The sequence below is a fragment of the Anabaena catenula FACHB-362 genome (assembly GCF_014698735.1).
Taxonomy (GTDB): Bacteria; Cyanobacteriota; Cyanobacteriia; order Cyanobacteriales; family Nostocaceae; genus Anabaena; species Anabaena variabilis_A.
In genome coordinates this window covers 1-57,671 of sequence record NZ_JACJTQ010000033.1, presented here as the reverse complement: position 1 = coordinate 57,671, position 57,671 = coordinate 1, and the positions used below count along the sequence as shown (strand labels likewise).

At 40.7% G+C, this 57,671-nt stretch carries 48 protein-coding genes and 1 pseudogene (1 of these 49 running past the window's edge); 18 read left to right on the top strand and 31 right to left on the bottom strand.

Going from position 1 to position 57,671, the window contains the following annotated elements:
* Window positions 1-487: the final stretch of a photosynthetic/respiratory NAD(P)H-quinone oxidoreductase subunit D1 gene (gene ndhD1 / locus H6G68_RS19220; RefSeq protein ID WP_071188579.1), read on the top strand. Its footprint begins 1,088 nt before the window's first position; 487 of the gene's 1,575 nt are visible here — the last part of the coding sequence; its start codon lies beyond the left edge, outside the window; the stop codon is at window positions 485-487.
* A gap of 173 nt (window positions 488-660) precedes the next feature.
* Here the strand turns inward: ndhD1 and H6G68_RS27285 are convergent, their stop codons facing one another.
* The 3 genes from H6G68_RS27285 to H6G68_RS19205 form a co-directional block, all read right to left on the bottom strand.
* The gene (locus H6G68_RS27285; protein WP_242045323.1) at window positions 661-1,065 is read right to left on the bottom strand and encodes a hypothetical protein; all 405 of its coding nucleotides are present in this window, start codon (window positions 1,063-1,065) and stop codon (window positions 661-663) included.
* A gap of 147 nt (window positions 1,066-1,212) precedes the next feature.
* Entirely contained in the window at window positions 1,213-1,482 is a 270-nt protein-coding gene (locus H6G68_RS19210) for a LapA family protein (protein ID WP_190908072.1), read from the bottom strand.
* A gap of 52 nt (window positions 1,483-1,534) precedes the next feature.
* Window positions 1,535-2,962, bottom strand: a complete 1,428-nt coding sequence (locus tag H6G68_RS19205) for a phosphoglucomutase/phosphomannomutase family protein (protein ID WP_127054334.1) — start codon at window positions 2,960-2,962, stop codon at window positions 1,535-1,537.
* Window positions 2,963-3,067: 105 nt separating this feature from the next.
* Between H6G68_RS19205 and H6G68_RS19200 the strand changes: the two genes are divergently transcribed.
* A complete protein-coding gene (locus H6G68_RS19200; protein WP_190908071.1) occupies window positions 3,068-3,922 on the top strand; it encodes a PD-(D/E)XK nuclease family protein in 855 nt (284 codons plus the stop codon).
* Window positions 3,923-4,064: 142 nt separating this feature from the next.
* Here the strand turns inward: H6G68_RS19200 and H6G68_RS19195 are convergent, their stop codons facing one another.
* Entirely contained in the window at window positions 4,065-5,426 is a 1,362-nt protein-coding gene (locus H6G68_RS19195; RefSeq protein ID WP_190908070.1) for a hypothetical protein, read from the bottom strand.
* 328 nt (window positions 5,427-5,754) lie between these two features.
* Entirely contained in the window at window positions 5,755-7,425 is a 1,671-nt protein-coding gene (locus H6G68_RS19190; protein ID WP_190908069.1) for a transglutaminase domain-containing protein, read from the bottom strand.
* Window positions 7,426-7,622: 197 nt separating this feature from the next.
* Here H6G68_RS19190 and H6G68_RS19185 point away from each other — a divergent pair, with 197 nt between their 5' ends.
* Both H6G68_RS19185 and recF read left to right on the top strand, forming a co-directional pair.
* Window positions 7,623-10,481, top strand: a complete 2,859-nt coding sequence (locus H6G68_RS19185; protein WP_190908085.1) for a cation-translocating P-type ATPase — start codon at window positions 7,623-7,625, stop codon at window positions 10,479-10,481.
* 194 nt (window positions 10,482-10,675) lie between these two features.
* Window positions 10,676-11,806 (top strand): DNA replication/repair protein RecF, encoded by a 1,131-nt coding sequence (recF, locus tag H6G68_RS19180; protein WP_190908068.1) that lies wholly within the window; start codon window positions 10,676-10,678, stop codon window positions 11,804-11,806.
* 922 nt (window positions 11,807-12,728) lie between these two features.
* Here recF and H6G68_RS19175 read toward each other — a convergent pair.
* Window positions 12,729-13,187 (bottom strand): MgtC/SapB family protein, encoded by a 459-nt coding sequence (locus H6G68_RS19175; protein WP_190908067.1) that lies wholly within the window; start codon window positions 13,185-13,187, stop codon window positions 12,729-12,731.
* 771 nt (window positions 13,188-13,958) lie between these two features.
* Here H6G68_RS19175 and H6G68_RS19170 point away from each other — a divergent pair.
* Both H6G68_RS19170 and H6G68_RS19165 read left to right on the top strand, forming a co-directional pair.
* Window positions 13,959-16,304 carry a putative PEP-binding protein gene (locus H6G68_RS19170; RefSeq protein ID WP_190908066.1) on the top strand — a complete coding sequence of 782 codons (2,346 nt, stop codon included), beginning with the start codon at window positions 13,959-13,961 and terminating at the stop codon, window positions 16,302-16,304.
* A gap of 89 nt (window positions 16,305-16,393) precedes the next feature.
* Window positions 16,394-17,632 carry an AlbA family DNA-binding domain-containing protein gene (locus tag H6G68_RS19165; protein WP_190908065.1) on the top strand — a complete coding sequence of 413 codons (1,239 nt, stop codon included), beginning with the start codon at window positions 16,394-16,396 and terminating at the stop codon, window positions 17,630-17,632.
* A 75-nt stretch (window positions 17,633-17,707) separates the two neighbouring features.
* Here the strand turns inward: H6G68_RS19165 and H6G68_RS19160 are convergent, their stop codons facing one another.
* The 7 genes from H6G68_RS19160 to acs form a co-directional block, all read right to left on the bottom strand.
* Window positions 17,708-18,874 (bottom strand): baeRF7 domain-containing protein, encoded by a 1,167-nt coding sequence (locus H6G68_RS19160; protein WP_190908064.1) that lies wholly within the window; start codon window positions 18,872-18,874, stop codon window positions 17,708-17,710.
* 257 nt (window positions 18,875-19,131) lie between these two features.
* Entirely contained in the window at window positions 19,132-19,788 is a 657-nt protein-coding gene (locus H6G68_RS19155; protein ID WP_190908063.1) for a DUF1361 domain-containing protein, read from the bottom strand.
* Window positions 19,789-19,846: 58 nt separating this feature from the next.
* Entirely contained in the window at window positions 19,847-20,326 is a 480-nt protein-coding gene (locus tag H6G68_RS19150) for a hypothetical protein (RefSeq protein WP_190908062.1), read from the bottom strand.
* Window positions 20,327-20,457: 131 nt separating this feature from the next.
* A complete protein-coding gene (locus tag H6G68_RS19145) occupies window positions 20,458-21,222 on the bottom strand; it encodes an energy-coupling factor ABC transporter ATP-binding protein (protein WP_190908061.1) in 765 nt (254 codons plus the stop codon).
* A 114-nt stretch (window positions 21,223-21,336) separates the two neighbouring features.
* Window positions 21,337-21,987: an energy-coupling factor transporter transmembrane component T family protein gene (locus H6G68_RS19140; RefSeq protein WP_190908060.1), complete on the bottom strand. Its 651-nt coding sequence runs from the start codon at window positions 21,985-21,987 to the stop codon at window positions 21,337-21,339.
* Window positions 21,980-22,903 carry an energy-coupling factor ABC transporter permease gene (locus H6G68_RS19135; protein WP_190908059.1) on the bottom strand — a complete coding sequence of 308 codons (924 nt, stop codon included), beginning with the start codon at window positions 22,901-22,903 and terminating at the stop codon, window positions 21,980-21,982. The genes H6G68_RS19140 and H6G68_RS19135 overlap by 8 nt, the downstream gene beginning before the upstream one ends.
* A 316-nt stretch (window positions 22,904-23,219) precedes the next feature.
* Window positions 23,220-25,190 (bottom strand): acetate--CoA ligase, encoded by a 1,971-nt coding sequence (acs, locus tag H6G68_RS19130; protein ID WP_190908058.1) that lies wholly within the window; start codon window positions 25,188-25,190, stop codon window positions 23,220-23,222.
* A gap of 452 nt (window positions 25,191-25,642) precedes the next feature.
* On the opposite strand from acs, the gene H6G68_RS19125 reads away from it, so the two are divergent.
* The 3 genes from H6G68_RS19125 to H6G68_RS19115 all read left to right on the top strand — a co-directional run bounded on the left by H6G68_RS19125 (window position 25,643) and on the right by H6G68_RS19115 (window position 27,362).
* Window positions 25,643-26,335 carry a hypothetical protein gene (locus H6G68_RS19125; RefSeq protein ID WP_190908057.1) on the top strand — a complete coding sequence of 231 codons (693 nt, stop codon included), beginning with the start codon at window positions 25,643-25,645 and terminating at the stop codon, window positions 26,333-26,335.
* A gap of 66 nt (window positions 26,336-26,401) precedes the next feature.
* Window positions 26,402-26,821, top strand: coding sequence for a hypothetical protein (locus H6G68_RS19120; RefSeq protein ID WP_190908056.1), 420 nt, complete (start codon window positions 26,402-26,404; stop codon window positions 26,819-26,821).
* A gap of 199 nt (window positions 26,822-27,020) precedes the next feature.
* Window positions 27,021-27,362, top strand: a complete 342-nt coding sequence (locus H6G68_RS19115; RefSeq protein ID WP_190908055.1) for a hypothetical protein — start codon at window positions 27,021-27,023, stop codon at window positions 27,360-27,362.
* 71 nt (window positions 27,363-27,433) lie between these two features.
* On the opposite strand, the gene H6G68_RS19110 is transcribed toward H6G68_RS19115, so the two are convergent.
* The 3 genes from H6G68_RS19110 to H6G68_RS19100 form a co-directional block, all read right to left on the bottom strand.
* Window positions 27,434-27,646 (bottom strand): DUF5131 family protein, encoded by a 213-nt coding sequence (locus H6G68_RS19110; RefSeq protein ID WP_242045321.1) that lies wholly within the window; start codon window positions 27,644-27,646, stop codon window positions 27,434-27,436.
* 61 nt (window positions 27,647-27,707) lie between these two features.
* A complete protein-coding gene (locus H6G68_RS19105) occupies window positions 27,708-28,073 on the bottom strand; it encodes a class I SAM-dependent methyltransferase (protein WP_190908054.1) in 366 nt (121 codons plus the stop codon).
* Window positions 28,074-28,320: 247 nt separating this feature from the next.
* Window positions 28,321-28,749, bottom strand: coding sequence for a hypothetical protein (locus H6G68_RS19100; RefSeq protein ID WP_190908053.1), 429 nt, complete (start codon window positions 28,747-28,749; stop codon window positions 28,321-28,323).
* Window positions 28,750-29,000: 251 nt separating this feature from the next.
* Here H6G68_RS19100 and H6G68_RS19095 point away from each other — a divergent pair, with 251 nt between their 5' ends.
* Window positions 29,001-29,747: a TerC family protein gene (locus H6G68_RS19095; RefSeq protein ID WP_190908052.1), complete on the top strand. Its 747-nt coding sequence runs from the start codon at window positions 29,001-29,003 to the stop codon at window positions 29,745-29,747.
* Between the two features lie 176 nt (window positions 29,748-29,923).
* Here H6G68_RS19095 and ndk read toward each other — a convergent pair whose 3' ends face one another.
* Window positions 29,924-30,373 carry a nucleoside-diphosphate kinase gene (ndk, locus tag H6G68_RS19090; protein WP_190908051.1) on the bottom strand — a complete coding sequence of 150 codons (450 nt, stop codon included), beginning with the start codon at window positions 30,371-30,373 and terminating at the stop codon, window positions 29,924-29,926.
* A 351-nt stretch (window positions 30,374-30,724) separates the two neighbouring features.
* On the opposite strand from ndk, the gene speA reads away from it, so the two are divergent.
* On the top strand, window positions 30,725-32,737 hold the full coding sequence (gene speA / locus H6G68_RS19085; protein WP_127054295.1) for a biosynthetic arginine decarboxylase: 2,013 nt from the start codon (window positions 30,725-30,727) through the stop codon (window positions 32,735-32,737).
* 60 nt (window positions 32,738-32,797) lie between these two features.
* Here the strand turns inward: speA and H6G68_RS19080 are convergent, their stop codons facing one another.
* From H6G68_RS19080 to H6G68_RS19070, 3 genes are all read right to left on the bottom strand, one after another.
* Window positions 32,798-33,967 carry a nucleotidyltransferase family protein gene (locus H6G68_RS19080; RefSeq protein ID WP_127054293.1) on the bottom strand — a complete coding sequence of 390 codons (1,170 nt, stop codon included), beginning with the start codon at window positions 33,965-33,967 and terminating at the stop codon, window positions 32,798-32,800.
* Between the two features lie 339 nt (window positions 33,968-34,306).
* A complete protein-coding gene (locus H6G68_RS19075) occupies window positions 34,307-35,122 on the bottom strand; it encodes a segregation/condensation protein A (RefSeq protein WP_190908050.1) in 816 nt (271 codons plus the stop codon).
* A gap of 141 nt (window positions 35,123-35,263) precedes the next feature.
* Complete coding sequence (locus H6G68_RS19070; RefSeq protein WP_190908049.1) at window positions 35,264-36,358, bottom strand: AI-2E family transporter; 1,095 nt, start codon at window positions 36,356-36,358, stop codon at window positions 35,264-35,266.
* A 112-nt stretch (window positions 36,359-36,470) separates the two neighbouring features.
* On the opposite strand from H6G68_RS19070, the gene pdxH reads away from it, so the two are divergent.
* A complete protein-coding gene (gene pdxH, locus H6G68_RS19065; protein WP_190908048.1) occupies window positions 36,471-37,115 on the top strand; it encodes a pyridoxamine 5'-phosphate oxidase in 645 nt (214 codons plus the stop codon).
* A 35-nt stretch (window positions 37,116-37,150) separates the two neighbouring features.
* Here the strand turns inward: pdxH and H6G68_RS19060 are convergent.
* The 3 genes and pseudogenes from H6G68_RS19060 to H6G68_RS19050 all read right to left on the bottom strand — a co-directional run.
* Window positions 37,151-37,408, bottom strand: a pseudogene (locus tag H6G68_RS19060) (hypothetical protein); the annotation flags it as partial.
* Window positions 37,409-38,158: 750 nt separating this feature from the next.
* The gene (locus H6G68_RS19055; RefSeq protein WP_190908047.1) at window positions 38,159-38,965 is read right to left on the bottom strand and encodes a DUF3153 domain-containing protein; all 807 of its coding nucleotides are present in this window, start codon (window positions 38,963-38,965) and stop codon (window positions 38,159-38,161) included.
* Between the two features lie 14 nt (window positions 38,966-38,979).
* A complete protein-coding gene (locus tag H6G68_RS19050) occupies window positions 38,980-39,501 on the bottom strand; it encodes a tetratricopeptide repeat protein (protein ID WP_190908046.1) in 522 nt (173 codons plus the stop codon).
* On the opposite strand from H6G68_RS19050, the gene H6G68_RS19045 reads away from it, so the two are divergent.
* Window positions 39,473-39,652: a hypothetical protein gene (locus H6G68_RS19045; RefSeq protein ID WP_190908086.1), complete on the top strand. Its 180-nt coding sequence runs from the start codon at window positions 39,473-39,475 to the stop codon at window positions 39,650-39,652. The genes H6G68_RS19050 and H6G68_RS19045 overlap by 29 nt on opposite strands.
* 79 nt (window positions 39,653-39,731) lie before the next feature.
* Here the strand turns inward: H6G68_RS19045 and argB are convergent, their stop codons facing one another.
* From argB to H6G68_RS19030, 3 genes are all read right to left on the bottom strand, one after another.
* A complete protein-coding gene (gene argB / locus H6G68_RS19040) occupies window positions 39,732-40,625 on the bottom strand; it encodes an acetylglutamate kinase (protein ID WP_190648855.1) in 894 nt (297 codons plus the stop codon).
* A gap of 94 nt (window positions 40,626-40,719) precedes the next feature.
* Window positions 40,720-41,274: a shikimate kinase gene (locus H6G68_RS19035; protein ID WP_190908045.1), complete on the bottom strand. Its 555-nt coding sequence runs from the start codon at window positions 41,272-41,274 to the stop codon at window positions 40,720-40,722.
* Window positions 41,275-41,334: 60 nt separating this feature from the next.
* A complete protein-coding gene (locus H6G68_RS19030; protein ID WP_190908084.1) occupies window positions 41,335-42,987 on the bottom strand; it encodes an NB-ARC domain-containing protein in 1,653 nt (550 codons plus the stop codon).
* Window positions 42,988-43,414: 427 nt separating this feature from the next.
* Here H6G68_RS19030 and H6G68_RS19025 point away from each other — a divergent pair, with 427 nt between their 5' ends.
* A complete protein-coding gene (locus H6G68_RS19025; RefSeq protein WP_127054279.1) occupies window positions 43,415-43,609 on the top strand; it encodes a hypothetical protein in 195 nt (64 codons plus the stop codon).
* Between the two features lie 19 nt (window positions 43,610-43,628).
* Here the strand turns inward: H6G68_RS19025 and H6G68_RS19020 are convergent, their stop codons facing one another.
* From H6G68_RS19020 to H6G68_RS19010, 3 genes are all read right to left on the bottom strand, one after another.
* A complete protein-coding gene (locus H6G68_RS19020) occupies window positions 43,629-44,291 on the bottom strand; it encodes a LapA family protein (protein WP_190908044.1) in 663 nt (220 codons plus the stop codon).
* Between the two features lie 202 nt (window positions 44,292-44,493).
* Window positions 44,494-45,114 (bottom strand): UbiX family flavin prenyltransferase, encoded by a 621-nt coding sequence (locus tag H6G68_RS19015; RefSeq protein WP_190908043.1) that lies wholly within the window; start codon window positions 45,112-45,114, stop codon window positions 44,494-44,496.
* A gap of 17 nt (window positions 45,115-45,131) precedes the next feature.
* Window positions 45,132-47,486 (bottom strand): ribonuclease R family protein, encoded by a 2,355-nt coding sequence (locus H6G68_RS19010; protein WP_190908042.1) that lies wholly within the window; start codon window positions 47,484-47,486, stop codon window positions 45,132-45,134.
* Between the two features lie 1,176 nt (window positions 47,487-48,662).
* Between H6G68_RS19010 and H6G68_RS19005 the strand changes: the two genes are divergently transcribed.
* Window positions 48,663-49,451, top strand: coding sequence for a hypothetical protein (locus tag H6G68_RS19005; RefSeq protein WP_190908041.1), 789 nt, complete (start codon window positions 48,663-48,665; stop codon window positions 49,449-49,451).
* Window positions 49,452-49,529: 78 nt separating this feature from the next.
* Here the strand turns inward: H6G68_RS19005 and clpP are convergent, their stop codons facing one another.
* Window positions 49,530-50,135, bottom strand: a complete 606-nt coding sequence (clpP, locus tag H6G68_RS19000) for an ATP-dependent Clp endopeptidase proteolytic subunit ClpP (protein ID WP_127054511.1) — start codon at window positions 50,133-50,135, stop codon at window positions 49,530-49,532.
* A gap of 649 nt (window positions 50,136-50,784) precedes the next feature.
* On the opposite strand from clpP, the gene H6G68_RS18995 reads away from it, so the two are divergent.
* Window positions 50,785-50,940: a hypothetical protein gene (locus tag H6G68_RS18995; protein ID WP_177176118.1), complete on the top strand. Its 156-nt coding sequence runs from the start codon at window positions 50,785-50,787 to the stop codon at window positions 50,938-50,940.
* A 448-nt stretch (window positions 50,941-51,388) separates the two neighbouring features.
* Window positions 51,389-53,488: a thioredoxin domain-containing protein gene (locus H6G68_RS18990; RefSeq protein ID WP_190908040.1), complete on the top strand. Its 2,100-nt coding sequence runs from the start codon at window positions 51,389-51,391 to the stop codon at window positions 53,486-53,488.
* Window positions 53,489-53,871: 383 nt separating this feature from the next.
* Here the strand turns inward: H6G68_RS18990 and glgP are convergent, their stop codons facing one another.
* Complete coding sequence (glgP, locus tag H6G68_RS18985) at window positions 53,872-56,436, bottom strand: alpha-glucan family phosphorylase (protein WP_190908039.1); 2,565 nt, start codon at window positions 56,434-56,436, stop codon at window positions 53,872-53,874.
* Between the two features lie 1,125 nt (window positions 56,437-57,561).
* Between glgP and H6G68_RS18980 the strand changes: the two genes are divergently transcribed.
* On the top strand, window positions 57,562-57,671 hold a 110-nt coding region (locus tag H6G68_RS18980; RefSeq protein WP_339327873.1), incomplete at its 3' end, for a helix-turn-helix domain-containing protein.

The following is a 57,671-nucleotide window of genomic DNA, read 5'->3' as shown; positions in this document are numbered from 1 at the left end:
TGAAATGGGTGGTGTCGGTAAGAGAATGCGGAAGATTTTCGCCATGTTTACAACTTGTTCAATGGCATCTTTAGCATTGCCAGGAATGAGTGGTTTTGTAGCGGAATTAATGGTGTTTGTTGGTTTCGCTACTAGCGATGCTTATAACCCAACATTCAAAGTCATCGTCATTTTCTTGATGGCAGTTGGTGTGATTTTAACGCCAATTTATCTACTTTCAATGTTGCGAGAAATTTTCTACGGACAAGAAAACGAAGAATTAGTTTCTCACCAAGCTTTGATTGATGCTGAACCCCGTGAAGTCTTTATCATTGCTTGTTTGTTGATTCCCATTATCGGCATTGGTTTTTATCCCAAGTTGCTAACACAAATGTACGACGCTACAACTGTACAATTGACAGCAAGATTGCGTGATTCTGTACCAACTTTGACGGCTCAAAAAGAAGTAGAGCAAGTTTCTTTAAGTGCGCCAATAATTGGTAATTAAATAATTCGTAATTACAACGAAGAGTTATGATTGGGGTGGGTTTGATACCTGCCCTTTTTTCAGCTTTTTTTATCTCACGCAAAGGCGCAAAGGCGCAAAGAAAAGAAATAAGGGTTTTGCTAAAGTTGTCAGTTTACTAATATACGATTCTAAAGTTCATTTGTATCATTGGTTTAGCTTTTTAAATGCTGATCTTGGAGAGCAATAAATTGATTGACAACTTCTACAGAAAAAACTTTTCCGAGCAAAGCCTTTTTCCATCCTGGTGGAAAGCCCTGAATACCAAATAGTTCTAGTTGTTTACGACTATATCCCCCATTGATACTACATCCTTTATCTAAAATTTCTTTGGTAATAACAACTGTTTTTGTGGTATTAGTCATTTCTTTATCTAAAGAAAAAGATGTGATATCAAGTTGATCTTCTTCCGTCCAAGTATCACTCTCATCAATAATAGATAAACTTTTCTCAACCAAATTATTTTCTAAAGCGTTGAGAATGAATCTAGCAATTCTATCTTGTTCAGTTTCTGGAAGTTGCTTTATTTGTGCGATCGCTTGTTCAAGTAACTTAGTCATAGCTTTCACCACTAATCATTATCTATTTTACTGGATCTTAAAATCCAGGGAATAAATTCCCTGTCTAAAAGCAAAAGTCGGTTAAAACCGACTCACAAAAAATCTCTCTTCCTCTCTGTGCCTCTGCGCCTCTGCGTGAGAAAACTCTTAAAAATCCTCATCATCAATAAAAAACTCCGCCTCCTCATCAACCCTAGACTTCGACGCACCCAACCCCCAAAAAGGCTGCAAAAACGCCACACCAATTAAACCCACAGCCACACAAAAAGCTAACACCAACCCAAAGGGAATTTGAATTGATTGAAAAACCAAAAACCGTAAAGATACGGGCGTAGCATTCTGCACCGAAATAAGTGCGATCGCAATTATCCAAACAGCTATAACTATAGATATTAATAAATTCACAAAACTTTTCATAACTTAATAAATAATTCCCCTCCCGCAAACAGGAGGGGCTAGGGGTGGGGTTTTATCCTAACTTAGCAATTTCACTCTCCATAAATTGAGCAATCTGACTAAGTTTTTCCGGTGAGTTAGTTTCCATATACACCCTCACCAAAGGTTCTGTACCAGAAGGACGCAGCAACACCCAGCTACCCTCTTCTAAATACAATTTAATCCCATCCTTACGTCCGACTTCCTTCACCTTAATTCCTGCCACTACTGAAGGTGGATTTTTAGTGTAAGAGTCAATCACAGCATTTTTGTGAGACTCAGTCAGGTGTAAATCCAAGCGATTATTATACAAAGGACCATCAGCTTCTGCGATCGCTTCCTGAACCAATTGACTTAGAGGCTTACCCTCATAAGCAATAGCCTCAGCCACCAGCATATCGGCGAGAACGCCATCCTTTTCAGGAATATGGCCAATGATACTCAAACCACCGGATTCTTCCCCACCAATCAAAACAGCGGTTTCCCGCATCTTTTCACCGATGTATTTAAAGCCCACAGCAGTTTCATAAATTTGCAAACCATACTTAGCTGCAAAATTATCTAACAAATGAGTAGTCGCCACCGTCCGCACAATCGCGCCACTCTTACCCTTGTTTTTTATTAAATGCCGTGCTAGAACTAACAGCACTGTATTGGGAGTGAGAACATTACCTTGTTCATCGACAATACCAAAGCGATCGCTATCGCCATCAGTTGCCAAACCCAAATCCGCCTTATCAGCGCGTACAGCATCCACCAATTCAACTAATTGTTCCCCTTTCGGTTCCGGCATACCGCCACCAAAAAGTACATCCCGCCAAGCGTGGAAACTTTCTAACTGACAGCCGCATTGTTGCAAAACTTCATCTAAATAACCGCGAGAAGTAGAATAAAGGGCATCATACTTGACCTTTAAATTCGCGCTTTTGATTTTTTCTACATCCAGTAAAGTGTAGATAAAATTCAAATAATCGGGCTTCGGATCAAAAGTAGAAATTGAACCTGATGGATTACTTCCGGGCAACTCATCAGATGCACTTTCTATATTTGCCACAATAGTATCAGTAATTTCTGGAGTGGCAGGCCCCGCATAATCGGGGATATATTTAATCCCACAATAAGGTGCAGGATTATGACTAGCAGTAAACATCAAAGCCCCTGCGGAATTCAGGTGCCGGGCATTATAGGCAATTACAGGAGTCGGACAATCCCGATCAGTAATTTTCACATTCCACCCTAAATCAGCCAAAACTGCGGCAGATGTCCGGGCAAATTCATCAGCTAAAAACCTTGTATCGTAGGCGATTAAAACAGGTCTATCTTTACTGTAGGCAGTTTCTAAGTAACTAGCTATTGCCCTGGTTACTTTCCGCACATTGGGAAAAGTAAAATCATCAGCAATAATCCCGCGCCAACCATCAGTACCAAATTTTATCTTGCTGGAATTGCTACTGTTGCTCATTTTGCCACTCTCTCCCCTGCATCATCTTTACTATTAGGAAGCATCCCGCAAAGCGTGTGTAGCCGCAAGTATCCCCACCGTATTTTCTCTCACTCTCCCTGAGCAATGTCAACCCCCGATAGACCTTTTGCCAGTTATCACCTTTGGTCTTTAGTTGCCCCAGCGACAGGGCAAGAACGTTGGCATTGCCAAATGAGGCGAGGATTTATTAAAGCGCGACAACATGAACCACAGGTGAAAGCCTTGTTAGCGCAAGCTACTCCACCCCAGCGCATTGGTATACTTGCCCAAAAAGGTGTTTATGAGTTTCATCATCATCGGCATTTATTAACTCAATCTGATGGAGTAGAAAAAGTAGCCCAGTTACTGAAATTAAGCAACTTTACCGTTCAAGTTAAGCAACGAGTACTACAAATTTTACAAAAATATCAAAATTCGCCCTTGCTGTTGGGTAAAAGGATTATCCAATTAACCCCAGGTGATGAAGGATTTCCCAAACCAATTGTGATTGAACAGGAAAACTATTGTTTTCGTTTATATGCAGCTATGGATTGTGTGTTTATCGAGTCTGATAGTACCTTACATATTCTAGATTTTAAAACTGGTAAATCGGCTTTTGACCGAAGACAAGCATTAGTTTATTTATTAGCAGCACGTTATCTTTATCCAGGAAAAACTGCTGTAGCATCTTTTTATAATTTGGAAGTTTGTCAAAAATCCGAGTTAATTACTCTTAATAATGATGAATTAGCATCTCTTGAATTTGAGTTAGCTAGTATAGCCCACCAACATCAAATTGATTTACAAAAATATCAAACAGAAAGCAGTGATTTTAGTAAAATATTTCCACCCAATCCCGGCAATCACTGCCGATTTTGTCCATTTAACTCAATTTGCGAATTTTCTGATTTTAAGCCTGCAAAATCACACGCAATGCCAATTACTAAAAATCGCAGTTAATTATCTCAATTCCACTGAATAAATAATTTAAAATTTAAAATAGTTTCAGATGAGGATTTAAACAAGGACAGTAGCTTTTTAGAGTAGGGGAACACAAGCTAAGTCTAGAAGAAGAGATATTTAACTCTTTAACTGCTGATAATTAACAGAATTGCTTAAAAAAGGATAAATCAATATTACCAAAATGAATACTCATGGCAATATTCAATTGTTCTAAAGTGCCAACAAACCAACCAATCCCATCGGTTGTAGCAGATTCATAGTGGTTAAACAAAATTGCCACTCTTTTTTCTAAAAATGGTTTGACTTTACGACAAATAAGTACCACTTTTAGCAGCAAGCCAATGGTGGATAACGTACCTTGATTACTGATCAAATCTAAAAAGATTGAATGTTGCGGGGATGCTTGGCTGTTGACAACTAAAAAGTTTAGTAAGTGACTGCAAGTTCTGACGATCAAAAAATCAGTGAGATTTTGATGATCAGCTTGCGGTAATGTATTTTGTAAATGGGAGTATAACCGCTGATTAAATTGACGTTTGCCATATTGTCCATCAACAGATGATATTAAATATTCATATAAATCATCTTTGAAACTATGGAATTTGGTAGTTTGACTGCTATGGGTTAAAAATTTTTGCGCTTTTTCTTGATAAGTGCAGTCACCTTCCGCATTACCAATAAATTGCTTTAAGGTGCTATAAAGATCCCGATCACTCAACAATGTAGGATTATTAATCGGGCGTAAAATCCGATTTGCTTCAAATGGCGAAACTTTTGTAATGATATTAACTTGACGTATTTTATACGTTACATATTGTGACAAATCAATTTCAAATTTTTTCTGCACCTGTTGCTGAAAGTGTATAATCGTTTCTTTTTGTTCCAAAGTAGCGTTTTCGCTAATTAAACAATGTTCATATAAGTAGGGATAGCGCCGAATCAAACTCATTAAGGGCTGACTATTTTTGTTACTATCCCATCTAGGGGTTTGATTAACTATTTGCGTAAAGCGACGTAAAATTACATACTGGTCACTTTCAGAAAAAATCTGCACTAGTTCACGCAAGCGCCTAATTTCTCGCAAGCGAAAACTACCTACTCCTAACCTATTGGGAGGAGAATCAAACAATGCGATTAATTCCGCAATAGCATGGTGCAGTTGCGGTTGCATATACCAGCGATTAATTAAAATATGGCAACAACGGTTGAGGAAAAATTTAAAATCCTCTGTTGCTGTTTTAGAGCCTGTAATTTTGTCTAAAATTGAGATAATTTCTGGTTCAGGATAATTCGCACGTTCAATGAATAGACAGCGAAAGCGCTCAATCATTTGGCTGGGAGATTCCATTTGCACCAAATGAAGTAAATGTTGATATACTAGCTGTTCTTCTTGATAGCAGTCATGATAGTTGTGAAGATACTCCAGTCTACCACCTGGCAATTTGGCTGAAGGTGTTTGCTCCACAGTTGTTTCAGATTCAGAACTAATCCAATTGTTCACCTGTTCTTACCGTTTACAAACGTCCTTAAGTTAGTTTTCATACTTTAAACTTTCCTTGTCAACCGTATAAATTCGGTTTTAATAATGATCAAGTTACTTTCTTCTCAATATTTTTAGGGAAGAATCTTATATGAATATCTTACAGTAAATACCGAAAAATTACTTAGTAGTTAAATAAAGTGAGCATAAAGCTCCCCCGCAGGAGAGTAAACTTTTGATTAAGACAGGTAGGGAATTTGGGGCAACGGGGGAGTTTGGGGCAAATTCACAAATGCTTTTACCTAATCCCTCATTGCAAAATACAAGTTCCCAATTCTCGATTCCTAAGTTAAAAAGGCGATAATTCTTTAAGAATTGTAAACCGAATATGATTTATAGCCAATTCGCCAATAGAAATATCTTCCTTGGTTAACCGACTGCCATTACTGATCAGGGTTTCAAAGGTTATACCTTTGCCAATTTCAATATGATACCAGCACAAGCCCATAAAAAAACGTGTGGGATAAGGACCTGCATCACCCACATCATCAGGATTCGATTCCATTGGCACCCAGCCAAAATTAGGGATATAGAACTCTAGCCAAACATGATTAAAGTCAGGTTGTAGAGGAACTCCTTGCTGTTCTCCATAGGGAGGGCATTTATATCTACCTACAGTCCGACAAAGAATTCCATTCAAACGGCACAAAGCCAGTAACACACCTACGTATTCGCCACAAGAACCAATACCGCGTTCTAAAACTACATCAGGGGTGTCAATGTATGGCTTAATCCCATATGATAACTGGTCATAGACGTAGTTACGGATGCTGTACATTTTCCGTAACATATTAGTTTCTGAACCCACTGCTTCACGGGCAGCACGACGAACAATAGCCGTATCCATTGCTAAATCATCATCATCGACCAAGTAGCGTTCTTGGAATTCTGGTGTAGGTTCTGGAAGTCCTTCAACATCTTTAGGTGTGATGCGATACTTAATTCCTCGGACTTCTAAAAGTGCTTTCCAGCCAAATATATGTCGTTCACCGGGAGTGAGGGAATCAAACTTAAATACTGCTACCCGTTGCCCCTCAACGATTTCTTCTGTGAAGGGTAAACCAATCGGTTCAACTTGTTTGAGCTTTTGGCGTTCAGTTTCTGAAGGTAGGGCGATACGCCATTCTACATTGGGTAAATAAACCTCGTCTAGGGGAGAAATTTCCTCAACATAGGACATTTCTATAAGATAACCATTAGAGAGGGCGTAACGTTTATCTGGCTGATAATGATAATAGAGGGGATGAATAAAAGTCATATCCCGGTAGGTTAACTCATGACTGGGGTCAGCATTGGGGTTATCTCGAATATAAGGCTCCTCAGTGGCATAAGCGATGTAGAGATTTTCCTGCGTTGTGTCCTGATTTCTATGTACTGCTATACCTGTAGGGGATGCAAAAGGTGTAAGTACACTGAATCGAATTTCCCCAGTTGCCCTATCCATAGAATAAACGCTTTGCTCTGTGCGATCGCAAACCCACAGAGTTTCCTGAGTTACGGCCAAATTTTCTATGCCCACACCAGGTGCATGAAACCTAGTAATTTCTTTGCGTGTCTCGCGGTCAAAAACTAGAATATAGCCAAGTCTTTGACAACTCACATAAACAGTTGATTCCCAAACAGCAACGCCATCAGCAATATAAGGTAAAGTAACAAAATGCTCCAAACCTAAAGAGGAAAGTTTACACAGATAAACGCTATTATCACGGCTTACCCACAGAGTATCTTCCCACACGGCTAAACCCGTAACTTCAGTAAACTCCTTAACTTGGTGAGGATTGAGGATTGTACTGTTATCAGAGATGGGGTCAATCTCCAACAGATGTCCTTTGATAGTGTCGATAGCAATAAGTCTATCTTTGATGAAAGCAATGCCATATAAAGTAGCAGCAGTAAGCGGTCGGATTGTTTTTTGGCCAAACATCTGGCTAACAGTCAAACTAGGGAGTGCAAAACTCATATTATTAGTCATTTAGTCATTAGTCATTAGTCATTAGTCATTAGTAAAAGGCAACAGGCAACAGATTATTCTCTGCGTAAGAGCTTAAGAGCGTCCTCTTCCGCGTCCCCGCATCCCCAATGTAACTTTAGTTGATGGAATTCCTGCCATCACTAAATTATGATCGAATTTTGTAACCATTTCCTGTGACTTACACGATGTCTGCTCATTCTTTACCTGAAGGTGCCGCTGCTTGGCATAGTTTAGAAGTTGATAAAGCGCTAGACCTGCTCGATAGTAACGTAGACAGTGGGTTAACACCTCAAGAGATTCAACAAAGGTTGCAAAAATACGGACCTAACGAACTAGAAGAACATGGCGGTCGAAGCGCTTGGGAGATTCTTCTAGATCAGTTCAAGAACATCATGTTGTTGATGTTGATTGGTGTAGCCCTCATTTCTGGTTTTTTAGATTTTTGGGCGTTACGAGGAGGCACATTAAAACCTGGTGAAGTGCCATTCAAAGACACAATTGCGATTATGGCGATTGTTATCCTCAATGGTATTTTGGGCTATGTGCAGGAAAGCCGTGCTGAACAAGCCTTAGCGGCTTTGAAAAAAATGACCTCTCCTTTAGTGAGAGTCATCCGCGATCGCAAACTAGTAGAAATTGCAGCGAAGGAATTAGTACCTGGGGATGTGATGCTGCTGGAAGCTGGTATGCAAATAGCTGCTGATGGACGCTTAATAGAACAGTCTAATTTACAAGTGCGGGAGTCGGCACTAACGGGTGAAGCCGAAGCTGTGAATAAGCAGGCAACTCTCACATTACCAGAAGAAACATCTTTAGGCGATCGCCTGAATGTAGTCTATCAAGGAACGGAAGTTGTTCAAGGACGCGCCAAGGTTCTCGTCACTGAGACCGGGATGCAAACTGAACTGGGCAAAATTGCCACTATGTTGCAGTCGGTGGACAGTGAACCTACTCCATTACAGCAGCGAATGACCCAACTGGGTAATGTTCTGGTAACAGGTTCTTTGATTCTGGTTTTGATTGTAGTCGTCGGTGGTGTTATTCAGGCCAGAGGTTTCAGTAACTTACAAGAACTTTTAGAAGTTTCTTTAAGTATGGCGGTGGCTGTAGTCCCAGAAGGTTTACCAGCGGTAATTACCGTCACCTTAGCACTGGGAACCCAGCGCATGGTACGCCATAATGCTTTAATTCGTAAATTACCAGCGGTGGAAACACTTGGGTCTGTCACCACCATTTGTTCTGATAAAACCGGTACTCTGACTCAAAACAAAATGGTAGTGCAGTCAGTGTACATGAATCAGCAAAATTTCCGTGTTACGGGAGAAGGTTATGCTCCCAATGGAGATTTTCAGTTAAATGGACAAACAGTGGCTGTAGATGAGTATCCAGAAATACCCGCTTTGCTAGTTGCTTGTGCCGTTTGTAATGATTCTGTACTGCAAAAAGAAGCCGGGGAATGGGCAATTTTAGGCGACCCCACAGAGGGTGCATTAGTCACCCTCGCAGGTAAAGCGGGAATTGAAAAAGACCAATGGAATAGTAAATTACCCCGTGTGTCTGAGTTTCCCTTTTCTTCGGAACGCAAACGCATGAGTGTAATTTGTCAAGTGCAAGAAGTCGCTACAGCTGAAGCGTCTTTGAGTGCAGTTGATCCGGTTATCGCCGGCTTTTTAGAATCTGAACAATACTTAATGTTTACCAAAGGTTCTCCAGAATTAACCTTAGCTCGTTGTACTCAGATTCATTTAGGTAATCACGCCTCTTCTATTAATGACGCACAACGCACTCAAATTCTGGCAGCCAATGACCAAATGGCAAGTCAAGGTTTGCGGGTGTTAGGTTTTGCCTATAAACCACTGGTGGAAGTACTTCCAGAAGGTTCAGAAGAAACATCAGAGCAAGATTTGGTCTGGTTGGGATTGGTGGGAATGCTCGATGCACCACGCCCAGAGGTGAGAGCCGCAGTAGCAGAATGTCGCCAAGCTGGTATTCGCCCAGTTATGATTACCGGCGACCATCAATTAACAGCCAAAGCGATCGCTGTTGATTTGGGAATTGCTCAAGATGATGATAGAGTCCTCACTGGTCAAGAATTGCAACGCATGACTGATCCAGAACTGGAGGAACAAGTTGATTTAGTTAGTATTTACGCCAGAGTTTCTCCAGAACACAAACTGCGAATTGTGCAAGCATTGCAACGTCGTGGTCGATTTGTGGCTATGACGGGTGATGGTGTCAACGATGCCCCTGCCCTCAAACAAGCCGATATAGGCATCGCTATGGGCATCACAGGTACAGATGTGAGCAAAGAAGCCAGCGACATGGTGCTACTAGATGATAACTTTGCCACCATAGTTGCTGCTACTAAAGAGGGTAGAGTAGTCTATACCAACATTCGCCGTTTTATCAAATACATTTTGGGTAGTAACATTGGCGAAGTTCTCACTATTGCTGCTGCGCCTTTAATTGGTTTGGGAGGTGTGCCGCTGACTCCTCTACAAATTCTCTGGATGAATTTGGTGACAGACGGTTTACCAGCCCTAGCTTTGGCTGTAGAACCCCCAGAACCAGATGTCATGGAGCGTCCCCCTTTTAGCCCTCGTGAAAGTATTTTTGCTAGGGGTTTGGGTTCTTACATGATTCGCATTGGTATCATCTTTGCCATTATTAGCATTGCCTTGATGTGGTGGGCTTATGATCATACCCATGCCCAAGGATATCAGGGTAATCCTGATGCTTGGAAAACAATGGTATTTACGACTCTGTGTCTGGCGCAAATGGGTCATGCGATCGCTATTCGTTCCAACAATCAACTCATCATTGAAATGAATCCTTGGTCTAATCCTTTTGTTTTAGGTGCTGTAGTCGTGACAACTATTTTGCAGTTAATGCTAGTATATGTGCCACCTCTACGAGATTTCTTTGGCACTCATGAACTGAGTCTCTCAGAATTAGGTATTTGTATTAGTTTCAGTGCTTTGATGGTTGTCTGGATTGAAGGTGAAAAAATATTCTTCCGCTTGAGGGGTCAAAAAACTGTCTAAAAATTAAAAATTACAACTTCACCAAGCTGGAATTTTTAATTGTTGATGATGGCAATGCTGGTGATGTGATGCTAGGAAATTGTTTACCAAAAAATATCCTCTCACTATCATCAGTAAATTAAAATCTTTGATGGGAAAATTAAAAATTAAAAATCTCAGCAAGTTTTTTAATTTTTAATTTTTAATTCTTGAATATGTACCTAAAAACCCTACACGTCCGACAGTTTCGCAATTACCAAGACCAAAAAATTGAGTTTACCGCTGCCAAAACAATTTTGGTAGGTAATAATGCTCAGGGAAAATCGAATTTGTTGGAGGCCGTGGAGTTATTAGCAACATTGCGATCGCACCGTATGGCACGCGATCGTGATTTAGTTAAAGAAGGAGAAGCGATCGCCCAAATTAATGCCACTCTAGAAAGAGCAGCTGGTATTAGTGACTTAACCCTGACACTACGCCGCAATGCTCGTCGTACTGTAGCTATTAATGGTGAAACGGTTCGTCGTCAAATGGATTTTCTTGGCGTTATCAATGCAGTTGAATTTTCCAGTTTGGATTTAGAACTAGTGCGCGGAAGTCCTGAAGGTCGTCGTAACTGGTTAGATACACTATTAATTCAACTCGAACCTGTTTATGCTCACATTTTGCAGCAATATCACCAAGTGCTACGTCAACGCAATGCTTGTTTGAAAAAAAGTCACGAGTCAGGAGTCAAAAGTCAAAATGCAGAACTTGCTATTTGGGATGCACAGTTAGTCACTGCTGGAACCAGAGTAATTATCAGGCGTGATAGAGCTATTCAAAAACTAGCACCTATTGCCGCTGCTTGGCACGCTAGGATAAGTGGTAGTACAGAAGTTCTCAAAATCAATTATGCAGCGAATGTCCCCCTGGAAAAAAATCATCCCGAAGCTGTACAACAAGCTTTTTTAGCCAAAATTCAACAGCGAACTCTGGCAGAATTACATAGAGGTATTACCCTTGTCGGCCCCCACCGTGACGAAGTGGAATTGATTATTAACCAAACTCCGGCTCGTCAATATGGTTCCCAAGGACAGCAACGAACATTAGTTTTGGCTTTAAAATTAGCGGAATTACAATTAATCGAAGAAGTCGTTAACGAGCCACCCTTACTTTTGCTAGATGATGTTTTAGCAGAATTAGATCCATCCCGTCAAAATCAATTGCTTGAGGCTATTCAAGACCGTTTCCAGACTTTGATTACTACTACTCATTTAGGTTCTTTTGAACAAGATTGGTTAAAGTCTTCGCAAATTCTCTTTGTGAAAGCAGGAGAAATATCAACATCTGCTACTCTTGAATAAACTATCTGGTAACTAGTACCACTTTGCAGAATTAAAAATTAGCAATTAAAGCCGAGGCTTTAACACGCTCACGTAGTCGCAGTCCTAAAAATTTAAAAAGCTGATTACACAAACTTTGGATAAAATTTTAATAGTTGATAGCGTTTTACTGTCAGAAGTTGTTGAGAAAGTTTTTTTATTAATATCACAATCTCGGAAACCTAACCTCTAACCTTAGAGACAAATCATTTATATAGCACCTGCCAAAACGGTTAGGACAGTGTTTATCGCTCAAAGTGTTGATGAAGTACCGGGGTTTATACTCAACTGCTATATAGGAATCATAAATGATATCTGATAGCTTGCGTGGCGTAGCCATAAAATTTTCAGTCTCACCATTGCTGCGGTCGGCAATGCCCACCCTACGTATATTTCAAAAATCAAATATTATTCCTATATCAAGTATTTCGTGAAATGGGATTAAAAATGAATCACAGAAATTATGTATTAGATAAGAATGAAATTAAATTACTAGGTGCATCATTGAGGACAATTGAGCCAAAGCTACTCAATCCCTCTCCAACAGCAGATACAGTTAGAATTTAGTTACAAGGTGGAGAACCTTATTTTGATATTTTTTTTGAATTAAGTAATAATAAAATTGTATGGTTTCAGTTTACGTTACGTGGTAAATCCCTTTCTTGGTATAGTAAAAATACTAAATTCTAAACAGGTGTTACCAATGAATTAAAAATTGATAATGTTAGTTTTTATGCAGCTAGTAAAACAGTAGAAAATGATGATATCTGTGATGATGAATTTATAGATTTGGTAAAATCTATTCTCCAAACAAGAGCGGAAGAAGAAATTTTTGCTAAAGCATTGGCATTGTTTAATTAGTTAGTATTCATTTGCATGATTACCAATAAAAATTGACCAATAACTAATGGAATTTTTCTACTTTTTTAAAAATATTGAGAACAACAACAGTTAACACAGCAGCAATTAATCCTAGCTGCCATAAACCACACCCAGAAGCAATTCCTAAAGCAGCTGAAACCCAAATTGCTGCGGCCGAAGTAAGTCCGTGAATTGCAAATGAGTTTGATTGTTGAGAAGACTCGCGTAAAATTTCTCCTCCACCCAGAAATCCTACACCAGAGGCAATACCTTGAATTACTCGGCTGAGAGCATCAGCACTAATTTTTTCTCCACCGACTTGGATCGCAATGATAGTAAACACAGATGAACCCAAACTGACCAACATATGGGTTCTTAAACCAGCGGGTTTGTTCCTGAGTTGGCGTTCTAAGCCAATCATTCCGCCAATGATCAATGCAAGACATAGCCGAAAACAGATGTTCAGCCAATCATTGCTGGCAATGTAGTAAGAGTTTGTCATCCTCTACCAGGATTTTAGATTTTGGATTTTGGATTGATTCCACGGATAAATCCGCTTGCTCTGTACCATCAAGGAATTATTGGTCAATTAATTTATGATTGCTATAAATAATCTTATATTCTATGTTAGTTGGTAATATAGTTTCAAAAAGTCACTAATCAATAAGATTGACCTAAGAGGATGTCTGAGCCGTATTTTGTTAAACCATGAGTCATGTGTAACCTCATCCCTCTTCCCGCTTTCAAGAAACAGTACCGTTAACGGTAGCTCGGCGTTTAGCCCGTACTGAGTCCCAAGGGTGGGGTGTAAAGTTGGGAGTAAAGTACTCAAGAAAATTTTGCTTCTTTGATTTATGGCGGGTGACAGCGCCGCCAGTGCGGTTGCTCCTAAGATGAGAGGTTTACCAGAGGGTTCTATCAGTATATGTTGGCACTTTTCAGACATCCTCGGAAATCTGGTAATGAGACGAAAGCCTATCTTGCCATCATTAAACATAAATGCTGAAGTTGCATTTTGGCACTTTATTCAACTTAGGCTAAAGCCTGGGGTACACAAACAAATCCTGTCCACCCACGCGACTTACAGCAGTTTTCATGTAGTTTTACACACTTTTCCTTTGCGCCTAACGCACTTCGTGCTAGAGCCTACGGCTCCCGTCAGGGATACGCTTCGCTAGTGCGTGACATTTTTAAATGTAGTTCATTACCTGAAAATGGCTGTAAGTGCCTCTTGATCAAAAACTTATATGACAACGGACACCTAACTAATTGAGTGGATAAACTCTACTGGCTTGACCAAATTAAACTACAAGACCGCGCCAAAGTTGGCGATAAAGCGTTTTATTTGAGTAAATTTATGCAGAAGGGCTACCCGGTAGTGCCTGGTTTTGTAGTTTCGGGGGATGTTTGGCGGCAATTTCTAGAAACCCTCAATAGCTCAGAGTCATTAGTTGCTGATTTACCTTATTCTTCTTTACATTTGGATGTAGCTAATTGGCAACAATTACAGCAGGTGGCTGGCCGCTTGCGTCAGGAAATTATTTCTGCTACTGTGCCGCAGCATTGGGTGAATACGATTTTTCAAGCGGCTCAAACATGGGAAAAGAAATGTTTAATTTTGCGTCCCACCCTAGCAGTATCAGCAGCTTCGCAGGTGATAGGGAATATATCTGGCTTACTGGAGTCGGTGTTTTGTCCTTGTGATCAAGAAGCGATCGCTCAAGCATTAAAGCAGGCTTGGAGCCAGTTGTTTCGTGCCAGAAGTCTACTCTACTGGCAAAATGTAGGCATTAACTTACAACAAATTAATTTAGCGGTATTGGTGCAACCAGTAGAAAATGCGATCGCTTCTGGTTTATTCAATGCCAACACATTAGGCGCGGATATTGAAGCTACTTGGGGATTAGGTGTGGCGATTACCAACGGTGAAGTATTGCCAGATGTTTACTATATCCAAGATAAAACAGAAGTTGTGCGAGAACGACATTTGGGAAATAAAATTCTCGCTTATCGTGTTCATGATCCTGCATCTGTAGCTGTTGGGGAATCCGAGTCTAAAAGGGTGTTAATGATAGATAACAATTGTCTGCTGGCTTACTTACTGAGTGAGGAGCAACAAAAACATTATGCTTTACCAGAAGAATTACTGCCACAAGTCATTGTTTTAGGAAATCAACTAGTACGTGAACTAGGTACAAAATTAACTATGAAGTGGACAATTACCCAAGAAACTTCATCGACAAAACTCTATATCACTCAAGTAAGCGCCCCCTTATCGGCAATTCCCGGTTCATACTTCATTAAGGGAATAGGGGCGGCTAGAGGACGTGTGATGGCTACTGCCTATGTGATTGGTTCACAACCAAAACCAGCACAAATTCCTCAGGGAGTGATTTTAATCGCATCAGCAATTACTCCTGATTGGTTGCCTTTACTACATGATGTGGCGGGAATTATTACAGAACAAGGTGGATTAACCAGCCATGCGGCGATTTTGTCCAGAGAATTGGGTATTCCTGCCATAGTCAGTGCTATAAATGCTACAAACCTGATTCAAACTGGCGAAAGACTACTGCTTGATGGTGACAGGGGAGAAGTTTATCGGAGTCGAGGAGATGGAGGTGTTGGGGAAATCGGCAGGTGGGGCGATAGGAAAGTTGAGGAAGATAGGAAAGTCATATCTTCTCCACCACCCTCCCATTCTCAATCAATGATTGCTACCCAATTACTGGTTAACCTCAGTCAGCCGAGTCTGATTTCCAAAGTGCAAGTTTTACCTGTAGATGGGGTGGGATTATTACGTTCAGAACTAATGGTGCTAAACATTTTGGATGGACAAAATCCTCATGCTTGGCTGTTGGATGGACGACACACAGAATTATTAGAACTATGGTCTGAGCAGATTATGCAATTTGCTGGCGCTTTTGCACCCAGACCAATTTTTTATCGGTCTTTAGATTGGCGACCACAGGATTTGCCATCATTGAGTGATAATCAACAATCTTCTGCTGAATCGATATTAGGTGAACATGGCACTTTAAGTTATTTACGAAATCCCGCAGTTTTTGAATTAGAATTAGCGGCTTTAGCTGCTGTACAGAAACGTGGTTACAGCAATATTCGTCTCATTTTACCTTTTGTGCGGACTGTAGAAGAATTTGTATTTTGCCATCGTAAAGTTGAGCAAGCAGGATTAACTCAGAATTCCCATTTTCAATTATGGATGATGGCAGAAGTACCCAGTGTACTGTTTTTGCTGCCAGAATATATTAAAGCGGGTGTGGCAGGGATTTCTATTGGCACAAATGACCTCACCCAATTAATTTTAGGGGTAGATAGAGAGCAAGGAGAACTAGCAAGTGTCTTTGATGAGCGTCATCCGGCGGTCATGGGTGCGATCGCTCAATTGATTAAAACAGCCAAAACTGGGGGGATTCCTTGTTCAATCTGCGGTCAAGCACCAGCCTTATATCCAGAAATTATTGATAAGTTGGTGGAATGGGGTATTACTTCGATTTCTGTGGAACCGGAAGCAGTTGAAAGGACATATCAAGCGATCGCTCGTGCTGAACAACGTTTGATTTTAGCAGCAGCACGGAAGCAATTGGGCGGGGTGTAAACTGAAAAAGGTGATTTCCTACGGGACGCTATGCGATGGCTTCCTGATCGAGTGCAATTTCAAATTTTTGTGACAGTTCATCTAGCATCATGTCTAAAATCAACCTTGAAATTTTTGACTTAGAACAACTTCCAACCGCAGAGGATGATAATTTTGAATTCAAGTCAAGCCGTACTTCAGATAACGAACTCAAAAAGAAACTAAGCTGTGCAGTTTCAGGCTTTGCTAATTCTGGAGGTGGGTGCTTTGTTGCTGGTGTTAACAGTGGTGGAGATGCAGATGGTGGATTTCCTTTGAAAATTGGCAACCAGGATCTACGTGATTGGGTTGATCAAATAGTTAATCAAGTAGAGCCAGTTCCCAAGTATGACATCAAGCTCATAAAAGATTCAGCAGGTAGAGGTGTAATTGAAACTGATTCAGCAGTCCTGCTAGTCGCGATTCATGAGAGTTATTTTGGACCGCATATGGCTCCAGATAAACATTACTATATACGGGCAGGTGCCCATACACTTAAAGCTAAACACTTCATTGTTGATGCTCTTTGGGCTAAAAGGCACTTTTCAAAACCACGATTGACGCATCTGTTTCGACTGAAGCCAGAAAAAGAACAAGCTATTCAACTTGGTATCCTTGCTCTTACTAATGCACCAGCAGTCGATGTCAAGATTATGATCTCGCCGCTGCCTCAGATGATGAAAGATCATGAACAAGCTTTTCCGCTTAATCTACCTCTCATTGATCGTGATAATCCTTTCTTTTTTGATGTAGCAACTTTTTTCCAAGCAAAAGAGAGATTTGGAAAAGATATTTGCCTTGAAGTGGAGTATTATGATCTTTCCGCAAATCGTTACACCTATAAAACTCCAATTGAGGTTGTTGGCTCACTTCCACCAATTACTATCGGAAACGACAACCCTGCAAAAATAGTACAGGTACTTGAAAAAATCGAAAAGACACTCTCAGAGCTTAGAGTTTCGCGCGAGAGTGTTGCTAAACCCAGACTTCTGTTACCTAAAGTATCAGATAGCATATTTCTATCTATTGAAAAACTGATTCCAGAGCTTCTAGCGGATATGAAAAATGATCTGCATGATCATCAATTTATTCGTGAGTTTGTCATTCTCAGCAATAAATGGGTTTATAATTCAGACCCTAATCATATGGTTCACGCATACTATTTTGAGGATCATCCTTATTTGAGAAACAAATTGCGAATCCTAGAAAATTATGGGCTGATTTATGAAATCACTTATAATAATGTTGCTCGCTTTGTTATTTCAGAAGAGCTTGCTGCATACTTGACAAGCGACAACCAACCAGAATAGGCAAATATTTTTCGGTATGCTATTGCCGTATATTGTAAGGTGCGTTGCCCCCCTTCGACAACACACCATTAACAATTAATATCTGAAAATTGCCGCCACCGTTGCCCCATTTGGCATTTCGTCAGATTCAAGAGTGTAAACTCTGCCACCATTTAACAGCGTGTGAACAGCAGCAAAATCTAACATATCCTCATCATCGGGTTCTGCTTCCGTGTGTAAATCCACAGTTGTTGTTTCTGAATCAAATTTACCCCATTTCTGCTCACCTACCGATACAAACAAAGAATCAACTCTTTGATAGTAAGCCGCTGGAATAATTTCTTTGATATCACTAGATGCCTTTCCATTACCTTCACCAGCAAATTGTTGATAAAGTTCTATTGCTGCTTTTTTATTTTCTTGAAATGAAGGTGCAACAATTTTCCAAGCTTCATTATGTAATTGTCCTAAATTGATAATTTCTGGATTACCAGTAATACTTTCTTCTAACAAATGAGGATAAGTATTTGCTTCTTGGTAAATAGGGAATAGATATTCCACTCCTGCTAATACTAAAGGTGCTTTTTCTTCCCTTAATTTCTCATGTAATGCGCCATCAATAGCGTAACAAAATTGGAGAATATCTTCTTCATGCTTCTCTCTATCTGGGCTACCTTGTCCATGAACTGAACCTGGATGTTCAGCAGCAGCTGTTGCTCCTCTTGGTGTACCAATTCTGTGCTGTACACCTTTTTGTAACTCATCTTCCAGGAGAGTTTCTGCTAGAAGATGTGGCAGATTTTCTACTTGGACTTCATTGAGGCTATAACCTGTACCTTCAAAAAATTTCACATCTTTTTGACTCAAAGCCAAAAGATAAAATCTACCATCGTTGTTGATTAAATGCAGTAATGGTTTGAGGTGAAATTGCTCGCCAACAACTACTAATTCTGGAAATTCAATTGGCAAACAATAGTAACGAAATAATTTTTGGGAAAGAAAAATTACCAATCCCTGATCTTGGTGTTCCCAGAAATCACCTCTATCCAGTTCCATAGCTGGTTGGAGAAGATTTAACGCCTCTGTGTGGCGTATCCCTATCGCATCTAAACGTTCCTCGGCTTCCCGAACTAAATTTTTGAAGCGAATGGGATTTTGTCGAATCTCTGGCCCGGCTTTGTGCATAGGCATATACAGAGATACACATGGGGGTTCGGGATTTGCAACTAAATTTTTGAGTTCATCAATAGACAATAGTATCATATTATGATTTACTCCACGTCAATAAATTTGAATAATCTAGATTTATTCAACCTCTGTCGTGGTATCGCTGCATCTTTCTTTTGATAAGAAATTACATTGTCATATTCCTTTCTTTAGATAGAATCGTCATGATTCGTAATTCTACCCATTCAAACACATCCTGTTTAGAAATTCTATGCTTGCTGTGTAAAAATAAAGTTTCTCCTTACTTGAATGACGTTGGCGTGCCTACTCTAGGCACGATGATGAATTAGTGATTATTCAGCCTTGGGGACGTGAGGATGAGTTGGTTGTGAATTGACACCTTTATTCATAAAACCCAAAGTTACTCGTTTCATTAACCAGTACAAACCCCAAAGAACCACAAAAGTGATAGTAATAATTACCAAGGGCTGTTTACCGAAAAGCTCCTCAACACCTTTAGTCAGTATGGCATCTGGTTGTGTAATAAAATCCCAACTGTTGAAACGTAAGAACCGTCCCCAATAAATACCAACTGCACAAAGAGCATGAGTAATTAACTCAACACCAAAAATCCATTTACTTTTGCCAATGCGGTGCAAATAGTAACCCAAATTTATGAGGGAGATTACATAAGCTTCAAATCCACCAAGAATTACTAACAGATAAACAGGTATGAGTACTAATGTAATTATCCAAATTGATGGAATCCTGCGGATATCATCTATTAAGTGAATTACATCAGTCAACAAATAAGGTGCATTCGGCAAAAAAGCATAGAAAGCTAGAAATCCCAGCCACCAAACCCAAGAGCGGCCGCGTTTGCTGCGAAACAGCCAAATACTCAAAGCCAACGGGATAAAAGCCAGAAACAAATTCCAAGTCATCCAACGTATATTGATTTGTAATACTTGGGTCACTCTGGCTGTTAATTCAATTAATTCTGCTTTCATACGTAATAGGTTTTATTAATTTAGTATGATTTGGTTAAATTAACTATCCCTGCCTCCTTTATTGAGGTTGACTACAATACTCATTCAGCTGATTCCCGAATGTATCAGATTGTTTACCAGCCGTTTTTGCTGCTGCTGTCAGTGATGAGTCAATATCTTTTCTGGCCTTTTGGATTTTTTCCCTACCAGCAGATGAGGCTTCTGCTGTCTTAGCTGCACCTAGAGCCTTAGCTGCTGTGGAAATTCCTTGACTGAGGTTATCAAAAACCTTTACGAAACTGCTTTGAAACTCTTTCAATTTGGGATCTGTTAACCGTAATTCCCCAATAGATTTAGTAACATTTTGTAAATCTTTGGACAGTTGCAAGCTAGTTGTCACCTGTTTCCCTTTATTCGTATCAATCAAAGATGTACCTTGATTGACAGCTTTAATCAATCGTTGACACTGGGAAACTTTACTCTCACTACAACCAGTCACCAACAAAGCAATACTTAGACTAACAGGAGCAATAATAGTATACTTACGTAAAATAAACATTAATTTCCCAACAGCAGTAAAATCCCATTAATCCTAGCCAATAATTTAGCAATTGTGGTGCAATTAAGCCCACAAATTCGTAATTCGAGTTAATTACGAATTACGAATTACGAATTACGAATTATTATGAATTACCAGTCTACCGGCAAACCTAACTGATCTAAGGTTTTGCCATCTTGCAAAAGTGGTTGAATATGGCTGTCTATTTGAATTTGACCAGCAGAGAGGACTAAAGCACGTTGAGTAACTCTACCTAACCAATGTAGGTCATGGGAGGCAATTAATATTACTTGCACTGGCAATTTTAATAATACTTGGGCTAAATGCCTTCTCCATGCTGGATCAAGTCCGGTGGTTGGCTCGTCTAGAATGAGAATTGATGGCTCTAAGGCTAATATGGTGGCTAGAGCGGCTAAACGTCGTTGTCCTCCTGATAGTTCATGGGCGGAACGGTGAGCATAGGCTTCTAGACCAAAATCAGCTAATAATTGCAGTGCTTTATCAATTGCTATTGCTGGTGAGACACCGTAGTTGCGTGGACCGAAGGTAACATCTTCTAAGATGGTGGGCATAAATAATTGGTCGTTGGCATCTTGGAAGGTAAAACCGATTTGCTTCCGTATTTGGGGTAAGGTGCGTGGTTCTACGAGAGTGCCGTTGATGAAAATTGCACCACTTTGAGGATGTTTTAAGCCGATGAGGTTTTCTAGGAGCGTGCTTTTACCTGAGCCGGTTGCACCCATTAAGGCAACGCGATCGCCTGCATTCAAGCTAAAGGAAATTTCTTTTAATACTGGTTCCTGGTGGGAATAGGTATACACCAGGTTTTTCACCTCAATCACAGCATTGTGACGGTGAGAGATGGAAGTTTGGGGATTAGATGTTAAAGATGTCAAAATTCACCACTCAAATATAAATGGTCATTGGTCATTGGTCATTGGTCATTGGTCATTTGCATTCTGACTTGTGAGTTTTGACCTGTGACTTTTGGGGGTTAACAGCTAGTACAGCTAAAAGTAGGAATTGAAGGTTATACAAGTAGCAGTTATTCCTACTGTTATTAGTGTAAAACGTTCTTTTGGTCTGAGGGTGGAATCTATGGGTAATTGCCCGTTATAACCACGGGCTATCATGGCGCTGTAAACTCGTTCTGCTCTTTCTAAAGTGCGGAGATACAAAGCCCCAATCATAGAGGCACTAGCATAGCGTAGCCATCCCCCAGCACCATTCAAACCCCGTAATTGGGCGCTACGTTGCATTCGCGCTACTTCTGCCAGCAAAATTTCTAAGTATTGTCCAGCCAAAAGTAAATTTTGCTTTAATGGGGCTGGCACGGGTAAGCCTTTGAGGGCGATACCGAAACTATGGGGCGGTAAAGTTAACAAAAAACTATTCATGGTAACTAAACAAATTAGGGAACGCACGAGCAAAAAACTAGCTCGTTCCCATCCCAAGGGTAAAGCTACCAATGACAGAAAAATTAATTCTGTACCTAGTAACCCGCCTAATTTGCGAATGGGGACACGCAATAGCCACGCCCACAAAAGTGCGATCGCTCCATACACAACTAAGTTAGACCAAGCATAATGCTTTAATAAAGCGGCTCCGATCACAATTACTAAGGACAGTTGCAAGCGTAAAGGTAAGGAAATTTTAAGCATTCTTTGGTTTCATGACTTTGGCAATTCCAAAAGCTACTACAAAGCAAGCTGTTGCTCCCACTAACCCAGCGATACTAGTACCGATTTGTCCTAAACCTTGAATTTCATAGTCAGCTAAGGGTGTGGGGACAATTACTCGCACATTCTCAGCTAAGTTGATAAAGCCGATATTTTCTGCAACTTTTTCTAAACCATCAGGCCAGGCTGAGGCAAATAAAGATAGCACACCGGCAATGAGAAAAATGCTGATAATGGGTACTAACCACCCACGAAACTTCTGCTCCTCTCCTGGTAATAAATCTGGTCTGGCTGTGGCTAGGTAAGTCAGCACACTGCCAGTAATCAAACCTTCACCAATGCCTATCAAAATATGTACACCAGTCATGGTGGGTAAAACTATGCTGACTGGTGCTGTTCCAGAAAGGGCTAATTCAATTGCACAAGCTACAGCGGCGACTACGACACTAACACCGGCAGCAATACCAGCAGCTAGGGGTAAACGCCCCTTGGAACCCCCAAATAGTCTTTGTAAGGTTTGGGTTAATATCCAACCTGTCCACACTCCCACTACTCCCATATTCAAAATATTTGCACCCAAAGCCGTAATGCCACCATCTGCAAATAGTACCGCTTGAATAATTAAAACTGTGGCTATGCACAACATTCCTGCCCAAGGACTACCCAAGATGATTGCGGCTAAGGTTCCTCCTAATAAATGTCCGCTGGTTCCCCCAGCTACGGGAAAATTGATCATTTGGGCGGCAAAGATAAAGGCGGTGGTTAACCCCAGTATGGGAGCGCGACGAATTCCAAAAGCTTCTTCCGATCGCCCAAAAGCAATAAACAAAGCTGCCGCACTCGCTAAACTAGTTGCTCCTGCAACTGGTACAGAAATAAATCCATCAGGTATATGCATATTTTGCCCTTTATTTTTATGTTTTTCTTCACACCAATGCAAGCAATTTAATTACGGCATCAATTTAATAACAAACTATAAATTTCCTTTTTTTACAATGCCATATTGGGGGATTTTTAGCTGCTACTTAGGAAGGATTTATAATAAAAAATACGTCAAATATTATACTTATTTTTTATATAATTAATTTTTGTCAATTTATCTTGCTGGAATGTTTATAAAACTTGAATAAACAATTTAAAATTCAAAATTGAAAAGAAAACGCAAAGACGCAAAGTATTTTTTAGCGTCTTTGCGTGAAACTGTCCTAAATTAATTAATTTCCTTCCCGTAACTTATCTAAAACAGTGCGGTCTTCCAAAGTAGAAGTATCACCAGACACTTCCTGACCAGCGGCCAAATTTCTTAATAAACGCCGCATAATTTTACCAGAACGGGTTTTAGGTAAAGCATCAGTAAACCTGATTTCACCAGGACGTGCGATCGCACCAATTTCACTAACAACGTGCTTTTTCAGTTCCTTACTTAGTTCTTCACTGGCTTGATAAGTTCCCTCTAAAGTCACAAAAGCCACAACTTCCTCACCCTTTAACTCATCGGGTTTACCCACCACCGCAGCTTCTGCAACCGCAGGGTGAGATACCAATGCAGATTCTACTTCCATTGTTCCCAGGCGGTGTCCAGATACATTCAGCACGTCGTCCACACGCCCCATTACCCAGAAATAACCGTCTTCATCTTTTCTGGCTCCATCACCAGCAAAGTACGTATAATTACCATCTTTGGGCGGAATATGTTCCCAATAAGTACGGCGGAAGCGTTCTGGATCACCGTAAACATTCCGCATCATTCCCGGCCAAGGATGACGAACTGCTAAATATCCACCTTCGTTTTCAGGGACAGAATTACCATCTAAATCGACGATATCTGCAATAATTCCAGGGAAAGGACGAGTTGCAGAACCGGGTTTGGTGGAAATTGCACCAGGTAGGGGTGTAATCATAATCCCACCGGTTTCGGTTTGCCACCAAGTATCAACAATCGGACAGCGTTCACCACCAATGATTTTATGATACCACATCCAAGCTTCGGGGTTAATGGGTTCACCGACAGTCCCCAGTAAACGCAAAGAAGATAGATTCCGCGCCTTGGGTAAATGTTCACCCATTTTAATAAACGCCCGAATTGCTGTAGGTGCTGTATAAAAAATATTAACACCGTATTTTTCAATTACATCCCAGAAGCAACCAGGATTAGACGCACGCGGCGCACCTTCATACATGACAGTGGTTGCACCGTTGGAAAGAGGCCCGTAAACAATATAGCTATGTCCAGTAATCCAACCTACATCAGCGGTACACCAATATACATCTGTGTCTTGTAAATCAAATATCCATTTGGTGGTGATGTGGGTGTATAAGTTATATCCTCCAGTTGTATGCACAACGCCCTTCGGTTTACCAGTACTACCAGAAGTGTAAAGGACAAACAGCATATCTTCGCTGTCCATTGGTTCAGCAGGACAATCAGCGGAAATGCCTTTTTGTAAATCGTGCCACCAGTGGTCGCGCCCTGGTTCCATGTGTGTGTTTTGACCTGTGCGCTGTACGACTAGCACATTTGTCACGCTGGGAACAACGTTATTATCTAAGGCTTTATCTACTTGTTCTTTGAGAGGAACGATGGCATCTTTACGCCAACCACCATCAGCTGTGATGACTAGTTTAGCCTCAGCATCATTCAAGCGATCGCGCAAAGCTTCGGCACTAAATCCCCCAAAAACTACGCTGTGTGGTGCGCCAATTCTAGCACAGGCTAACATAGCAATAGCCGCTTCCGGTATCATTGGCATATAAATACCGATGCGATCGCCTTTTTTTGCCCCCAACTGTTTCAGCACATTGGCAAATTGACAAACTTCCCGATGTAGTTGAGCATAAGTAAGAGTGCGGGAATCTCCCGGTTCTCCTTCCCAAATCAACGCTGCTTTATTTTTGCGCCAAGTCGTGAGATGTCTGTCAAGACAGTTGTAAGAAATATTAATTTTCCCATTGACAAACCACTTGGCAAAAGGCGGTTGCCAGTCTAGCACCTTGTCCCATTTTTGGAACCAGTGCAACTCAGTTTCTGCTAATTCTGCCCAGAATTTCTGAGGATCAGCTTTAGCTTGATCATAGAGAAGCTGATAGTCTTCTAAGCTTTTGATATGAGCTTTTTGCGAAAATTCACTCTGAGGATGGAAGAGGCGCTTTTCTTGTAAGATGGATTCTATAGTCGGCTGAGACATGGTAATCTATGCAAACGATATTGTGACTGAAAACTATTTTTAACGGAGTTGTGTCAAATAGTGTTGAGATTTTCGTTAAGCTGGGTAAAAGTCTCCAAGTTACTTAGTTTACACCAATCGCAATTAAGCCAGGATGTGCAGTTAACGGCAGATTAAAGCTGAAAAAAAATATTAAGTGTAATTTAGCAAATCCCAAATTACACCTTTTGTAGCTTGCGAAAAGGTAAGATAACAGTGTATCCCTAAGTTAATAGGTATTTTACACCAATTGACTGGGTTGAAACCTGTATTCTCATATAAATAAAACTTTGTCAATAGGAAGACTTGGGAGAGATTGGAAATGGAATCTTTTTGTTAACCAAAATTTAATCACTCACCCATGATTCAGATCATTCTCAGAAAAGGTATAAATTCTTAAGAAAATTTTTAGTTACTGAAAAGTAGGGCGTAGTTTGCAAGCAAAAGAGATAAAGGATAAACTAAAGTCACTGACCGAGCAAGCCTCTTTGATAGATCCTCAATTAGCGAAAAGACTAAATGAGATTAATCGTTGGGTTAAATTTATTCGGCCTGGTTCCCTGACTGCTAAACCATTTGTCCTTGCCTTTCTCCTAGAAGTAATTACGGATTCTAAAATTTGGCTAATCATTCAATCCTTACCTTCAGAAGCAGCACGGAAAGCAAAATTCGACCAAATGACACCAAATGAGAGGTATTGGTATAGCTACCTTTTTCCTAGGTGGATAAACTCCACAGATTCCAAATTTTATATTTGGAAGAAAAAAATCATGTCGGGAGAGTTTAATCAGTTTGATGGTGATATTATTAAATTAATAGCTCAAGATATTGTTCGTCGTGAAGGGAGTTTTTGGCAGCGCTATATTGCCGACCTTTCTATGGCAACAGACTTAATAGTCAGTAATCATCAACAAAAACCACTTTGTATTCAAGTTACTAGTGTTAGTGAAGAATTTCATCGCCAAAAGTATGAGAAGTGGCAAAATGCACTGCAATTGTGGGAAATAGAAAGAGGATTGTTCTTAAGTTACAATCCCGGAGAAATTGATTTTATCAATCAGTTAGTAAATGTGGCGCTGTATAACAGTGATCATCTTGCTGAAGGAAAGTATCTGAATTTTTCCTGATATCAAATTTTTGATATCTAATACCTACGTCTTAGCCCACATTTTTATTTGCTTACAACAGCATTTATGGTTAACCAACAAGAAATGAACAGCATTACTCAAGTAGATGAATTTGCTGAAATTTTAGCAGCAGCCCGCAGAATGCAGCAAGACTGGCTAGAATATGGGCTAAATTTTGTTCATCTGTATGTTGAAGATGTAGAAGGAGATTGGCTAGAAACTTGGGGAGATGATGAAATATCTAATTCTTTATTCGATTCTATTAAGGAATTTCTAGTTAGTAATGATGATGTAGCAGTGAAGATTAGGTATCGTTTGGGAGACAAGCCACTGTTTGATTTAGCAGTAAATTTAGAAGAATGTCTGAGGATTTCTAGAGAAGATGAAAGAACATCTGCTGTGAGAGATATTTTAGCTGATAATTTTGATATTTATGATATTGATTTACTTGATTTAGCAACTAGTTTGTTGGATAAATTGTTGTAATATTAATATTACAGCAGATTTTAGGAGTCAGGAATCAGGAGTCAGGAGTCAGGAGTCAGGAGTCAGGAGTCAGGAGTCAGGAGTCAGGAGTCAGGAGTCAGGAGTCAGGAGTCAGGAGTCAGAAGAACTTTCACTTCTGCTATCCTGATTCTCATCATAAGTATGAAGCACATTAATTTTTGGAGTTACATCTAAAATTATGTCTGAATCAGTGCAGTATATAACTAATACCCAAGGAGATAGAGTTGGTGTGTTGTTAAATTTGGAAACTTACCAACAGCTAACCAATCTATCAGCAGATACTGAATTATTGATTGGTTTAAGTTTGGATGAATTACAAGCTTTATCAGAAACTTCTTTGTCTTCTAAAAGTCAAATTCAGTTAGATAAGTTATTAATGAAAAATTCTGAAAATCAATTATCTAATGAAGAAAGTGAAACTTTAGACAAATTACTGGCACAGGTTGACCAATTGAATATTATTAAAACCAGAGCTAGATATACTTTAAACCAACTTCAGGAAAAATCTAAGGTAGCGTGAGTGTTTATATTTTTGTTGAATTACAAGAAAAAAAAGATTATATTTGTAAGTTTCTTGGTTTGCTTACTTTTTTATTTCAGAGCCAATGCAGATACTTTATTTTTACTATCTGCTGATTTTGGAAATTCATCCCATGTTCTTCCATCGAGTTCTCTACCAAATTTTTTCTTTTGAACTCCTCCCCATTGTTTAAAGAAAAATGGCACATTCGCTTCAATACATTGTTCTCTAATATCTCGTACCCATTCAATATTCAAATGCTTTATCAAATCTTTGATAATCATAAATCTTATATGATAATCCCTCACCTATTAAACTACAGTTAATATTGAGTTTTTGGTTACGTTATTTATCTTCTTCAGTAAAAAAGCATCTTAATGTAACACGCTCTTCAAATTCAAATATTTTGACTAATTTAAGAGCTATAAGAGGTGAACCATCAGTATCTAAAAAATCAGTTTTATATCTGTTCCAAAAATCTGATTTACCTATAAAGTCCTCAATGCCAATTCCTTCATAATATTTACCTTTTCCTCCAAAACCATCAACATAGTTAAGATACTTTGATTGGAAGGGTTTGCTACCACCTAAGTTATAACAGAAAGCTTGTATATACCTGAGCATGATCCGATGTTTGGCAGCCGTCCATGTTCTTTTCCGATTGAAATATTCTGGTTCGTCATCAAATAAAGATAGTTGTTTTACAGACATTGCTAACCCCCAATAACTAAATAAAACATTTAATGGCTATATTCTAGATTAGCAAATGCCAGCAAAATTTGTAAAAAATATAACAATTCACAACAAGGTTTAATTTTTAGTAGAAAAATTTGTCTAATTTTACCTGTTCGAGAAAAAAATTAAGTATTGTAGGGTGCGTATGGCTTCACCATTCAAGCTATAGGATGAAATCTGTAACGCACCTTACAAATTGGAGATTTTTTTGAATTAAAAGTCTCTAAGGAACAAGAACACTCCTGAGTTCTTGCACGTGTTGTTTATAGACAAACCAAGTTTGAACATTGTCAATGTTCTGTTCACATGGGAGTGGTTTTTCAAATGTAACTTCCCAATAGTCGGAGAGGCGTTCGGTGTTACCTTGAGGACGAGTCGGCGCGTTTTGAATCTGTCTTCTAATAGAAGTCACGAAAAATTTATCATTTCGTTTAACTGGGCATTTTTCGTCAGATGTTATGTCTTTTGATTGTTTAAACCAGTTTTCTCGCAGCTTGAAACTAGTACCAGAAACAGCATTAACTCTTAAAATACGGATTACAGGAGTAGTTTGAGAAGAAACGGTATCGGGATTCACAATACCAACTCCACACACTATGGACAGAAATACGAGTAATTGTTGAGAGCGCAATCTAATGTTACTAATTTCCATCTTGATTTGTCTGAGTGTTTAGTTTTACGTTAGATGTTAATAACACCATTTTTGCATAAATTACGTTTCTAGTTCTATAGCCAGTAAGTGCAGTATTTTTTTATACAGAAATCAATGATTTCGATGGATGTACTACCTTCAGAATGTGCCATAAATACGTTAAAATAGATAAACGTAGCAGTTTATTGCCTGTTCTATATTAAATTAGCTATTCCTGTTAAGTTTAAATTTTCACTGTTTGAGAAATTGGAATGTTAGACCAAATTTTTAATTACCTGAACTTTCATTTCAGTGTAGAAGCCTCTATAGTCCTGTTAATCTTGGTATTCTTAGAGGCGGTGTTATCGGCTGATAATGCGATCGCTCTGGCGGCAATTGCCCAAGGACTAGAAGACAAAAAACTAGAACGTCAAGCGCTAAACATTGGTTTAGTCTTCGCTTATGTACTCCGAATTACCTTATTGCTGACAGCTACTTGGGTACAAAAATTCTGGCAATTTGAATTATTGGGTGCTGCTTACCTATTGTGGCTAGTATTCCAACACTTTACATCACAAGAAGACGAGGAAAATCATCATCACGGACCACGGTTTAATTCTCTGTGGCAGGCTATACCAGTGATTGCCTTTACAGATTTGGCGTTTTCCTTAGATAGTGTGACAACAGCGATCGCAGTATCTCAAGAAATGTGGTTGGTAATTACCGGAACCACAATTGGTATTGTCACCCTCAGATTTATGGCCGGATTATTTATCCGCTGGTTAGATGAATATGAAAATTTAGAAGATGCTGGCTATATCACTGTCGCATTTGTGGGTTTACGGTTGTTGTTGAGAGTCATCAATGATGATTTAGTCCCACCACAATGGATCATGATTAGTGCGATCGCCATTATTTTAGCTTGGGGATTTTCCAAACGCACTGCCATACCTGCTTCCAACGAAGTCATCTCATTACCCGCAGAGGCCAAGGAGCCAGAAAAGAGCGAAGTTGTATAAGAGGCAGAGGGGCAGGGGGCAGGGGGCAGGGGGCAGGGTGTAGGGTGTAAGGGGCAGGGGGCAGGGTGCAGGGAGAAAAAGGGTTTTACTCTACTGAATTGCTGATCAAATCAAACAAACTCTCCGCGTCTCCGCGTCTCCTACTCCCCGCGTCACCCCATCTCCCCAATCCCTAATTACTCATGCAACCAAGGAGTTAAGTGAGGTTGCCAAGTTACTAATTCTTCATCCTTGAACCACAGCGCAATTTCCTTTTGTGCCGTTTCTGGAGCATCAGAACCGTGGATCAGGTTGCGACCAACATTAATCCCCAAATCGCCGCGAATCGTTCCGGGTTCGGCGTTTAAAGGGTTTGTGGCACCAATGATTTTTCTGGCAGAAGCAATAACACCATCACCTTCCCAGACCATAGCGACAACGGGGCCAGAAGTGATAAATTCTACTAAACCAGGAAAAAATGGTCTTTCCCGGTGAACATCGTAGTGTTGTTCAGCTAATTCTCGGCTGACTTTCTGAAATTTCAAGCCAATGAGGGTAAAGCCTTTAGTTTCAAACCGACCAATAATCTCACTGACTAGTCCGCGCTGTACACCATCAGGCTTGATTGCTAAAAATGTGCGTTCCAAAGCTATCTCCCAAAACTTAATAAAGTTTTTATGCGTTAATTGTCAGTTGTTTAGATGTCTTTTGTCTAGTAGTGCCAGAAAATTCCGATTTTGACTCTAATAGAATTCAGGAGTTAAGCAGTTTATCAGTTCAGGATTTCTTCAGTTGATCATCAACACAGAAGCCGCCCAAATTCCTTAAAATTTAATGATTTGGCAAAAATCACATTCGCTGCTGTTGTTCGTTCATCCTGATACTTAAACTCCTTAACTGATTCTTAACAATCAAAAATTCTTACTGAGTGTAGATCGGTTCCTAGATGAATGAGTTAAATTGTTAATTCGTGGGCGAAAAACAGAGGTCAGGAAGAAATGGGTGTTGAATCAACCGCTGATGAGATTGTGAAAATGCCTCCCAACGGGCATAAATCGGAATTAAAAAGCCAGAAACACAAAAAACTGCTAGCACCGAGTACAAATACAGAAGATTTACCTCGTACTTGGAAAATTGAAGACAGCGAAGACCTTTATCGAATTGAAGGTTGGGGAAAGCCTTATTTTTCCATCAATGCAGCTGGTCATGTTACAGTTTCTCCCAAGGGAGATCGTGGTGGTTCTCTCGACTTGTTTGAACTAGTCAATGCGTTAAAGCAACGCAATTTGGGACTTCCCATGTTAATTCGCTTTTCCGATATTTTAGAAGATCGGATTGAGCGGTTGAACGCTTGTTTTGCTAAAGCGATCGCTCGCTATAATTATCCTGGTGTTTATCGTGGTGTGTTTCCCGTTAAATGCAACCAAGAACGTCACTTGATTGAAGATTTGGTGCGTTTTGGCAAACCACATCAATTTGGGCTAGAAGCCGGTTCTAAGCCAGAATTAATGATTGCTCTGGCTGTTCTAGATACCCCTGGAGCCTTGTTAGTTTGCAATGGCTACAAAGACCGAGAATACATTGAAACGGCAATGTTATCCCAAAGGTTAGGACAAACACCAATTATCGTCATAGAACAGATTGAAGAAGTCGATTTGGTGATTGCAGCTAACCGTCAATTGGGAATTAAGCCCATTTTGGGGATACGAGCTAAACTCAGTACCCAAGGAATGGGACGTTGGGGAACTTCCACCGGCGATCGCGCTAAATTTGGATTAACAATTCCAGAAATAATGGAAGCGGTTGATAAGTTACGAGAAGCTGACTTACTCGATAGCTTGCAATTGCTGCACTTCCATATCGGTTCACAAATCTCCGCCATTAATGTGATTAAAGATGCCATCCAAGAAGCCAGCCGCATCTACGTAGAGTTGGCGATGCTGGGGGCTGATATGAAATATCTGGATGTGGGTGGTGGATTGGGTGTAGATTATGACGGTTCTCAAACCAACTTTTACGCCTCGAAAAACTATAATATGCAAAACTATGCCAACGATATCGTGGCAGAGTTAAAAGATACCTGTGCTGAACGGCAAATAGCCGTACCTACACTGATTAGCGAAAGTGGCAGAGCGATCGCTTCCCATCAATCTGTTCTCATCTTTGATGTTCTCAGTACTAGCGATGTCCCCCTTGAACTTCCAGAACCTCCACAAGAGGGAGAATCGCCAATTATTAATTACCTTTGGGAAACCTACCAATCCATCAACCAAGAGAACTATCAGGAGTTTTACCACGACGCTGCACAATTTAAAGAAGAAGCCATTAGCCGCTTTAACTTAGGAATTTTGCGCCTCAAAGAACGTGCTAAAGCCGAGCGTCTTTACTGGGCTTGTTGTCAAAAAATTCTCAAAATCACCAGACAGCAGGAATACGTACCCGACGAATTGGAAGACCTAGAAAAAATCATGGCTTCCATCTATTACATCAATCTCTCCGTGTTTCAATCAGCACCTGATTGTTGGGCAATTGATCAACTATTTCCGATTATGCCCATACATAAGCTAGATGAAGAACCAACACAGCGAGGAATTTTGGCAGACTTGACTTGTGATAGTGATGGTAAAATTGACCGTTTTATCGACTTGCGTGATGTCAAATCCGTTCTAGAACTGCACAAATTTGTACCTGGACAACCATATTATATGGGAATGTTCCTCAATGGAGCTTACCAGGAAATCATGGGCAATTTACACAACCTCTTTGGTGACACCAACGCCGTTCATATCCAATTAACCCCCAAAGGCTACCAGATTGAACACGTTGTCAAGGGAGATACCATGAGTGAAGTAGTTAGCTACGTGCAGTACGACTCAGAGGATATGGTAGAAAACATCCGCCAGCGTTGTGAGAAAGCCTTGGAAGAAAAGCGCATTACCCTAGCTGAATCTCAGAGATTGTTACAAACCTATGAACAAAGTCTCAGAAGATATACGTATTTGAATAGTTAGTAGTCCCAGGTCATTAGTCATTAAATCATTTACTAATGACTAATGACTAATGACTAATGACTAAATAGAATTTGTCCCTAACAATTCCGCGATCGCTTGGCGTTCTATGGGAGTATCAGAAGGTGGTGTTTGACGAGCATCAGTAATCAGCCAGTCTAAAGCCGCAGCTTGGACATCAATGGCTGCTCCTGTTTTATCTACACAATAACGTCCAAATACCAGCTTATCTACCAAACGCACCCCTGGCCCCAAGCGTGACCATTCAAAAATCACACTATTGTCTACAGTTGCACCACTGCAAATCCAGCAATTGGGACCAATCATCGCCGGTCCAATTATTTTCGCTCCATCTTCAATTCTAGTCATACCGCCAATATAAACTGGGCCTGTAATATCCACCTTGTCCCAATTCACCGCTACATTTAGACCAGTGTAAATACCAGGAGCTACTTCATGACCGGGAATTTGCACATTTTTGATTTCCCCTAGCAACACACCTCGAATCGCCCGCCAGTAATCTGGTACTTTACCAATATCTACCCATTCAAAATCCATGGGAATAGCATAGAAAGGCGCATTAATTTCCACAAGTTTTGGGAACAATTCGCCACCAATGTCAAACTCTACCCCAGAAGGAATATAGTCAAACACCTCTGGCTCAAAAATGTAAATACCTGTGTTGATATTAGTACTTAGAGCTTCCTCTGTAGAGGGTTTTTCTTGGAAAGCTTTGACGCGATTATCTTCATCCGTCACAACTACCCCATAGCTAGAGACTTCTTCGCGGGGGACAGACTTCGTAATAATAGTCGCAATTGCCCCCTTGGACTTATGCCACTTTACCGCCGCAGTTAAATCTAAATCAATCAACGCATCGCCGCACAACACCACAAAAGTATCATCAAAAAATGGCGAAAAGTCTTGAATGCGTCGCATCCCTCCAGCCGAGCCGATTGCTTCCCCTACAAGTTTACCGTCATCATCAATTTTCCCTTCAAAAGAATAACCAATCTGCACGCCAAACCGCTGACCATCACGGAAATAATTTTCTATTTCCTCAGCCAAATGGCTAACATTGACCATAATTTCGTCAAATCCATGTTGGCGTAAAAGTTCCAGTAAAAATTCCATCACTGGCTTTTGCAGGATGGGAATCATCGGTTTGGGAATTGTATAAGTAATAGGACGAACACGAGTACCTTTACCTGCTGCGAGAATCATCGCTTTCATAAGATTTTATTCCTCAACCCCAAGCCAGTTTACTTTCATCGAGTGATACTTAATCATCAGTTTTTATTTTGTTCTTTACTAAGGCTATAGCTAGATGATTAACCAGTTATCCTTTAAATTTAATCGGATTCTGGGTTTTGCTGATACAAAAGTTCAGTAAATTCTATACATAGCGTGTTTAAACAAGCTTACCTCTTATCATCTCCAGTGCCGCTAATTGCTGCTCAAAAAACTCTCCGCATCAGAGTGCGGTTCACTAATCATAAGTATTTAACCGGACGCGATAACTTGCCCATCTGGGTTGAAAACCACCACTAACTTTACCCCAAAGCGACGGGTTTAAAGCCCCATCTGAAATTCCCTGTTCCCTGTTGGTAAGCGAATTTTGATCTCCTGATAAAATTCTTCTTGAAATAGCTCTACCTTGGATTGAGCCGACAGCAGTAGTAATGCCCAAAAAATGCTAACTAGGTGACTATTTTCTGAGTTATGGTAATCGCCATTTTTATCTGGTTTTTTTGTCTGTATCCACAACTCTACAAGTTGTTCTAAATTCACATAATGTTCCTCTAAATTTAGCTCTTTTGCCGATAGATGCAACACCTGCTCCAGTTCTACAGCTATTTCTGTCAGATTTTCTTGGTGAGCTAATTCTAGTGCCTCCCGCATGGTTCGCATACTGGGCTGACGCTTGGGACGGTGAGGCTTGCTGACCTTCTCTACCAGTTTCAGCTGGTTAGCCATAATCTGCAATTGCTTGACTAGCTCTTGTAGAGTCACGCGACGTTTTGCAGGTGGCATTGCCGCTGGACGGCGACGCAAATGTCGTTCTAATTGCAAACGATGAACGGGATATGATACCCCATCTTCACCTTCTATTATTGCATCATCTATAACGTCTTCTTCAGTATTATCTACGGTTGACAATTGCATTAATGTGTTGGCTTTAAATAAAACAAGCATTGATGCTGATAAAAAAGCCTGTCCAGATTGAGACAAGTCCGCTTCATAGCCTCTGGCTGTTGCCTCTGGTGCCATTAGTTCTAAATAACGGTCAATCACCGAAATTACTTGTACATCCCAAGGGTCGATTTCCCCTTGTTCAGCTTGGTCAATCAGACGTGTAATGGTTTCTAATAGCTCGGCAGCATCCATCAATTTTAGATTTAAGATTTGTCTTGTCCTTCAACAGACAAGGTTTGTATTGACTCAACTTAATTACAAATTACAAATTACAAATTACGTATCCCTAGAGGGACTGGAAGCACTATTAAGAATTACCAATTACGAATTATTTTAATGATCTGTATCAGGTGGAGATTCATAGCTAACAGTAACATTAGATACGAAATTACCATTTTTACCGTTTTTGATAGCATCAAATGTGCCTTTGATAGTACCAGCAATTGGCACAGCTACCAGTGTTCCCAACAAACCAGCAATTTCAAACCCCATCAAAATAGAGACAAAAATCCATAGGGGATTAAGTCCGATAAAGTCACCCATTAATTTAGGAGCTAAGAGGTTATCTTTAATTTGTTGTAAGATAGTTGCTACCATTGCCACTGGAAATGCTAACCAAGAACTTTGTAATAAAACCAATGATGTTACTAAGCCTATACCTAAAGCTGCTCCGATAAAAGGAATAAGTTCGGAAATACCAATAATGATCGCAAATAACAGGGCAAAGGGTATTCTCATAAATAGGAAAATTGGCGTGAGGGCGATGACCATGAATAACGCCAGCAGCAGTTGGCTGAGGAAAAAATTCTGAAAATTTAGCTGTAAGGATTTACTGAAAGGGATGCCAATATTAGATGGTAAGATATTAACTAAACCAGACCAGACGCGATCGCCATATAGCAGCATATAAAACGCCAACACAAATACTAACACCACATTAAATAATCCTGACAACAGCGTCCCCGCAAACCCTACCGCACCGGAAGCTATCTGTTGCACTAAATTTTGAATATTAGCATTGATTTGATTAGTCACTAGGCTCAAATCAATATTTATACGTCGCTTACGCGCTAACACCTGTAAATTACTGAGATTGTCTTGACTGGAGGCTAACCAATCAGGAATCTTATTTAAAAGTTGGATTGTTTGGTCAATTACCATCGGTACGAGGGTAACACCTAAAATAATCAATAAAGCTAGAGTAATAATTAAGACAATTATCACTGACTGAGTGCGTGTAATTCTCACTCTCTCAAACAACTTCACTGGGTAATTGAGTAAAAAAGCCAGAATTGCCGCAATACTGAGAATAGTAATTGGATGCTGAAAATAACGAAATAGCACAGACAGTAGCCAGACATTGAGAGCGATAATCGGACCACTCAGACCATAAATTAACAGAGTTTGGACAGAGGCTAAACGGCGCATCTTGAGAAAAATAAAGAAAATTTGTCAATCTGGCATTGTTACTGATTCCCATGATAGATATTTTTCTCCAAGAATTGTATAAGCCTATCTGATAACAAGGAACCAAAACCCTATGGATCAAAGCATAGCTGACCTTCGCAAAGACTATACCTTGCAAGATTTGAGTGAAAATCAAATTGACCTTAATCCATTTATACAATTTAAAACTTGGTTTAATCAGGCTACATCCGCACAATTACCTGAACCTAATGCAATGACTCTGGCTACCTGCACACCAGATGGTAAACCTTCGGCGAGAATGGTACTACTAAAAGATTTTGACGAACGGGGTTTTGTCTTATTTACTAACTACAACAGTCACAAAGGACAAGAACTAACAGCAAATCCCCATGCGGCTTTAGTGTTCTGGTGGGCTGAACTAGAACGCCAAGTCAGAATTGTGGGAACTGTAGAGAAGATTTCCCCTGAGGAGTCTGATGGATATTTTGAAATGCGTCCAGCAAATAGTCGCTTAGGTGCATGGGCTTCTAATCAAAGTGAGGTAATTGCTGGTAGGGAAGTTTTGGAGCGGCAATTACAAGAATTTCAGCGCAAATATGAAAATCAAGAAGTTCCTAGGCCACCTCATTGGGGAGGGTTTCGAGTAATTCCCCAAGAAATTGAATTTTGGCAAGGACGTTCTAGCCGGTTACATGACCGTTTGCTTTATACTCGGTTAAATGATGGAAGCTGGAAAATAGAGCGCTTGTCTCCTTAATTTTTTTAGCGGGCAGTCTGTCCCGCACCACAATTTCATAAAATACTATTGGGGTCAATTCCTAGTTCCCGTAACTTAGCTGCTAATAATTCAGCCCGTTGATGTTCCTGTTCAGCCTGTTGACGTTCTTGTTCTGCTTGTTCACTACTCCACAGCAGCAAATTTCCGTCACTATCCCACCACCGCAACCAGTTCATGGTTTGACATAATCTTTCACCAGTCCAAATTCCTAAAAATAGCTCTAACTCAGGAATCCAAAAACGCCCATTAGTATCTGCTTGTTGTTTGGTATATCCCTGTTTTGTCACTCTCGGAAAACAATAATCAAATCCATCTTTTGTAACTCTTATTTCATCAAGATTTGGCGCTTTTTTAGGTATTAAAAAATAAAATTGCTGCATAAAATATCAAAACCAAAGCCCCGTAAACCTTTCAGATGTTGCATTTTCCTAATCTGACAGAACAGGGATATGACTTACACACAAGTTACACATAATTGTTTGAGTTGTGCGATCGCTTAACCTAATTTACGGAAACTTTTTTAACTCTTTGCGTCTTTGCATCTTAACGTCAGCTACCTTAACAATTCTTAACCCAATTTTCTCAAAAAAGTGTAAGCAGCCTTTTTTACCCTCAAATTATTGAGAATAGCTGCGAATGAGTCAACGTAATTTCAAGGGTCTTGACTTCTGACAGGGTTATGTTATGATAGTCTTGAGAAAAATCCAAGGGATGTATACTGTCAGAATCAGGATGTCCAGGATTTAAGGATTTTCCGGATGTTATTTAATGATGGTTGGTTAAAAGTTGGGGATTTTGGATTTTCAGAATCTTCACTTAAACAATCTGCTTTTATCTGCGTTCCGAAAATCTTAACTCAGAAAATTCAAACACCTATATGTATGCACCCATAGATTTCCACTTATAACATAAGTGTACAAAATTATTTACAGCTTGTCAAGTGGAAAAATTGCAATCGCTACAATCCTGTAAATCCTGGACATCCTGATTCTGACAATAACAATCTTTTAATTCTGCAAATCCTATAATCCTGATTCTAACAATGTATATCTGAGATAAAAGCCAGCCCAAACAAACAGAATAATTATCAAAGCACCAATACCCAACATATTAGGAAGCCAGAAAACTACTTCTATATGATTTAATTCACCGGGTTTAAGTTGCCAAACTAGTTGATTTCCAAGCTTCTGGGGTTGGATAGCATCTTCAGTTTGTTGAATAGTTTTAACTCCCCAGGGTGTCTGCAAGCTAAAGTCTAAATTTAGAACTGAAGCAGTACCAGCTAAAACGTTTCCTTTGCTGGTAAGTGCAGAAAGGGAACGCAAATCTAAATCGTAAATCAAATGATTTCTTGATAAGAGGAAAAAATTGTTTTCCTCTACCAGCAAGTTGGAAGCAATAGTTGGTATTTCTGAATCTTGGGGGACTTGATTAGAATTTTGAGAACTGCGGTAATTGAAAAATCCGCTAAACTTTTCTTGTAATTCTCGACCGTTACTGAAGGGAATTTTCACAATCAGTTCTTCTGGAGAAATTCGCTTTGCTGAACCTTCTAATTTTCGCGCTCGACGCTCTAAACTATTTAACCATTCCCAAATATAATCACCGCTAAAGCTGGTTAATTTTTCAGATAACTGAATATGCTGTACTATTTCACCGTTATTGGTATTGTTAAAGTTTATTCCTAAATCATATTGAACGCAACCAGACAAAATGAAAGAGGCACAGACTATAAGCCAAGAAATAGGTCTTAGTCTGTTTTTGATGAACCTGAAAGTAATTGCTTCAATCAACGATAATACAATTTTTTGTAAATTAGATATATTCATGATTTGATCATCTCTTAAAAACTTAACCAAACTAGATAGGAAATAGTTAAACCAACAGCAATTAACGCTACCCAGATAAAACTATTATCTCTTGTATTGACTGTTCTGAGGTCTACATATTCTGGTTCCGCAGACTTCTGTCTAGGGATAGATTTTGTAGGTTTAACAGCGACAAGTCTTTTGGAGTCGTGATCAGAAATTGCACCCAAATCGGGGATTTCTGTCATCCACTCCTTTGGTCTTTGCAGCTTGGGCGCTTGTAAAATATAGATTAACTGCCGTGCTTGTTTCTTGGTTTCGTGGTGGGGATGACGACGAAGTTGTTGACAAAGTGCGATCGCATCATCTGTCCTTCCCATAGCTTCATAAGCTGTCACTAACCATATATCGACTTCACCGGCAAAGCGTGTATTCCGCGCTAACAAGACGCTGGCTTTTTCTAAATTTTCTACAGCCTCCCGATATTGTCCATTTTCAAAGGCAAGTTTTCCAGTTTCGTAACGAGATTTGGCAATTTCTAAACTTTCTGTAGTCATTGGTCATTATGGGGCATTGGTCATTGGTCATTGGTCATTATGGGGCATTGGTCATTGGTCATTGGTCATTGGTCATTGGTCATTGGTCATTATGGGGCATTGGTCATTGGGCATTGGTCATTGGGCATTAGTCATTAGTTATTGGTGGTGATTTGTAATAGGGAATTAAGAAGAACAAACAGGTTAGAGTCTTTCCAATCACCAATCACCAATCACCAGTCCCCAAATTATTATTTAAACTGAGAACCCAGAATCATGGTTCCAATCCCCACATCTGTGAAGATTTCTAACAGCAGGGCGTGAGGAATGCGGCCATCAATGATGTGTGCGGCTTTGACTCCTTGGGCGAGCGATCGCACACAACAAGTCACTTTAGGAATCATACCCCCGCTGACTATGCCATCGGCAATTAATTCACGGGCTTCAGGAATATCTACTTTGGCTATTAAGGTAGAAGGATCTTTATAATCTTTTAAAATCCCCCTGGTATCGGTAAGCAAAATCAATTTTTCCGCCCCCAGTGCAGCAGCTATTTCCCCCGCAACTGTATCAGCGTTAATATTGTAAGCTTGTCCGCTATCATCAGCCGCGACGCTAGAAACTACGGGAATATAGCCATTTTTAGACAAAGTATCTAAAATTTTGATATTCACATTACTGACTTCCCCGACAAAGCCAATACCTTCATCACCTTGGGGACGGGCAGTGATCAAGTGACCATCTTTACCACAAAGACCCACCGCCATACCACCAGCTTGGTTAATCAAGGAGACAATTTCTTTATTGACTCGACCGACTAACACCATTTCTACCACATCCATTGTCGCTGCATCGGTGACGCGCAAACCATTCTTAAACTGTGCCTCAATTCCCAGTTTACCTAACCAACTGTTAATTTCTGGGCCACCGCCATGTACTAAAATTGGTCGCAACCCTACGCAAGACAAAAATACAATGTCGCGGATAACTTTATCTTTAAGGGTGCTATCTTTCATCGCCGCACCTCCGTATTTGACAACAACGGTGCGACCAGCAAATTGTTGAATGTAAGGTAGTGCTTCGCTGAGGATTTCGACGCGATTAGCTTCAGCTTGCCTGATATACTCGGTATCGTTCACCATCATGAGGATCTTCCAATTTTGGATTTGAGATTTAGGATATAAGGTTGTTACATGATCAAAACATGAAAGCAACTTAGGATCACAAAAGTTCCTCAGATCAATTTTGGTGTTGTGAATCTTGAGTTTTGAGAATGCTGGGAATTACTTCTAAGATGCGTGTGGCAATTTGTTCTGGTGTTTCTGATTCGGTGATGGTAATATGTAAATCTGCCTGAGAGTAAAGCGATTGGCGTTGTTCGAGGAGCGACCTCAATTTATCTTCAGGGTGAGAATCTTGTAAAAGTGGTCTTGTATCATCTTCTACTAACCGACGCAACAGAATGTCCACCGGCGCATCCAGCCACACTATCAAACCGTGACGCAAATAGCCCCAGTTTTCTTGCTTTAGTACAATCCCGCCACCAGTGGCTATGGTCAACTTAGTATAAGCACAGACTTGAGCTAAAATTTCACTCTCCAATTGGCGAAATGCTGCTTCCCCTTCATCAGCAAATATCTCATTGATAGATTTTCTAGCAGCTTTGACTATGACATCATCAGTATCCAAAAACCCATAACTAAGTTGCTGTGCTAGTAACCGCCCTACGGTCGTCTTACCAACACCCATCATCCCAATTAAATATAGGTTGACTCCTTTTAATAAATTACTCACCAAGTCACTTTACTCCAGTTTTATGATTTATTAAGTCATCAGTTATCAGTGATAACTAATTTAAACATTGCTATTAACAATACTTTTTTTCATGTCAATTTTCAATTGTGCCGCTAAAATTGGATTACGCAGCAATAGGTTACTTTCTGCGGCTAGATGAGATTTAAAATTTTCTTCCATTAAGCGTTCAATTATATAGTCCCTGAAAACGATGCCAGGCGATAAACAAAATAGTTGTGTGTTCATGAGCGGGGCTGTAGAATGAACGTCTGCCTGCACTTTAGCTTTCTCAATCAGCGATCGCCGTTGGAGTAATTCTATCGTTTCCAGAACTAATCTTTGTGCTAATCGTGGTGACAAGCCGGGGATAATATTACTCGGCACAGTATGCGTAGAAGCGCAATCTGGATTTAGCGCCAGCCAATATATAATAGATATCTCTAACTCCGACAAAGGGTCGAACTGCTGGTCTAAAATCCGGCGAATATCACCAAACGCTAAAGTACCCTGTTCCAAAAACTCATAGATACTACCACCAAATAAATCTTGAATAGTAGTAGCAACTAATTTCAAAAATAAGGGATTGCCAGCATAGCAGTCAATCAATAAACTACATTCTGTATATTGAAATTCGGCGAATCCTTTAGCTTTGAGGATAAGTAGGCTTTCTTTCCGGCTTAAACCAGTCAAGTTTACAGAACGAACAGGTAGTTTTTTTCCTTCAATAGCCGCAATTTCCGGTGGTTTTTCCCGGCTAGTTAATAATAAGCAGCTTTGATGTTGGGAATCTCCCACCCTTCTAATTAATTCACCATAGCCCTCATAACCAGGACGATATCGAATTTGTGAAAGATCGTAAGGTGTATTACCTAGGGTGGGAGATGGTACTGAGGTTTCATCTCTATCAGCACTAGATAAAATCGAGTCAACGTTATCTAAGACCAAAAGACATCGAGCATTGCGTAAACTCTGAATCAGTTGGGAAATTCTGCTATTCAGAGTTGCTGTCTGATCTATCTCTAGATTTGGGGATAATATCTGCATTATATTACTTAAGATCACATCTATCGGCGGGCATAGATGTAGCGATCGCCAGATCACATACTCAAACTGATCTTGAATCCCTTCTGCTAACTTGATAGAAAAAGCAGTTTTACCAATTCCACCCATTCCCAAAAGCACAACTAACCGACAGCGCTGTTGTAAAATCCATTCTGAAACTGTGGCTAATTCTGTCGTCCTTCCACAAAAGCCACTGACATCAACGGCTTCACCCCAATCTTTAATTTTTTGGGATTTCAGTTCAATTAACTCCGTCTCTTGCTCTTTGGTATCTTTGATAAAAGTGACGATGGTGTTTAATTGAATCCAATTTTTTTTATACCCAGCCTTTTCTAATAAATGAGTCACATGACTCCAGTTTTTTACCTTGACTGAGTGTCCAGCTTGACTACTCAGCATATCCTCTATGTACTTATATAATCCATTAGACAAATAAACTCTGACTGTACTGCTACTGCGACTTTGATAAACTCTATTCGCTATTTCCGCAGGACTACAACCACAAAGTAAACCTCTCAGCAATTTCTTTTCCACAGGTGTTAAGGCTTTTCTCTTTGCAGAAGCTAAATCTAAGTATAATTTCTCTAACTCCCAATTTCTCTGAGCTTCTATAAATTCTTCTTCCACGGGTTGAGAACCTACTACCACCATCATTGTTATTAGTATATTTACAGTTACTTTAGCGATATACTAACGTTTGTTATGTAAAGTCAGAATAAACCAACGATAAATTTATAACGAAATTAATAACGATTGTTAGGTGCGTTCTTATTTATTACTTAGGTATTCTTGAACTTAATGGAAATTTCATATAACTTGTTTGAAACTTTAAGGAAATAAATTCTGTCAATATAAAAAAATCCAACTTTATCTGGTGAGTGAATGGAGCCTTCCTCAATACTATGTAGCTAACAAGACAGTTTTTTGATTCTCAACTTGACTAACGGCAAGCCTTGATCACTTGCATCTCTGTGTCAAGGTGTAAACAATAACCAACTTTTCCATTTTTGACAAAAAAGCTTTATTCTCTCTCAACTAAACTCCCATCAATCAATGTGGTATGAATGAGGTTTCAGCTATGACTCGAATTCTAGACGTTGTGCAAACAGCTTTGGCAACTGGTTATTTAACTGTGGAAGCAGAAAATCAACTCAGACAACTTTTAACCACCCAGTATGACTTGGAGGACTTTCAGGCCTTCATGACTTTGCAGGAAGCTGCTATGATGGGTAAAATCAAGCAGGAATCACGAGAGAAGTGTGGTATGAAGTAGGATCAATAGATTGATTAGCTTATCGGCGAGAGCCTTCATTTTCATCCTCAAAGTCGTCGTCTTCAAAAAAATCCCAATCATCATCATCTGCTTGATTAGTAGTTGATGGTTGATATGGAGGGATAATTACTCGGTAATCAGCATCATAAATAGATTCAGTTTTTCCCACACCAGTATTTTTTGGTTCTTGAGCATTGTATGAGTAAACTGACCCAGGTTGAGAAGCAGTTTTAGGTGCTTGCTGGGGTTCGGAGGTTCTGGAACTGCCTGTTTGTGGTTGTTCTTCAAAATCCCAATCATCATCAGTAGGCTTTGTCTCCCAATCATCAAATTCCTGGTTGGTAGTGTAATCAGGTTTACTAGTAGGGGGTGGTGGACTGCTAGGAGAAGATGTAGATTCTTTTCTGGGAGTTGTCCTCACACGTTGTGAATTTACAGGTGATTGGGAAGAAGTTCTTTCTGGTGGTTGAGCAAAATAATTAGTAAATTTCAATAAAGTGGCAATTAATATAGATGTGAAAGCACCGGTGGCAATGCTCAAGAAAATCCACAAAGCTAATGGTAAGACTTGAGTCCGCATCCCCAAAAATACCAATGGGAGGGCTGGCGACAAATTTTGGACTAACAACAGCGTCAGTCCTCCCAGCACAGCTACCAACAGAATTAAGCGAATTACAGCCATAAGAAAATGCAAAATGAACCGCGAAGACGCGAAGGACACGAAGAAAGAGAGAAAGAAGAGATCAAAAGATTCGGCGCTGTGTCTCGTAGAGAAGCGACTGTCAAGTTTTGATGATTAAAGATATACTCCAGAACTGCATTTAACCCCTTTTAACAGTTATCAGTAAACAGTGATAGCTGATAACTGATAACTGATAACTGATTTAACGATGACCTTGCCAGCGCTGGATGGGAATACAGTCAATATCCAGTTGATCTAAGGCACGGGCTACTACAAAATCAACTAAATCTTCAATGGTTTGGGGATTGTGATACCAGGCAGGAATAGCGGGGACGACTCTCACTCCTGTTTCTGCTAAGGTTGTTAAGTTACGCAGGTGAATCAAGCTAAAAGGAGTTTCTCTGGGAACAACAACTAGCTTGCGTCCCTCTTTAATCTGGACATCGGCAGCCCGTTCTAGTAAATCGGAACTCAAGCCAACTGCCAGTTTTGCTACTGTACTCATGCTGCATGGTATAATGATCATCCCTAAAGTCCGAAAGGAACCGCTGGCAATACCAGCCCCAACATCACTCCAAGGATGACAACGCAGTTTACCTGATAGTGGCACTCCGGCTTGTTCTCGCCAAAACTGCTCTTGTCCTTCGGGGTCTGCTGGCATTCGGGTTTCCTGTTCTGCTTGCCAAACCATGTAAGTTGATTTGGAAGCCACTAGTTCAATCTTATACTCTGCTTCAAGAAGAAATTTAAGAGCGCGAACGGCATAAATCAGACCTGATGCACCGGATACGCCCAAAATTAGAGGTTTTGTGTCATTTGGCACGCTATTATCCAGAATATTTACTCGTCATCAGCATAGGGATCTAAGTCAAGAGATTCAAGGTCATTTTGTAAGTAAATGTCTGATATATCTTGATTGACTGCACCAATTCCCAAATTTTTGGCTACACCATCAGCACCAACAGTGACTAAATCAATTTGCTGGCGGTAGTAATCGACACTCTTTACTTGTACAGCAACGCGATCGCCTAATCTATAGGAAGCGCGATTTTTACGCCCAAATAGAGCCTGCTGTCTAGCACGATATTCGTACCAATCATCTTTGAGAGAACTGACGTGTACTAGTCCTTCTACCCGCAACGGTGTACCTAGCTGGGAACCAATTTCTAATTCGGCGGCTGGGACTTCGATTTCTACAAAGAATCCGTAAGATTGTACACCAGTAATCACGCCAGGAAAAACTTGACCAATTCGCTGTTTCATGAGTTGGGCTTTTTGCAGTCCAGCTAAATCCGCTTCGGCTTCTTGGACTTCTTTTTCTCTGTCATTAATCTGGACAAGTACTCTAGTTAAATCACTTTGGAGTTCTTGTTGTAACTCTGGAGGGAGAACGTTCCAGTTAATTTCCGCATGACTGGAGGAGTGACGCAGGTTCACACGCTCTTTCACACGGGTGTTGCGGCGATCGCGTCCGTATTCTAGTAGTGAATGGTATACCCTTTGCATGAGTAAATCTGGGTAGCGCCGCAGGGGAGAGCTAAAGTGGAGATACTGTGTTAGAGCCAAACCAAAGTGAGAACCTTTAGTTGTGCTGTATACAGATGGCTTGAGGGTATCTTGCAACAAATAGGTAAGAACTTGCTCAGATGGTGATTCTGCAAAAGCTCTAGTTAAGTGTTGGTAATCTAAGGGTTGGATATCCACATCTGGATCTAATGTCAACTCCACACCTAAATTAATTGCCAGTTTTAGCATTTCCTGAACATCTTCGGTATCAGGTGTGCCTTGGACTCGCCAAATGGCAGGAACTCCCAAAGCGCTGAGGTGATCTGCGAGCAGTTGATTTACTAATAGCACCAACTCGGTTAAGAGCGATCGCACAGGTAAATCATTCACTACCACAGCCCCCATCACTCCCTCATCATAGTAGGGATTTTGACTGGGTGGTAGATTCAACTGCAAGCTACCACGAGCTAATCGCGCTTGTTTGGCGGCTTGTGCCAAACTTTCTAAGTCCTGTAAGATCTCGATACTCTCAGCAGTTACTTTTGTTGATTTACCTGTGAGAATCGCTTCTGCTTGTTGTTTACTTACAGCCTTATCTACATTGATCACACTAGGTTGAATTTCCCAGTCCAACACTTCTCCCGATTGGGGATGAATTGTGATCACAAAGGATAGGGCCAAGCGATCGCTACCAGGTGATAAAGAACAGCGTTCTGCTACCGCATCTGGTAACATCGGCAGAATTAATTCTCCTAGATACACTGACTTTCCGCGCTTAAGCGCCTCTCGATCTAAAGGTTCATCAGGTTGGATGTAGTGGGAAAGATCCGTAATATGAACAACTAATCGCCAAGGTTTGTTTGGTATTTTTTCCAAACTAAAAGCATTTTCTACTACACGGTCATCTCCATTTACCCCTTCAATGGTCAGAGTAAACAAATTACGTAAATCTACCCGATTTTTTAAATCTGCTTTGAGAAGCTTTTTAGGTAATTTAGCGGCTACATCGAGGACATTATCAGGAAAATTACGTGACAGATCATGCTTACAAGTTACTAAATCTATATCAGCCGCAGCTTCAGCATCACTACCGAGAATTTGCACTACTCGACCCAAGGGTGGATACTGAGCCAATGGATAACGCAGGACTTCTACATGGGCCAAGTGATCGAGGGCTTGATCCAATTTCATGCCGTTTGTGAGCAGTTTCAATTCAAACAGCAGACGATCATCCAAGGGGACAGCCCGAAAACCGCCTTCAACTTGCTTAATTCGTGCCAGCAAAGTGTGATTTGAACGCTCCAGAATTAGCTTCACTTCACCTTCAGGTGAACGGCGGCGACTACCTTCCTTGAGAACTCTGACCAAAACGCGATCGCCATTCCAGGCATTACTCAAATGGCTTTCCCGGATGTAAATATCCTCAGATCCTTCCACATCTTGAATCGCAAAGCAAAATCCCTTACTAGAGCAACGGAGTTTTGCTTCAATTAACCCCTCTTCTGTCACCCGGCGGTACTTACCCCGTTCCTTCACCAACAGCCCTACTTTTTCCAGCACCTCCAAAGCAATGTGAAGTTTTTCTAGACTCTCTTCATCCTCACAACCGAGTTTCTTTTCCAAGACTTTACGAGCTACCAATTTATCATCGGTGAAATTGGCAAGGAGTGTAGCGATTGAAAATTCCATGCAGTGAACCGACCTTTGGTCAAAACATCATTTTTTGAGGACACTTACGTGCGGAGGTTCCCCCCCGTTGATCAGCCAGCACCGTGGGTTTCCCGACTTGAGGAGCCACTGCGTTGCTCTGGTCTAGAGAGTTGTAGCAAGTGGCCTGTGACTGGCGTTAAAGTGTCTGTTGTTTAATCTGGTTCTTCCCTGTATACCCTCACGGATTACAGAAGACATTTGCTACAAACGAATTATCTGTACTCCTGCGGAGAAGCAAGCTATGCGTAGCGTCTCGTAGAGAAGGCAAGGCTACCGAAGATCCTCTCAGAGTAAACCTCTGCTCGGACTTCTCACTGCACGACACTCTCAGAATCTGTCTGGTTTAAACTTTCTTTACCTAAGCAATCTTACAAAGCACTCCTGACACTCAATTTTGCTCCACCAGGTAATTACGCTATGGGTTTTTGAGAGGATTGGTTTAGAGAACTCTCCATCATACCCAAAAAGCTCATACCTGCGGGAAACACAGGTGTTTGATTGTCTAGACTAAAGGTAATTTTCCACCATAAGAATCTGAATTTTAACTAGGAGAAACTGCCGATCAACCCAATTTTCCCATATGTAGAATCGGTAACAATTAGGTAAGCAGCTTAACAAGCCGTGAGGGCGAACCTTATCCTTATCATTGTAGATTTAGAGCGCACTTCCAGAAAATACTTTTAGATATCGAATTGGGTAATTAGTATAGCATTGAAAGGAAGAACACCCTAAGTTACTCAACAGTAGCCAAAAAGTATCGGCTCAAAAACCGGCTGCTGCTACAATCGTGACAGATGATCATACCGCGAAAAGTACCCTGAAGTCCCAGGAGGAACACTAAAATTAAAGTGACTCCCGACCAGAGTTTTCAGTGAGAATGAAAGGATGTAACCTGTGTACACAGAAGACATCACGAAGGACGCGGAGAGAGGGAGACACGGGGACACGGGGACAGAAATTGGACTCAGATTGTAACCCCACCTAAGTTCAAGCGTCTAAATCGAAGATTCACACGGGGTTTTATACCCCTGGAACTTTCGTTCCCGGCACGGGGCATCAGATGCATCAAACGCTCCGCGTCTTGAGCGTCTCCGTATCCCCGTGTCATCTTCGATCAACCGAGTAATTAAACAGATTTAGATTGGTGGCACTATTATGTTGGCTCAATTCCAGAGCTTGTATCCTAACGGCAGTATTATCTCGGAATTATTACAAATTTTTCAAGGAAAATATATCGTCCGAGTGACTGTGCAAATTGAAGGCATCACCCGCTCCACTGGTATGGCAGGAGCAGAAACCGTAGAAGCAGCTGAAGACCAAGCCAGAAACAGGGCGCTCATGGTCTTGGGAATCACTAATGCAACTGAGGGAAAAGGTACATTTACCCCAAAACCAATTTCCGCAGTGCAGGTAAATCCCTCTTTAAATCCCTCAACTGTCCCACCTGAGTCTGGCCAAGCCGCTAAGGATGTTGTCAGTAATCAATGGTCAACAGTCAACAATATAGAAAAATCTACACCTGATACCTACAACCAAGCTTTAGGTCAAAGTTTTCCAGAACATACTACTAGAGAACAACAACTTGATCCCCCTGGGGAAAGCTTAAAGATATTATCAGATCAAGAATCTGACCATTACCCCTTACTAGGAATGACTCCTAGTAATGTCACACCATTTACCCCACGCAGTTATTCTCCTCCAGAAGATGTTGGTGTGCCGTTAGGTATAGGAACAAGAAAGAGAAAAAATGAACCAGTTAATTTATCTGATGTCATTGCCCAAACAGATGTCCAAATAGAGCGTTTAGGCTGGACTAAAGAACAAGGAAGGGAATTTCTCAAAAAAACCTATGGGAAGCTAGGGCGCTCTTTACTCAGTGAAGAAGAGTTGCTAGATTTTCTTAACTACCTCAAATCTCAACCAGACCCCATTGCTGGATTTTAGTAGAGACGCGGGGATGGGGAGATGGGGAGATGGGGAGAAATAATTACCCCCTGCCCCCTGCACCCTGCACCCTGCCCTCTACACTACAGCCATTGGACGACTACCCGCAGCGTGACGATCAATCACTTGGTCAATTAAGCCATATTCCTTAGCTTCTTCAGGAGACATGAAGAAGTCACGTTCAGTATCTTCAGCAATACGCTCAATTGGCTGACCTGTGTGATCAGCTAAATAATCATTTAGCCTTTTTTTGTGGTATAAAATTTCCCGCGCCTGAATTTCAATATCAGTCGCTTGTCCTTGAGCGCCACCTAAAGGTTGATGAATCATAATCCGCGAATGGGGTAGACTCATTCGCTTACCTTTAGCACCAGCACTGAGGAGGAAAGCGCCCATACTAGCCGCTAGTCCAGTACAAATAGTACAGACATCAGGGCGGATATGCTTCATGGTGTCAAAAATCCCCATCCCCGCCGTAACCGAACCACCGGGAGAATTGATGTACATATAAATGTCTTTCTCCGAGTCTTCAGCATCTAGAAACAGTAATTGGGCAACAATCAAGTTAGCAAGACTGCTATCAACCTGTTGTCCCAAAAAGATGATGCGCTCACGTAACAGCCGTGAGTAGATATCGAAGGCGCGTTCGCCTCGACCCGATTGTTCAATAACGATAGGAATCATGGACAGGTGCTTGTAGCTATTTTCCATTTATTCTATCGATGTCAATGGCTGATTGTGTTTAGACAGGCAAATGAATATTGGGAAAAATCTTGAGAACTAGAGAATATCAGTGTTTATTTCTCCATAATCAGTTCTGAACAAGCATATTCATCACACCAAACTATCTAAAATTTAAAATCTAAAATTCTTTGTCCAATGATTCCTTGATGGTACAAGCCCCCGGATTTATCCGTGGGATCAATCTAAAATCCAAAATTCCCAAGCCCCGGATTTATCCCTGGGGTCAATCCAAAATCTAAAATCCAAAATCTAAAATTCTTTGACGGACACTTTTTTAGTGCGACAAGCGTCTAAGTAGCTATGGTCATCTGAAAAGAGGGCTGAATAACAGGAAGATTAAATCCGATTCTGCCTCTTATGCCCTTAGCTACCTCTTACCCTACACCTCTAGCTTGCCTTTATTGGAAAAATGTAGATTTCGATGACTCGAAATTATTTTTCAGGTATTAGTAACTTTTTTCACATTTTTCAAACTTGTTCTGGTTAATTATCCGGACATATTCGTCAAATCTGGTAAATCGAGAATATGAGGTGTATTTAGAATAACTAGTCTTACTTGAAATGCTATCAATTAAGAGAGAGAAGTAATATGCTGGAAAGACTTATACAAGCTGCTTTGATTACCTTTTTACTGCACTTGACAGCCGGACTCAATACTAGTACTCGAATTCCGGCTAAGGGTGTATCACCTATGTCTGAAATACCAGCGTCAGTCATCGGTTCCACGTTTAACTTTTTGAAATAAGCTCATCAACTTTGAAATTGCATATCTCAGAAAAACTCTTGTGGTGTGGGCATCTTGCCCACCCTAATTATGCAAGTTAAATGTCCAACGACTTAACGAAACTTCATCAATTGCCTGGGGATCGGTGAGATTCTTCTGCGCTGCCTGTTCTCTCTTTTCCTCACTAAGTAGGTGGGCGTTAAAAAATATGAGAGATAGACCTAACTCGCCAACCCCCTGATACCGTTTCACTTGATGATTGATACAAATGGACAGAGGCACAGACGCGGAGATTCATTGGAAACTGTAATTAAGTAAATTGATATTACAACCTCTCCCTAGCTCTTTCTTCAGAGGAGAGAGGAAAGGAAAAACTTTTGTTGCGCGAAGGCGGATGCAAAGCCATGAGGCGAACATAATATGAAAAGGTTAGACTGAGCAAAAAAGGTAATTACCTGCTCTTACCCTGATGACTAATCGCCTTGCTGAAGCCAAAAGCCTCTATCTCCGCAAACACGCCGAAAATCCGATTGACTGGTGGTCTTGGTGTGATGAAGCACTTGCCACTGCCAGGGAACAAGATAAACCAATTTTTCTCTCCATTGGTTATTCTAGTTGCCACTGGTGTACGGTGATGGAAGGAGAAGCTTTTTCTGATTTAGCGATCGCTGAATACATGAATGCCAATTTTCTCCCCATTAAGGTAGACCGGGAAGAACGACCTGACCTGGATAGCATCTATATGCAGACTTTGCAGATGATGAGTGGTCAAGGGGGTTGGCCGTTAAATGTTTTTCTATCTCCAGATGATTTAGTACCGTTTTACGCGGGAACTTACTTTCCTGTAGATCCCCGCTATGGTCGTCCTGGATTTTTACAGGTTTTACAAACTTTACGTCGTTACTACGATACAGAAAAAGAAGAATTGCGCCAACGTAAAGCGTTGGTTGTTGAGGCATTGCTGACATCTGCGGTATTGCAAAACAGCAATACTCAGGAGACTGAAGATCATGAATTATTGCTCAAAGGTTGGGAAACTAGCACGGGGATCATTATTCCTAAGCAAGTTGGTAATAGTTTTCCCATGATCCCCTACGCTGAATTTGCATTGCGCGGAACTCGGTTTAATTATGAATCTCAGTATGATAGACAGCAAGTTTGTACTCAACGGGGATTAGATTTAGTACTGGGTGGGATTTATGATCATGTCGGTGGTGGCTTTCATCGCTACACTGTTGATCCCACTTGGACTGTCCCCCATTTTGAAAAGATGCTTTATGACAACGGTCAGATGATCGAGTATCTGGGAAATTTGTGGAGTGCGGGAATACAGGAACCAGCTTTTGAGAGGGCTGTCGCTGGGACTGTCAAATGGTTGCAACGAGAAATGACTGCACCAACTGGTTACTTCTATGCTGCTCAAGATGCGGATAGTTTTACTCATCCTACAGCGGCAGAACCAGAGGAAGGCGCTTTTTATGTTTGGCGTTACAGCGAATTAGACCAACTGTTAACATCGGCAGAACTAACGGAATTACAACAAAATTTTACGGTTACGGCTAACGGCAACTTTGAAGGACAAAATGTTTTACAAAGATTGCATCAGGGTGAACTGAGTCAAACGCTAGAAATCTCTTTGAGTAAGTTGTTTGCTGCTCGTTATGGTTCTACACCTGAGACGTTAACAACTTTTCCACCAGCACCAGACAATCAAGAAGCAAAAACAACCGAATGGCCTGGTCGTATTCCGGCGGTGACGGATACAAAAATGATTGTGGCCTGGAATAGCTTGATGATTTCGGGTTTGGCTAGGGCTGCTGTGGTGTTTGGACAACCAAGCTATCTGGAATTAGCAGCAAAAGCGGCAAATTTTATCTTAGATAATCAGTTTGTAGATGGACGTTTCTACCGACTTAACTATCAGGGTGAAGCAAGTGTTTTAGCTCAATCTGAAGATTACGCTTTTTTTATTAAGGCATTACTGGATTTACACCAAGCTTCTTTGAGACAAATTGATTATATTTCCACTCAGGACTCAGAACTTAGTACTCAGTACTATTGGTTAGAAAAAGCTGTTGCTCTCCAAGAAGAATTTAACGAATTTCTCTGGAGTGTAGAACTAGGTGGTTACTTCAACACAGCTAGTGATAATAGTCAAGATTTAATCGTCAGGGAGCGCAGTTATATAGATAATGCTACACCTTCAGCAAATGGGATCGCGATCGCTAATTTAGTTCGTCTATCCTTATTGACTGATAATCTGCATTACTTGGATTTAGCTGAACAAGGTTTGAGAGCGTTTAGAGGTGTAATGAATAACTCTCCCCAAGCTTGTCCTAGTTTATTTACAGCTTTGGATTGGTATCGTAATTCCACCTTGATTCGGAGTAACCGTGAGCAGCTAACATCTTTGATCCCCAAATATCTACCAACTACCGTCTTGGCAATGGTATCAGAGTTACCAGAAGGAAGCGTTGGTTTAGTGTGTCAAGGCTTGAAATGTCTTCCCGCCGCAGGGAGTGTGGAAGAGTTACTTCTTCAGGTGCAGCGCAGTCAAATTAGAATGTAATGGCAGATGATAGGTGACAGGTGACAGGTGACAGGTGACAGGTGACAGGTGACAGGTGACAGGTGACAGGTGACAGGTGACAGGTGACAGAGTTGAAAGTCTCTTTGTCTCTAGGTTTTATCATTAGTTCATGTCCTAATCACCTTGGCGGTTGCTATAATGGCAGCCGATACAAAAATGAAATACAATGAAGGGCGGGAAAACCCGCCCCATAGAGACTTTGCGATTTAAAACTTGACTTTACAGAGCTTAAAATCGCTATATACAGCAACGGACAGGGCGGTTAGGACAGCAACTGATTATAAAACCTAGACAGCAAAAGACTTTTCAGACTGTCACCTGTCACCTGTTCCCTGTCACCTGCTATATCGGACACAAAATGCTTACTCAGCCCAAGCGATTAACCTGGGTTCATAAGGACTAGCGAGGTGTTGGTTCTGGGGTAACACACGCAAAGACAAGCCCTGCAAACCAGAGGTGGTGTAAGTGATACTTCCTGTGTAAACGCTTAATCCTTCACTATCCTGACCTTGGTAATCCATCACCACTGGGACAGCATTGACAATATCGCCATTAGCATCAATAGAACCTTGGTAAAGTTCTACTTGCACATCATCATTTTTCAAAGTTGCTAAATCAACCTTAGCTTTTACCGCTACAGTTTGATTGACTTTAAGTTCTGAGACTGCGGAGACATCAACATCTTTGATTCTGATGTTAAACCAGTGTTCACCTAGTTTTGCTTTCCAATCGGCTAATTCTTTAGCTGGGGCGTAATTATCAACAGTTAGGGTATGATAGCGATCGCTTGCGGGGAAATAAGCCCGTTGTGCATATTCTCGCACCATCCGTGCTGTATTAAAAAACGGACAATTTAAACGGATGGCATCCTTCATTTTTGCCACCCAGGGACGAGGTAAGCCATCACCGTCCCGATGCTCATAAAATAAAGGTACAACTTCTTTCTCTAGCAATTCATAGAGAGCGTTGGCTTCTACCTCATCTTGGTAATTGGGATCTTCGTAATTTTCACCATGTCCAATCGCCCAACCAGTACGGACATAATCAGCTTCATCCCACCAACCATCTAGTACGCTTAAATTCGGCAATCCATTCATTGCTGCCTTCATACCGCTAGTACCAGAAGCTTCACGGGGACGACGAGGGGTATTTAACCAGATATCACAACCTGCCACCATCAACCGGGCGATGTGGATATCATAATTGGGAACAAACACGACGTGTTTTTCTAACTTCTGTTCGCGGATGAAGTGATTGATATCGCGGATCAATTCTTTACCAGGGATATCTTTGGGGTGTGCTTTCCCCGCAATCACAAATTGGACTTTGCGATCTTTGTTACTTAGCAAAATCTGCTTAATTCGTTCTAAATCGCGCATCCACAGAGTAGCGCGTTTGTAGGTAGCAAAACGACGAGCAAAGCCTATGGTTAAAACTTTGGGGTCAAGTACTTCTTGGGATAGGGCGATTTCGGAAGCAGAAGCACCGCGATCGCGCAAATGCTTCACTAAATGCTCCCGGACATACAAAATCATGTCTAAACGGCAGCGTTCGTGATTGCGCCATAATTCCTCATCAGGAATAGCCTCCATCCGTTCCCACAACTGACTATCTGGTGGTGCTGATGACCAGTTTGGGCCTAGATAGCGATCGTACAACTCCTGAGTTGACTTAGCCACGCAACTCCGAGCATGAACACCGTTAGTAATGGCAGTAATCGGCACTTCTTCAACGGGGACTTTTTGCCACAGACCTTGAAACATTTGCCGCGAAACTACACCGTGTAGTTGTGCCACACCATTAGAAAATGTTGCCATCTTCAGCGCCAGCACCGCCATACTAAAAGGCGCAGATAAATCCCCAGTATTTTCTCGCCCCAGTCCTAAAAATTGTTCTTTAGGTAAGCCAAAAATATCAGCGTAATATCCCAGGTAGTACAAAACTTTGTCGGGCGCAAATAAGTCAATTCCCGCTGGAACTGGTGTGTGGGTAGTAAAAATATTACTGGAAGCGACTACCTGTTTGGCTTGAGCATAACTCAGCCCCTCTTCCTGAATCAAAAGGCGGATACGCTCTAGGGCGGAGAACCCCGCGTGACCTTCGTTCATGTGGTAAGCAGTGACCTTATAGCCCAAAGCTTTGAGCATTTGTACACCACCAATACCCAGCATAATTTCTTGGTGGATACGCATATCGATGTCACCACCATACAGCTGGTCAGTGATATCGTGGTCATAAGGGTTGTTAGGTTCAATGTTGGTATCCAGCATATACAGGGGTACAGTTCCCACCTGTACACGCCATACTCTGGCATATACCTTACGTCCTGGATAATCTACCGCAATCCTTAGCTCAGAGCCATCAGGATTACGTTCCAAGTGCAAGGGCATATTATAAAAATCGTTGATGAGGTAGCGTTCTTGCTGCCAACCATCAGCATTTAGATACTGAGCAAAGTAACCTTGTTGGTAAAGTAAGCCCACACCCACCAGAGGTAATCCCAAATCACTAGCAGATTTGAGATGATCCCCTGCTAATACACCCAAACCACCGGAATAGACAGGTAAACAGTCTACCAATCCAAACTCAGCAGAGAAATAAGCATAGCATTCCTTACTTTGCTGAGGACGTTTTTTTTGATACCAGGTGCGCTCTTGTAAATAATCTTCTAACTGACGAGCAGCTCTATCCATTTGCGCCAGGAAGCCTTCATCTTCGACAACTTCCAAAAGCCGCCCTTGGCTGATAGTCCCCAGCATCAACACTGGGTTATGATGGCTCGATTCCCATAAATCGGGGTCTAAACGGCGAAATAGGTCTTTGCTCTCAACATTCCAATCAAAGTGCAGATTGTATGCTAAATTCCGCAGTGGTTCTAGTCGCTGCGGTAGTGAAGGAGATACGTTGAATGTGCGAATTGGCTGCATAGTGTGACAAAAATTTAAATTAAGCTATGGTTATTGTTTACCGTCTTTCTCCAATGTTGCCAATTCTTTATACAATGTTTGTGAATTTATGATGACTTTCTTACGCATTGAGAAAAATTCTGCCAGGCGTTGCTAAACCTTACACCAAAACACGTTATCGGTCTATAGGTTTGCTTCGTTCGTATTCCTAACTTAGTAAAATTTAATTTTTCCGTGATACTTGTATACTGTGATATACGCCAATAGATTTACCTTTAGCACTGCATTAATCAGTGGTTTGACCTGCGGATTTCCACTACCAACTACTGGATCAACTACCCAAAAAATTTCAAAAAATTTTAATTATTTCTTAATAAATAAAGATTGCTAACTATTAAGATTCCTCATACTCTAGAAACTCTTTGCCAGAAAGTCGTCATAGCCGTCGGGGAAGCGCTTACTTGTTTACACCAATGGTGAACTTCAATGTCATGGCTGAAGTGGGTGACGCTCGACCTTAAATTTTTGACAATTAAAAAACCATATCAAAATCCAACCAACAATCATTACATTATGAACTAGGCAAAACGTAATTATACGTATTCAGCGGCTTGGTATATGTACTCTTGTTAAAAAAAGTTTGTTGATATCAGTTTTTGCAGAAAATTTTTAACAGATCACAGTCTTGAAAGTCTGCTAAAAAATCTGTTTTATGATGCCTATGGCTGTTGTAAGAGATACAGTTTATGTCTATCGCTACCTGGCAACTACTATGAATAGTTAAGCAAAATTATTTACAGATCTTATTTGCTTGTGTACCTTATCCAATTAAGGATGCGGAATTTGAAAATGTTCAATTAATTTTGCACAGGTAATGATGACCAAAGTATGGAAATAGTCAGAAGCAGCATAACAACAGGACTTACTCACAAGTAACGAAAAACTACGTAACGTTAAAGCGTTATCCTTGCAGAAGAGCTACGCTAACTCGCAGCGTGCCGGAGATATAACCTTAAATAGCACGTAGCGTTCCGTAAGGGTTAATGAACAGTAGCTGAAAAGCTAACAATTACTACCAATTACTCACTTATGCTCCCCGGCAAAGTCATCAGCTATTGTGACTGTATTGGGATTTTGTTGTAAAATATGTTCATGCTACTAGGATTCAAGACCGAACTCAAGGTAAACAAGCAACAACGTCTACTACTGGCACAACACGCAGGAGTAGCTAGACACGCTTGGAATCAAGGTTTAGC

Coding starts and splice junctions, on each gene's coding strand:
- H6G68_RS27285 (WP_242045323.1), bottom strand. CDS start 1,065: ATGACTAAGTTACTTGAACAAGCGATCGCACAAATAAAGCAACTTCCA.
- H6G68_RS19210 (WP_190908072.1), bottom strand. CDS start 1,482: ATGAAAAGTTTTGTGAATTTATTAATATCTATAGTTATAGCTGTTTGG.
- H6G68_RS19205 (WP_127054334.1), bottom strand. CDS start 2,962: ATGAGCAACAGTAGCAATTCCAGCAAGATAAAATTTGGTACTGATGGT.
- H6G68_RS19200 (WP_190908071.1), top strand. CDS start 3,068: ATGTCAACCCCCGATAGACCTTTTGCCAGTTATCACCTTTGGTCTTTA.
- H6G68_RS19190 (WP_190908069.1), bottom strand. CDS start 7,425: ATGAGTTTTGCACTCCCTAGTTTGACTGTTAGCCAGATGTTTGGCCAA.
- H6G68_RS19185 (WP_190908085.1), top strand. CDS start 7,623: ATGTCTGCTCATTCTTTACCTGAAGGTGCCGCTGCTTGGCATAGTTTA.
- recF (WP_190908068.1), top strand. CDS start 10,676: ATGTACCTAAAAACCCTACACGTCCGACAGTTTCGCAATTACCAAGAC.
- H6G68_RS19175 (WP_190908067.1), bottom strand. CDS start 13,187: ATGACAAACTCTTACTACATTGCCAGCAATGATTGGCTGAACATCTGT.
- H6G68_RS19165 (WP_190908065.1), top strand. CDS start 16,394: ATGTCTAAAATCAACCTTGAAATTTTTGACTTAGAACAACTTCCAACC.
- H6G68_RS19160 (WP_190908064.1), bottom strand. CDS start 18,874: ATGATACTATTGTCTATTGATGAACTCAAAAATTTAGTTGCAAATCCC.
- H6G68_RS19155 (WP_190908063.1), bottom strand. CDS start 19,788: ATGAAAGCAGAATTAATTGAATTAACAGCCAGAGTGACCCAAGTATTA.
- H6G68_RS19150 (WP_190908062.1), bottom strand. CDS start 20,326: ATGTTTATTTTACGTAAGTATACTATTATTGCTCCTGTTAGTCTAAGT.
- H6G68_RS19140 (WP_190908060.1), bottom strand. CDS start 21,987: ATGCTTAAAATTTCCTTACCTTTACGCTTGCAACTGTCCTTAGTAATT.
- H6G68_RS19135 (WP_190908059.1), bottom strand. CDS start 22,903: ATGCATATACCTGATGGATTTATTTCTGTACCAGTTGCAGGAGCAACT.
- acs (WP_190908058.1), bottom strand. CDS start 25,190: ATGTCTCAGCCGACTATAGAATCCATCTTACAAGAAAAGCGCCTCTTC.
- H6G68_RS19120 (WP_190908056.1), top strand. CDS start 26,402: ATGGTTAACCAACAAGAAATGAACAGCATTACTCAAGTAGATGAATTT.
- H6G68_RS19115 (WP_190908055.1), top strand. CDS start 27,021: ATGTCTGAATCAGTGCAGTATATAACTAATACCCAAGGAGATAGAGTT.
- H6G68_RS19110 (WP_242045321.1), bottom strand. CDS start 27,646: ATGATTATCAAAGATTTGATAAAGCATTTGAATATTGAATGGGTACGA.
- H6G68_RS19105 (WP_190908054.1), bottom strand. CDS start 28,073: ATGTCTGTAAAACAACTATCTTTATTTGATGACGAACCAGAATATTTC.
- H6G68_RS19100 (WP_190908053.1), bottom strand. CDS start 28,749: ATGGAAATTAGTAACATTAGATTGCGCTCTCAACAATTACTCGTATTT.
- H6G68_RS19095 (WP_190908052.1), top strand. CDS start 29,001: ATGTTAGACCAAATTTTTAATTACCTGAACTTTCATTTCAGTGTAGAA.
- speA (WP_127054295.1), top strand. CDS start 30,725: ATGGGTGTTGAATCAACCGCTGATGAGATTGTGAAAATGCCTCCCAAC.
- H6G68_RS19080 (WP_127054293.1), bottom strand. CDS start 33,967: ATGAAAGCGATGATTCTCGCAGCAGGTAAAGGTACTCGTGTTCGTCCT.
- H6G68_RS19075 (WP_190908050.1), bottom strand. CDS start 35,122: ATGGATGCTGCCGAGCTATTAGAAACCATTACACGTCTGATTGACCAA.
- H6G68_RS19070 (WP_190908049.1), bottom strand. CDS start 36,358: ATGCGCCGTTTAGCCTCTGTCCAAACTCTGTTAATTTATGGTCTGAGT.
- pdxH (WP_190908048.1), top strand. CDS start 36,471: ATGGATCAAAGCATAGCTGACCTTCGCAAAGACTATACCTTGCAAGAT.
- H6G68_RS19055 (WP_190908047.1), bottom strand. CDS start 38,965: ATGAATATATCTAATTTACAAAAAATTGTATTATCGTTGATTGAAGCA.
- H6G68_RS19050 (WP_190908046.1), bottom strand. CDS start 39,501: ATGACTACAGAAAGTTTAGAAATTGCCAAATCTCGTTACGAAACTGGA.
- argB (WP_190648855.1), bottom strand. CDS start 40,625: ATGATGGTGAACGATACCGAGTATATCAGGCAAGCTGAAGCTAATCGC.
- H6G68_RS19030 (WP_190908084.1), bottom strand. CDS start 42,987: ATGGTGGTAGTAGGTTCTCAACCCGTGGAAGAAGAATTTATAGAAGCT.
- H6G68_RS19025 (WP_127054279.1), top strand. CDS start 43,415: ATGACTCGAATTCTAGACGTTGTGCAAACAGCTTTGGCAACTGGTTAT.
- H6G68_RS19020 (WP_190908044.1), bottom strand. CDS start 44,291: ATGGCTGTAATTCGCTTAATTCTGTTGGTAGCTGTGCTGGGAGGACTG.
- H6G68_RS19010 (WP_190908042.1), bottom strand. CDS start 47,486: ATGGAATTTTCAATCGCTACACTCCTTGCCAATTTCACCGATGATAAA.
- H6G68_RS19005 (WP_190908041.1), top strand. CDS start 48,663: ATGTTGGCTCAATTCCAGAGCTTGTATCCTAACGGCAGTATTATCTCG.
- clpP (WP_127054511.1), bottom strand. CDS start 50,135: ATGATTCCTATCGTTATTGAACAATCGGGTCGAGGCGAACGCGCCTTC.
- H6G68_RS18995 (WP_177176118.1), top strand. CDS start 50,785: ATGCTGGAAAGACTTATACAAGCTGCTTTGATTACCTTTTTACTGCAC.
- H6G68_RS18990 (WP_190908040.1), top strand. CDS start 51,389: ATGACTAATCGCCTTGCTGAAGCCAAAAGCCTCTATCTCCGCAAACAC.
- glgP (WP_190908039.1), bottom strand. CDS start 56,436: ATGCAGCCAATTCGCACATTCAACGTATCTCCTTCACTACCGCAGCGA.